Origin of the sequence: Amycolatopsis sp. cmx-4-54, assembly GCF_046548895.1 — a bacterium.
Taxonomy (GTDB): domain Bacteria; phylum Actinomycetota; class Actinomycetes; order Mycobacteriales; family Pseudonocardiaceae; genus Amycolatopsis.
Window position 1 is genome coordinate 226,797 of the sequence record NZ_JAEBEJ010000002.1, and the last position, 56,191, is coordinate 282,987.

Below are 56,191 nucleotides of genomic sequence, written 5' to 3' on the forward strand. Positions count from 1 at the left end.
AGCAGCGAAAGGATCGTCGTGAGCAGGCCCGCGGTGATCACGAAGCTGTCGGAAACCGAGACGACGGACGTCGACAACGCGGAGTCGCGGCTCTGCACGAGCAGGACGTAGCGCCAGATTTCGGCGGCCGAGGCGACGACGGCGAGAGCGGCGAAGATCCACAGCACCGGCAGGAGGCTGCGCGTGATCACCCGCAGCCGTTCCCCCGCGGTGACCTCGCCGGACGCCGTCCCGGGGACCGCGGTCGGCCGTCGCCAGACCAGGTTCGGGAAGCCCCATCGCGGCGGGACAGGATAGGACGGCGGACCGGAGTAGTGCTCGGCCACGGGTTTGCGCCGCTGCGGCAAGGCGCCGGGCGGCGGCGAAGCGACCCAGCGGACGCGATGCCGCACCGGCTGCCGCATCGGCGCGGGACGCACCGGTGGCAGTGGCGCTCTCGGCGGGTAGTGGCCAGGCTGCACGGTTACAGCACTTCGGGTTCGACGCCGGGATGGTCGCCGACCATCGGGCGCCCCTCCTGCTTCCAGGAACCCATCCCGCCGGCGACGTTCACCGCGTCCCAGCCGCTCGCGTTGAGCCACGCGGCGGCGCGCGCGGACCGGCCGCCACTGCGGCAGATCACGTAAACCGGCTGGTCGTCGGGCAGATCGTCGAGTTCGGCGACGCGCGCGGGCAGTTCACCCATCGGGATGTGCTTGGCACCCGGGGCGTGCCCGGCGGCCCACTCGTCGTCCTCGCGGACGTCGAGGAGCGCGACACCGTCCTTCGGCAGGTCACGGACGGCGACGGTCGGGATGTCAGCAGGGCTCACCACCCTGCCATCCTCGCATCCCGTCCCGTTGCGCGCGCGTGAAGAGCGACTCAATGCGGGACCGCCTTTTCCGCTCCGACACCGGTGAGCGAGCGGACCTCCATCTCGGCGTACTTCTTCTGGTTGTGCTCCTTGGACAGCACGGTCCCGAGCCAGCCGAGGAAGAAGGCGACCGGGATCGAGACGATGCCCGGGTTGTCCAGCGGGAACCAGTGGAAGTCGACGCCCTGGATCATCGAAGCGCTCTTCCCGGTCTTCGGGTCGACGGGTTTGCCCGAGACCGCCGGCGAGAACACGATCAGGAGAACGCACACGCTCAGCCCGCCGTAGATGCTCCACAGCGCGCCCTGGGTGTTGAACCGCTTCCAGAACAGCGAGTACAGGATCGTCGGCAGGTTCGCCGACGCCGCCACCGCGAACGCGAGCGCCACGAGGAAGGCCACGTTCTGGTTCTTCGCGAGGATCCCGCCGACGATCGCGACCGCGCCGATCACCAGCGCGGTGATCCGCGCGACGCGGACTTCGCTGTCCGGGGCGGTCTTGCCCCTCTTGATCACGTTGGCGTAGACGTCGTGCGCGAACGACGCCGACGCGGTGATGGTCAGGCCCGCGACCACCGCGAGGATCGTCGCGAACGCCACCGCCGCGATGAACCCGAGCAGGATCGGGCCGCCCAGTTCGAGCGCCAGCAGCGGGGCCGCCGAGTTGGTCGTCCCCGGCGCCTTCGCGATCACGTCCGGGCCGACGAGCGCGCCCGCGCCGTAGCCGAGCACCAAGGTGAACAGGTAGAAGATGCCGATCAGCGCGATCGCCCAAACCACCGAACGGCGTGCGTCCTTCGCGGTCGGCACCGTGTAGAAGCGCATCAGCACGTGCGGCAGGCCCGCGGTACCGAGCACCAGCGCGATGCCCAGCGACAGGAAGTCGAGCTTCGTCGTACCGGTCTTGCCGTACTGCTTGCCCGGCCCGAGCAGCGCTTCCCCGGTCTGCCCGCCCTTGTCGACGGCGGCCTGGAACAGGCTGGACAGGTTGAAGCCGTACTTCCCGAGCACCCACAGCGTCATCGCGAACGTGCCCGCGATGAGCAGGACGGCCTTGATGATCTGGACCCAGGTGGTGCCCTTCATCCCGCCGATCAGCACGTACAGGATCATGATCACGCCGACGACGGCGATCACCAGGTCCTGGCCGAGGTTCCCTTCGATGCCGAGCAGCAGGTTCACCAGTCCGCCCGCCCCCGCCATCTGCGCGAGCAGGTAGAAGAACGACACGGCGAGCGTGGAGATCGCGGCCGCCGCGCGGACCGGACGCTGCTTCATCCGGAACGCCAGCACGTCGCCCATGGTGAACTTGCCGGTGTTGCGCAGCAGTTCCGCGACCAGCAGCAACGCCACCAGCCACGCGACGAGGAACCCGATCGAGTAGAGGAAACCGTCGTAGCCGTTGATCGCGATCGCACCGGCGATACCCAGGAACGACGCCGCGGACAGGTAGTCGCCCGAGATCGCGATGCCGTTCTGCGGACCGGTGAACGCGCGGCCCGCGGCGTAGTAGTCGGACGCGGTCTTCGTATTCCGGCTCGCCCGGAAAACGATCACGAGGGTGATCGCGACGAAGATCGCGAAAATGGTGATGTTGAGCGCCGGATTGCTCCCCTGCACGCCCGCTGCCAGCGTATTCACCGTTCGGTCCCTTCGACCTCGTGCCGGATCTTGTCGGCGAGCGGATCGAGTTTCCGGTTCGCGTACCGGACATAGAGGCCCGTGATCACGAAGGTGGACACGAACTGCAGCAGGCCGAAGACCAGGCCGACGGTGATGTTGCCGAAGAGCTTGGTGCTCATGAACTCGGTCGCGTAGTCGGCGAGGAGCACGTAGAGCAGATACCAGAGGAGGAACAGGGCCGAGACCGGGAAAACGAATACCCGCAGCCTTCGTCGCAGCTCGGTGAATTCAGGGCTCGCCTGTACCTTTTCCCAGTCGGATTCCGGATCGGTATCGCTCACGTCGGACCTCCCGTCTACCGCGACCATTCGACGACTTCGTTGTCACGAAAGATCATGCCCCTCATGGGGCGCGAAAGGGGCAATCCATTTGAGTGAACGGTACGACTCTGTGTAGACGCTCGCGACTCGAAAGGGTGAATTACTTCCGGTGGCGGCCCTTACCGGTGGCCCGGGCCTTCACTGTCTTCTTCGGTGCCTTCGCTGTGTCGGCTGTGTCGGCTGTGTCGGCTGTGTCGGCTGTGTCGGCTGTGTAGTCTTCGGCCTGCCCGAACCGGGCGACCGCACGATCACGCATGAACCCGAGCGGATCGGGCGCGTGCAGCCGCAGCATCACGCCGTGGACGTCGTCCGGCCGCCCGTATCCGGTCGCGCGGCTCACCACATAGGTGGTCAGGAACGCCGCGGGCACGGTGATCAGCGCGGGCTGGTTCGAGAACCACGGCGCCCAGCCGCCGGTGTACTTGCTGACGATGTTGACCACCAGCGCGGTCAGCACCAGTCCGCCGCCGACGAGCATCCCCGCCAGTGCGCCAGGCCAGCTCAGCTTGCGCCACCAGACCCCGAGCAGCAGCAACGGGCTGAACGTCGACGCGGCCAGCGCGAACGACATCCCGACCGAAAGCGACAGGTCCTCCGACGGCAGCAGGACCGCCAGCGCGAACGGAATAAGCGCCACGATCGCCGTCGCGACCCGGAAATCGCGGACGCGACCGGGCAGGACGTCGGTGGACACCACCCCGGCGACACTCACCAGCAGCCCGGACGAACTCGACAGGAACGCGGCGAAGGCTCCGGCCGCCGTCACCGCGCCCAGGATCTGCCCCCCGAGGCCCGGGAGGACGGCGGACGGCAGCAGCAGCACGGCGGCGTCGGTCTTGCCGGTCACCAGCAGTTCCGGGACGTACATCCGCGAGAGCGCGCCCAGCAGCGTCGGGAACAGGTAGAACAGCCCGAGCAACAGCAGGACGTGCACCGTCGTGCGGCGCGCGGCCTTCCCGTCGGGGTTGGTGTAGAAGCGGACCAGGACGTGCGGCAGGCCCATGGTGCCGAGGAAGGTCGCGAGGATCAGCGAATAGACCTGCAGCAGATCGGTGAGACCGCCCGACCCCGGCCGCAGCCAGTCGCCGTTGGACGCGGGCGCGTCGCTGACCACCGGCACCGGGGTGCCCGCGGTGAACTTCAGCGTCGTGCCCTTCTCGACCTTGTGCCCGGCCTCCGGCGTCCACACCGCGAAACCGTTGGCACGCGCGCCTTCCACCTGCCCGTACGCCTCGAGCACGGTCACCGAGGTGACCTTCAGCGTGACGTCGGCCTGCACCGACACCGTGGTGTTCTCCGGAAAGGCCGGCGGGGCGGGCTGCCCCAGCGGACGTGCGCTACCCGGCCCGCCGGAACCGAGGAACACGATGCACAGGATGAACGTCGGCACCGCGATGGCGAACAGTTTCAGCCAGTACTGGAAGGCCTGGACGACGGTGATGGCGCGCATCCCGCCCGCGATCACGTTGAAACCGACCACACAGGTCACCAGGATCGCGCCCGCCCACGCGGGCACGGGCAGGATCGTCGCCAGCGTCAGGCCGGCGCCCTGCAACTGCGGGACCATGTAGAGGATCCCGATGAACACGACGAACGCCGTCGAGACCCGGCGCAGCATCGTCGAACCCAGCCGCATCTCGACGAAGTCCGGCAGCGTGTACGCGCCGGATCGCCGCAGCGGCGCGGCGACGAACAGCATCAGCGCGAGATAACCCGCGGTGAAGCCGATCGGGAACCACAACGCGTCGGCGCCGTCCTTGAGGACGATGCCGGCGACGCCCATGAACGAGGCGGCGGACAGGTACTCACCGGAGATCGCGGCGGCGTTGCGCCGGGAGCGCACGGTGCGCCGGGCGACGAGGAAATCGTGCGTGCTGACGGCCGACCTCGAGGAGCGATGTCCGAGGTAGAAGGTCAGGACCGCTACCAGCACGATGCCGGCGATGGCCCACGAATTCAGCTGCACGGTGTGGATCCTCGCATGTGCAGCTCCGCGATCAGTGCTCGATCATGTCGACGAAGTCGCGTTCGTGCCGTTCGGCGAGCCGGTTGTACCAGAGGCCGATGCCGAACAGGAATGGGAACGGTGCCACGCCGAGGATCAGCCAGGGCAGGGGGATGCCCACGACGGTCACCCGGCCGAACGACGGGATCAGATAGAACAGCACCGGAAGTGAACACAGCGTGACCATCACCAGCAGTGCCAGCAGGGAGGCCGTCCGCAGCTGGATCTTCACCAGATCCCGGACCAGGAGTTTTCCCCAGCTGGTCTGTTCTTCGAGTTCGACCCTGGCCCGCAGGGTGCTGGTGGCCTGCCGCGGATCGGCGAGGATCACCCGCTGCCGCTTGGGTTTCGCGTGATGTTCGGGTTTGGCCTCGTGCTTCGGGCCGGACGGCGCGCCGGGAACGGGTTCGACGGCGGCGCCCTCGGGCACCGCCGGTTTCCTGCTTTTGCCGAGCGTCGGGTCCGGTTCGCGGACGCCGTTGACGCGGCGGTAGTAGTCGTCGGTCACGTCGACCGGTTGGCGCCGACCAGCCTGTCCTTGAGGGCGCGCGTGTGGCGGCGGCTCACCGGCAGCACCTTCTCCTCGTTACCGATCACGACCTGATAGCCGCCCTGCCCCATACGCAGTTCGGTGATCAGCGGCAGCGAGACCAGGAACGACCGGTGGATGCGGACGAAACCCGCCTTCTCCCAGCGTTCTTCGAGCTGGGCGAGCGGGATGCGGACCAGGTGGCTGCCGTCGGTGGTGAACAACCTGGCGTAGTCGCCCTGTGCCTCGACCCAGCGGACCGAGGACCGCGGGATGAGCTTCGTGGTGCCCGCGAGTTCGACGGGGATGACCTCGTCGTCGTTCTTGACTTGTCCCAGTCCGCCTTCCGGGCCGAACTTCGGCGCGGCGTTGGCGGCGAGTTTGTCGATCACGCGGCTGATCGCGCGATCGAGACGATCCTGCTGGTACGGCTTGAGCACGTAGTCGAGCGCGCCGAGGTCGAAGGCGTTGACGGCCTCTTCCGCGTGCCCTGTCACGAACACCAGTGCCGGCGACGGGCGCAGCGCGGCGAACACCCGCGACATCTCCATGCCGGACAGACCGGGCATGTCGATGTCGGCGAACACCGCGTCCACGATCGGCAGGCCGCGGGTCTTGCGGTCGGCCAGCCGCGGATCGTCCGCGGACAGCAGGCGCAGCGCCTCCGAAGCGTCGATCGCCGGGTAGACCAGGGCGACGTGCGGGCTGTTGCGGAGACAGTGGACGAGTTCGTCTAACCCTTTGGGCTCATCGTCCACCGCCAGGACGATGAGTTTCCGGGTGTCATCGTGAGCACTCACAGTGAGACGCATCCTGCCCATTGCCGGGTTCCTTGTCCAGCCCGCTTCACGAAAGTCGAACGAAAAGGACGGCACCGCCCACCCCCGCGCCTGGGGTGACCGGTGCCGTCATCTTTTCCGGTGACACGAACCGCCTCGCCGTGCCACATCTATCCCTTCACGGCGTGAAGGTGAACCAGTTGACGCTCACGAAATCGGCGGGCTGCCCGCTCGTGAAGGTCAGGTGGACGTCGTGTTTCCCGGTGACGCCGCTGATATTCGCCGGGATGGTCCGCCAGCTCTGCCAGCCGCCGGTGTTCGCGACGGCGAAGCTGCCGACGGGCGGATTGGACCGGCTGCCGAGCCGGACTTCGACGAGACCGCTCACGCCGCCGGCCGCTCCGGACGCGACGCGCGCCTGGAACTGCCTGCCCGTCTGCGTCCCGAAGTCGACGTTCGGATACCACGCCCAGTCACCGTTGCCCGCGGGGCCGATGTTCTGCCCACCGCCGGAATCGGACGTGGCCTGTTTCGCGATCCCGGCCGCCTGGCCGTACGACTCCGCCTGGATCGTGCCGTACGCGCTGCCGCCGCCAGGGCTTCCCGTGGTCGTCGTCGGCGTGGTGGGTGTCGAGCCGCCGCCGCGGGTCAGGACGGTGACGTAGTCGACGAGCATCGGGTGTCCCGGCACGATCCCCGGCCCCGGCGTCGTGGTGCCGGAGTTGTTGTCGGGGAACGCGCCGCCGATGGCGACGTTCAGCAGGACGAAGTAGCCCGCGTGGTTCGTCATGTTGGCCCACGTCGTGGCGTCGACCTGGTTTTGGCTGACCGAATGGAATTGCTGCCCGTCCACGAACCACCGGAACACGTTGGGGCTGACGCTGGTGTCCCATTCGAAGGTGTAGGTGTGGAACGCGCTCTGACAGCTCGCGCCGGGGCAGGTGCGGCTGCCGACGAGGCCGGTCGTCTCGTTGCACGGGCCGCCGGGGTTGACGCCGCAGTGCAGCACGCCCCAGACCGTGTTGATCCCGTTGACGTTTTCCATGATGTCGAACTCGCCGACGGCGGGCCAGTTCCAGTAGTTGCCGCGATACGGCGAGCCCAGCGCCCAGAAGGCGGGCCAGTAGCCGAGCGCCGCGGCGCCGGTGACGTTCGGCATCTGGATGCGGCCTTCGATCCGCAGCGCGCCGCCGGTGGGTGGTTTGAAGTTCGTGCGCTGCGTCTCGATCCGCGCCGAGGTCCAGTTGCCCGCGCCGTCCCGCAGCGGCGTGATCCGCAGATTCCCGGAGCCGTCGTGGGCGAGGTTCGCGGGGTTCGCCGTGTAGTTCTGGATCTCGCCGGTGCCCCAGTTGCCCGGGCCGCCGGGGTAGCCGTGGCCGGTGTCGATGATCCAGTTCGCGCTCGACGGGAGCGAACCCGCGGCGCCGGTGAAGTCGTCGGTGAACACGGTGGTCCAGCCGGCCGGAGGCGGCGGGACGGCCGCCGAGGCGGGCAGGGTGAGGGGGACGGTGATCAGAGCCGCGCCGGCGGTGACGGCGAGCGCGATCTTCCAGCGGGTCGTTCGGGGAGAAGTAACGGACATCGGACCTCCTCGTCAACACTGTCGAGGTTTGTTGCCGTTCACAACAAAGCGGTATGTCCGATATGAGACCTGGTCTGAACCACTTACGCCTACCACCGTTCGGGTGAATCGCTCCGGCCCGCAGACGCAATGAAGGGGCCTTTCATCGCAAAATTTGCGATGAAAGGCCCCTTCATTGCACGTGGGGTCAGAGGCCGAAGCGGCTCCAGGCGGCCTTGGACTGGACGGCGTCCAGCAGCGCGCTCGCCGCGGCGGGGGCGCCGATACCGAGCCGCGCCAGCAGCGGCTTCTTCGGTTCGGCGATCGCGATCTCGGCGTCCGGGTACCGCTCGGTGATCACCTGGCGGAGGCTGCCGACGCCGTCGACGAGACCGAGTTCGACCGCGCGGGCACCCAGCCAGACATCCCCGGTGAACAGGTCCTCGGAGCCGGAAAGCCGGTCGCCCCGGCGTTCGGTGACCCAGTCGACGAACAGTTCGTGGAGCTGGCCGTGCATCTTCTTCAGCCACTCGACGTCTTCCGGCTTCTCCGGGCTGAACGGGTCGAGCCGGGACTTGTTCGCCCCCGCGGTGTGCAGGCGCCGTTCGATGCCGAACCGCTCCAGCAGGCCGGTGAACCCGAACCCACCGCTGATCACGCCGATGGAGCCGACCATCGACGTCCGATGCGCGAAGATCTCGTCGGCGGCGCAGGCGAGCCAGTACCCGCCCGACGCGGCGACGTCCTCGGCGAAGGCCAGTACCGGCACGTTCTTCTCGTCGGCGAGCTGGCGGATCCGCTCGGCGACCAGGCCCGACTGCGTCGGCGCGCCACCCGGCGAGTTGATCTGCAACGCGACGGCCTTCAGCCGCTCGTGCCCGAACGCGCGCGTCAGCGCCGATTCGACGGCGGCGAGGTTGATCGACCCCCTGGCCAGCGGCGACGGGGTCGGCGTGATCACCCCGTGCAGCTTCACCACGGCGACGACGTCCTTGCGTTCACCCCGATCGCCGATCATCGGGAGACGGGAGGTCAGCTTGTCCGCAACGCTCATACCACCAGGCTACCGACGTTCAGCTTGTCGTTTAACCGGTCTTCTTCCTGGCGTCTGGCTATTGAGGGGGTAGCGCCCGAATACGCCAGAGACGGGGCCGCGTCGGACGTAGTCGCTGATCAACGGCTCGTTACCGCTCGAAGACGGCGGCGACGATCTTGGCCTGTTCGGTTCCGAGGCCGGCGCGGCGGGGTCGTCGGTATCGCCGATGCGCCCACCCCGGAAATTCCTCGTGGGGGCGGGCTCTGCCTGCTCGGAAGCTCGATCAGCCGGGCATTCCGGTGAAGCACCGCCCCTCAATGAGCGCGGGAGCTTGGCGGGGGCATTGGCGGTTGCCTGGCGGTCTCGTGGCGTGCAATTGGCGGTCTCGTGGCGGGCGGTTGGCGTGGCGTCCTGGCGGGATGTCGACAGAGAATTGTGAGCATGAGTCAAACACAGGTGATTGAGCTGCGTCAGGAACGTGGTTGGACGCAGGAGCGGCTCGCGAATGCGGCCGGCGTCGGGCTTCGGACGGTGCAGCGGTTGGAAGCTGGCCAGGATGCGAGCCTGGAGACCTTGACACTCGTGGCTGATGCGCTGCGGGTGTCGGTGCGTGACCTGTTCGTATCGATCGATGATGACGAGCTCGGTAGCCGGGTGGAGTCGTTGCAGGGGCGCGTGGAGCAGCAGCAGGCGGCTCGTGACCGGATCACGAGCGCATGGTGGTGGCTGTACGCCGGTGTCGGGATCGCCGTGACCATGCTGAGCTTCACACTGGGCTTATACGGGATCGCAGTGACTATCGCGTACTGGGTGGGAGGAGCGACCATCCTGGTCGCGGTGCAACGCATCTATCTCCAACCACGTCTGGAAGCGAAGTACCCCTTGTCGAAGAGCAAACGTGAGCTTCGCGCCGCGAAGAGGGCCCACACGGGCTCTTCTGCGTCTGAATCTGCTGCTCCGGAACTGCCGGCGGACGCGTGATGATCCGGGTGGGGTAGCGCCCGAACGCACCGGGAGGGCCCACTCGTCTGAGTTTCACTGGTCAGGGTTGCAGCGCTCGGTTCAGTTCGGTGCGGAGGTCGGCGGGTTCGGCGGCGGTGGCGTCCATGGCGCTGGTGCGCTCGTTGAAGTCCAGCAGCTCGCTGGCTTCTTTCCAGGTTCTGTCGGGGCCGGTGTCGCCCCAGCGGGTGGTGGATGCGCATGATCGGGTTCGTTGAGGGGTGTGCGATGGCGTTGAGCGACGAACCGGTCGTGAGGAATGCCGGAGACGACGATGTCGTGGCGATCCGCCGGTTCGGCGAGGCGCACATTCGATCGCACTACTCGCCGGTGATCGGCGCCGCGGCTGCGCACCTCCTGGACCGCACCGCTGGACGCCATCCGCCTGGCACCCGGCGCGGACGTCGCCACGGTGACCACCGCCCAGATCCGTGACGTCACCGAACGCCTCGTCACCGCCGGGCAGTGGCGGGACGGCGATCCGGAGATCCTCGTTGTGCTCGACGCGGGATACGACGCACCGCGCATCGCGCACCTGCTGGCCGGTCTGCCGGTGTAGATCCTCGGCCGGATGCGCTCAGACCGTGTGCTGCGCCGGTCCACGCCGACCCGCGTCTACGACCCGAAAGGCGGCCGCCCGCCCGAACACGGTGGCGAGTTCGTCTTCGCGACCCCGATACGTGGGGCGCCGAGCAGGCGGTCACAACGACCGACACCCGCCTCTACGGTGAAGCGACAGCACGGGCCTGGGACCGGCTGCATCCACGGCTGACCCGGCGCGCGGCCTGGCTCGATCACGAGGGCCCACTGCCGATCATCGAAGGGACCGTCATCCGGCTCCAAGTAGAACATCTACCCAGCGGCGGGGTGAACAAACCGGTCTGGCTGTGGTGGTCCCGCATCGACGCCACAACCGAGGATGTTGACCGCTGCTGGCAGGCATTTCTGCGACGATTCGACATCGAGCACACGTTCCGCCTGTTCAAGCAGACCTTGGGCTGGACGGCCCCAAAGCTCCGCGACCCGGACGCGGCGGACCGCTGGACCTGGATCGTCCTCGCCGCTCACACACAGCTCCGTCTGACCCGGCACCTGGCCACGGACCTGCGCCGTCCCTGGGAACGATCCACCACATAAGCCAAGCTCACTCCGGCACGCGTTCGACGCGGGTTCCGGAACATCCGCGAAGATGACCTCACCAGCAGCAGCACCGAAACCCACCCGACCAGGGCCAGGACGACCGCCCGGTTCGAAGAACCGCCGCCGCGCCGAACGACATGACGTGGGACGAGTCCTCGCGACCGGCGAGGCTTACACGCGTCCGGCACATCACAAAAAGGGCACCAAGCCAACGCGAACGAGTTAAACGACAAGTTCAGAGCCTGTTGGCGGAGCTGCGACGTGCCTCGCGAAAGGGACATAACGCGTGAGCCCGCCCTGGCCGAAGGCCCCGCTATCGCGGTGGCAGGGCGCCGTTGCCCGTCAACGTGAGAGGTTCGACCAGGTCGCGCCCTGCCGACGCGATTGCGGACGCGGGTTCACCAACAGACTCACGACGGCAGCACGCCGCTGCGTGAACCGCTCACCCCGCTGGACTCGTTCGGACCGCCCTGGGGCGGGACGGTCGCGCTGTCGACGGAGAAGTCCGGCAGATTCGGCCGCACGCCGGGCATGAACTTCGGCACCCGCAGGGTCACCTTCATCCCGGCGCCGGGCGCCGTCTCGACCATGAGCGCGTAGTCGCGGCCGAACACCTGCTGCATCCGCTGGTTGATGTTGCCAAGGCCGACGTGCGCGCCCGTGCGGTGCTGGCTGCGGAGATCCGCGAGCTTCGCGGGCTCCATGCCGATGCCGTCGTCCTCGACGCTGATCAGCGCTTCGGCGCCGTAATCCTCGGCGATCACCGTGACGCAGCCGCCGGAGGGCTTCGACGCGAGACCGTGTTTGACGGCGTTTTCCACCAGCGGCTGGATGATCAGGAACGGGACGACCACCGAAAGCACCTCGGGCGCGATCTTCATCCGCACTTCGAGCCGTCCGCCGAAGCGGGCGTTCTCGATGGTCAGGTACCGGTCGATGTTCCGCAGTTCCTCGGCGAGCGAGGTGAACATGCCCGACGTCCGGAACGAGTAACGCGTGAAGTCCGCGAAGTCCTGAAGCAGCTCTCGCGCCTCCTCCGGATCTGTCCGGATCAGCGACGAGATGGTGTTGAGCGCGTTGTAGACGAAGTGCGGCGAGATCTGCGCGCGCAGCGCCTTGATCTCCGCCTGCTGGAGCTGGTTCTTCGATTCGTCCAGGCGCGCCAGCTCGAACTGGGTGCAGACGAACTGCGCGACCGCGTCGGCCATCTGCACCAGCCGTCCGCGCGTGCGCCCGACGACCAGCAGCGCGGCCTCGGTCTCGCCCTCGACGATCAACGGCACGATCACCGCCGTCCGCATCCGGCAGGTGCCGCGGTGGTTGCACGGCATCTTGTCGTGCGCGACGACCTCGCGCCGGTGCTTGCGGATCGCGTTGCCGATGGCGTCGACGAGGTCGACGTAGTGGTCGTTGGCCTCGCCGTCCCACGACAGCAGCGTGCCTTCGCTGTCGGTGATGCCGACGGCGACGCAGTCGAGCATCTCCAGCAGCTGGCTGGTGATCTTGTCGGCGACCTGCTCGTCGAGCCCTTCACGGAGATCCGGTGTCGCCTTCGACATCCGGTGGACGGCCTGCAGCACCGCGTTCTCGACGATGCTCGCGGGACGCCTCAGCTTGATCAGGAGGACGACGACGAGGATCGCGAGCAACAGCGCCACACCCCAAGGGATGATCTGCGCGATTTCGAGCCCGGACACGGCGTCCATGCTCTGCGCTCGACCAACCGGGTGCAAGGTCTGCTCCCCACTTTCCGTTGAGTTGTGACAACCGAGGGTGGGGCCGACCCTACCCAAGACCCGGGCGTTGTCCCCATGGTCACTCCCCGTCGCGCCGGGAAGACTGTGCGCAGGCAATCGCTTCCGGGGGAGGAACACAATGCGCGGATCGGGGAAACTCGCGGCGGGGGTGCTGGCGGGGGTGCTGCTGGCGAGCGGGACGGCGGCCGCGGCCGGGGATCCGGTGCGCGCGGCTGTCGGCGATCTGGTCGGCGAAGGGGGATTCCCGGGAGCGGTCGTCCAGGTCCGGACCGGTGAGGCGGTCTCGCGCTTCGGCGCCGGATACGCGAACCAGGCCACGCGCGAACCCGCGGGGCCGCATCACCGGTTCCGGATCGCCAGCAATACCAAGGCGTTCGTCGCCACGGTGGTGCTGCAACTGGCGGGCGAAGGCTCGCTGTCCCTCGACGATCCGGTGGAGCGCAGGCTGCCCGGTGTCGTACGCGGGCCGGGCTACGAGCCGGAGAAGATCACGCTGCGCATGCTGCTGAACCACACTTCCGGCGTGCACGATCCCCTGGATCCGCATTTCTTCGACCCGTACCTCGTCCACGGGAACCGGGGGCACATCATCACGCCGTCGGAGGTGATCCGGCGGTCGCTCATCGACCGGCCTTCATTCCCGCCGGGCAGCGGCGTGGAGTATTCGAACACCGGATATCTGTTGCTGGGCAAGGTGATCGAGGGGGTCACCCGCACCGACGTCCGCGCCGGGATCCAGCGGCGGATCCTCGGCCCGCTCGGCCTCGGGCGGACGTACTTCCCGCTGTGGTCGCCGTTCCTGCGCGGTCCGCATCTGCACGGGTACGACATGCGCGGTGAAGACATGACGGTGTTCAGCCCGTCGTACGACTGGACCGCCGGCGCGATGGTGTCGACCGTCGACGAGCTCGCGACGTTCCACCGCGCGTTGCTGGCGGGACGGCTCTTGGCACCCGCGCAACAGGCCGAGCTCAAACGGCTCGTGCCGAACGGCCGAGGCGGCGCCTACGGGGCGGGGATCGAGACGCTCGACGTGAAATGCGCCGACGGCGTGAAGACGTTCTGGGGCAATACCGGTGCCGGGCCAGGGTTCTTCAGCGTGTCGATGAGCAACGCGGACGGCTCGAAACAGCTGGTCCTCGCGCTGAACGTGTACGACCTCGCCGCGGACGTGCACGACGGGCAGGTGGTGCCGAAGATCCCGGCACCCGTGGTCGAGGCCGCGCTCTGCTGACCGCGGTCAGTGGCGGTCACTTGAGCAGGCGCGACATCCGCCGGTCCGCCAAGGGTTTCCCGCCGGTCTGGCAGGTCGGGCAGTACTGGAAGGACTTGTCCGCGAACGAGATCTCGCGGATCGTGTCGCCGCAGACCGGGCACGGCAGCCCGGTGCGCGCGTGCACCCGCAACCCGGACCGTTTCTCACCCTTGAGCCGGGCCGCAGACTGGCCGACCGACCGCGTCACGGCGCTGGTCAGCACTTCGCTGATGGCTTCGAAGAGGCCGTCGAGCGCGCCTTCGGACAGCTTTCCGGTGGTGGCGTAGGGAGAAAGCTTCGCCATATGCATGATCTCGTCGGAATAGGCGTTGCCGATCCCGGCGATCAGCGACTGATCGGTGAGCGCCGTCTTCAACCGTTCGGTGCGCCCGGCGAACAACTTCTCGAGCCCCGTGCGGTCCAGCGCAAGCGCGTCCGGCCCGAGGCGCGCGATACTGGCGACCTCCTTCTCCGGATCACGCACGATCCAGACCGCCAGCCCCTTCTTCGTCCCGGCCTCCGTGAGATCGAAGCCGGGACCGGCGGCGGCGTCGAGGTGGACGCGCAGCGAGATCGGCCCCTTGCCGGGTTTGAGCGGCGCCGGCGCCAACGCGTCGGACCAGCGCAGCCAGCCCGCCCGCGCCAGGTGGACGACCAGGTGGAGATCACCGGCGACGAGATCGAGGTGCTTGCCGAAGCGGCCGGCACCGGTGACCTCGCGGCCGTGCAGCTCCGTCCACGGCGGGGTCGCCGTCTTCAGCACGCTGAGGGACGCCACGTCGACACGGAAGACCGTCTTGCCCACCGCGTGTTCACGCAGGTGGTGAGCGAGCGCTTCGACCTCGGGTAACTCGGGCATGGCCCCAGTCTCGCGCGTTCAGGCCGCCGCGACTACTCCACCGGGTGCAAGGGGCCGTCGAAATCCGGCAGGGAGTGCTTCTGGATGGTCTTCGTGATCTTCGAGACCTCGCCGCGCACGGTGAACATGCCGCGGATGGTGCCCACCCAGCGCTCCGACGGCCGGTCACCGGCGAGATCGCCCTCGGTCTCGGCGACCACGGTCCACGGTCGGCGCAGGATCCACCGCAGCGGGAAGAACAACGCGACCAGCAGGAGCGCCAGCGGGACCCAGGACGGGATTCTCACGTCGGCGGGCGTCCACATGATGAGCACGATCGCGAGCAGCGCCGTCACGGCGATCATCGCGATACCCGGGCCATAGCTGCCGGCCACATCGTGCTCGAAATCGTCCGCTGTCGCGGGAGCACGCCATTCCATCTGGGCTCGGACCACCCAGTCACGGCCGTCCTCGCCGTGCACCAGCCGGTTCATTCAGTCGCCTCCCGCGCGGCCGCTCGCTCGTCGTGAGCGAGCTCCACCGTACCGTGACGGGAGCCGGATTCGCGAGAGTTCGAAGGTGATATGCCCGCTCGGGCGTTATGGGCACGTCGGGTAGCCGACGCCCGGTTCCGGATAGTGGGAAGTCGGTTCGACCGGGCTCGGCTCGTCCTTCGACGGGTCGCCGGACGGTGTCCCGGTCTCGTCGCCGGGCGTGCTCGTCTCCGGCGAAGTGGACCCTTCCGGGTCAGTCGTCGACTCCGGCGTGTTCGCCGGGTCCGTCTGGTCCGGGGAAGTCGTCGTGGGCGGGCTCAGCGACTCCGCGGGAGGGACGTCGTCCCGTTTCGAGGTGGTCTGGTTCGTGCCGGTGCCCGGCTCCGGGACCTCGTTCCTTGGCGCGGTCTCCTGCGCCGGGTTCTGCTCGTCCGGAGGCCGCACGCCGCTATCGGCACCGCTGTCACCGCTGTCACCGCTGTCACGGCCGGCGCCGCCGGCGGCGTTGCCGAGGTCCTTCCTCGACGTGCCCACACCCGGCAGGCTCGGCAGGTCGGACGTCCCGAGTTCCGCGCCAGGGCCGCGTCCGGTCACGGCGGGCCGCTCGCCCTTGCCGTGCATCCGGTCCTCGGCGATCCGCTGTGGCGGGAGTTCCACCGGCCCGCCGGGGACGGGCGGCGCGACCTGCGCCGGCAGCAACGCCAGCTCCGGCTGGCCGCCGCCGGGCAGGCCGACGGTATGCGTCACGTCGGTGCCGAACACGGCCGGACCGGCGACGATCCCGACCGCGCCCGCGGCGGCCGTCGACGCCACCGCCAGGCCGACCTTCACCTTCGACCCGAGCAGAAGCGCCTTGACCGACGCGGCGAGCCCGGACAACGCCCCGCTCGCGTGGGCACCGGCGGCCGCCGGCACCAGCAAGGCGACGACACCGGCATGTGCCCGCAGCGAAGAGCAGACGTCACGCAACTCGTCGTGCGTCGCCCGGCAGGACTGGCATCCGATCAGGTGGCTCTTGATCCGCCGGGCCTCGGCCCCGGTGACACTGCCCGCGGTGAACCCGCCCAGCTTCTCCACCACGGCCCGGCACGAATCCGGCCCGCGGTTCACCGACAGATGCGCTTGGAGGTACGCCGCCCGCAGCCCTTGGCGCGCCCGCCGGGCCAGCGCCGCCGTCGCGTTCGCGCTCAACCCGAAATGCGGCGCGACCATCGATGGCTGCTCGCCTTCGACCTCGGTCTGCCACAGCACCGAACGCCACCGCTCCGGCAGACTCGTGAACGCCGTCGTGATCAGCGAATGTTCGGCCGTGCGGGCATGCGTGTCCGCGCCCGCGCCGGCCCGGAAGGTCAGCTCGTCGTCGCTCACCGGCACGTCACGCCGCGCGCCGTGCCACTCCCACGAGACCCGGCGAGCCACGGTCAGCAGATACGCCCGGACGTAGTCCCGCGGCCCGGCGCCCCGGCGCAACGCCTGAAGCACCCGGAAGAAGGTCTCGGCCGTGATGTCCTCCGCCTCCGACCGGTCGGAGGCCAGACTGCGGGCCAGCCGCCGTACCGCGGCGGCGTGCAGTTCGAAAAGCTCCCCGAAGGCGGCGTCCTCCCCATCACGGAGACGCTGGAGCAATGCCTGCTCGTCGGATTCCGAGGCCGCCTGAAGCGGCACCGTGCCCTGCTCGGTCATCCGGCCAGGCACCTCCTCCCCGAAGGACTCACCATTCGGTCGAATGGGGACACCATACGGAGGTATGCAGCCGTCGTCACCCCTTGTACGCCAGGTGTGACACCGAAGCACCTGCAGGGGTGGGTCGAAACCGCTACGGAGGGTCGGTGTATGGTTGTCCCACTGCTTCAAACGAGTATCTGAAGCAGAGCAAGACATGCGGATGTAGCGCAGCTGGTAGCGCATCACCTTGCCAAGGTGAGGGTCGCGGGTTCGAATCCCGTCATCCGCTCGCACGCGGGCACCGCGTGCGCAGGGAAAGCCTGCGCCGCAGCGTGCTCGCCATAATTTCCGGGGGCCCGAGCCCCCGGACCCCCGCGTTCCTTGTCGCTCGCGTTGGTGGGTCGGTTGTCGGGCGCGTTGATCTTCTTCCCTCTCGGCCTCTTGTTCGTTCGTTTTGGTGGTCACTAAGTGCTACAGGTTCGGTGAGCGGGTTCACACGACCGTAGTAATTCGGATTTGTGCATATGTCGGCCCCGGCCGCGTTCAGAGCGCTGGCGTTTTGAAGGGGTTGTGCTCGGCGAGGAGTTTGTCGACGCGTGCCTGGTCGACCCTGCTGACGACGGTGTTCTCGTCCTGCCGGTCACGGACGCATTTGGCGAGCGTGAACGCCGAGGTCGTCAGGAAGAGCATGCCGAGGGCGAGGAAGCCGCGGACCCAGCCGTCGACCGGCAGGTACCAGATGCCGATGACGACCGCGAGCAGCGCCAGGCCGAACGCACACGCGGCCTGGACGAAGAACGCGACGGTGGTGGGCGGCGCTGCGGAGGTTTTCGTCATGCGTACCAAGGTCGCGCCGAACACCCCGCGCTGTCTTGAGTACGGCTACTCAAGAAGGGTTGCGATTCAGATCTCGTAGCCGTCCATCACGGTCGGCGAGACCGGCGACAGGTGGTCGTCGCCGCGTTCGGTGACCAGGCCGCGGGCCATCCGGTACACCTTGAACTCGTTGTCGTGGTCGGGATCCTGGTCGTCCCAGACCTGCAGGAGACCGTAGGAACCGGGCGCTAGATCGCCGACGCGGGTGAACAGGTCCACCAGCTCGGGCGCGATCGCCGTGCCGTGCTTGTCCATGCCGCCCAGGTGCAGCACCGGCACCCCGGCGGCCCAGCGGAGGTCGAGCAGGTCGGCGTCGCCGAAGTCGCGGACGGCTCGATGCACCCGCTCGACGATCCGCTCGAGCAGCGCGGCGTCGTCGTCACCCGAAGGGCTCGCTTGGATGGTCACCCACCCGTGGTATTCGAACACCCGCCTGAGTTTAGGCAGGTCCGCCCGCCATCACGGCCGGCGCCCCGTCCCGCCGCAGCACGTTCTTGAAAATCTGCTCACCGTGCTTCTCGAAGGCGGGCACGAACTTCTCGCCGTACACGCACAATGTCCGTTCCCACGGGTGCCCGAGCGTGCCGAAACGGAAGTCGTTCGCCAGGAACATGTGGTAGTCGGTGCGCGGGAACACCGGGACGGGCCACGGGTCGAGCGCGGCGTGCCGATGCGGGTAGAAGCGATACGACTGGTGCTGCCAGTGCAGGACCCAGACCCACTCGTCCTCGGCGACGCAGGCCTTCAACGCCGCGAGCGCGACGCGGGCTACGTCGTTCTGCTCGACGGCGTACGGGCCGAGCCGGAATTCCGGTGACGAACGGTCGAGGCCCACCGGCGCGAGATCCCACGCGACGGACGGCGCGGGTTCACGGAAACCGGGCCAGGCATGCGCGTAAGTGCTCGGCCAGAACGCGAGCTTGTCGTAGACCCAGTACCAGGCGGGCTCATCTACGACCCTGGAGATGGCTTCCCAAGCGTTGTTCACGAGCGACCCTCGGTGGTTCGGCCGGTTAAGACTGGGAAAGCTTCGTGTTCGGGGCCCAAGTTGTCCAGCTCGTGGGCATTCTCCGCGAAACTGTCACCTGATCAGGTGTCTTGCGCCGTCGCCGGAACCGTGAGAATGACGGTGCGTGAACGGCGAGCCCACCGAACGCGGGCTCGCCGTCGTTCGCTCACGCGGCCGCCTCCCAAAGACTCATGAAGGCCGAAGCCTCACTCCGCACCCATGGCCGCACCTTGTCGCGATCGCGCGGCGACAACGCGAACTCCTTCGAACGCCGGACGTCGATCACCAGCGGCCGCCCGCCCGGCCGCAGCTCGTCCATGGTCTGTTCGAGCAGCCACAGCACCATCTGCGCGGCGTCCCGGCTCAACGGCTCCTCCTTGAAGTAGAGCCAGGTCACGAACACCGGGCCGTCGCCCTTGCGCAGGCCGAGGTGGGGGTTGATGCCCACTTCGAGCGAGCCGAGCCGCCATCGCGACCGGCCGACCTCCGCCGGCCGCAGGTCGCGCCGCCCGACGTAGCGCAGCCAGCCGTTGGCGATCTCGGTGTAGTGCGGCCGCGTGCGCTCGTCCGCGTTCTCGACCAAGGCCCGCAGTACCTCGCGATCACGGCCGGAGATCCGCCCGGCACGGATCGCGTTCGCGGCGCGGAGGTAGAAGTTGAAGCCGCCCCGGGCCGGATCCTCGTACTGACGGCGCCAGCGCCGGACGAACGAGGAACGCGAAGGACCCGAGCTCGTGCTGTACCCCACGAACGTGGGCAGGGTGATGTAGGCCATCCGTGTCTGCCTTTCGCCGCTGTTCCTGCTGTACAACGCCCATTTTAGAACATGTGTACGACAGAAACCGGGGCTTTACGGGTGACGCGGGGAAGGCGGCCAAGGTCCTTCGAGCAGCTCGGCCGACTCCTCGAGGATCGGCACTTCGCAGACGTCCCTCGGGGTGAGGTCGGTCGGGATCCAGCCGTCGAGCATCGCCGACCACCGCGCGATCCCGCGCAACGACGGCGGCGACCCGAGCAGCTCGCCGACCTCGCTGACCAGCGCGCCGCCGGCCGCGGGCGAAAGGCGGCCGTCGACCATCGCGGTGAGCCAGCCGTGGATCAGCAGCCAGCGGGCGGCCGTCGGATCGGCGGGCAGTTGGAGCCCGAGTTCGTCGACGACCTGGCCGAACGCCTTGTCGACGGCGGTTTCGGCGGAGGATTCGAGCCCGGCGAGCAAGGCGAGGGACGGGGTGTCGAGTCCGGCGACGATCGCGTCCAGACCGGCCTCGACCAGATGCGAGGTGCGGACGTCTCGGCCGGCGAGCCTGCCGATGGCCAGCTCGCGCAGCGCGCCGCGACACTCGTCGATTTCGCTCACCCGGCACTTCCCACGTCCGCCACCGTACCGGCGGGACCGCCCGATCGCCGCTGACCAGCCGAAAGAGCATCACCCCGGTGGGTCCGCGCCGTCGCCTCCGGACCGTGCTGGACCTGCGCCGAACCGGACGCAAGAATGGGAAAGACCAATATCAACCACCCGTCCGGGTCATGCGACACTGGCTGCCAACACCCAGCGGCAGGGGGCTAAATGAGCTGGCAGGACGAGCTTCGGCAGCTGGACGTCGAATTGGCCTCGGGTCGTATCGGGCACGCGGAGCACCGCAAAAGACGGGACGAACTGCTCGCCGAAGCCTCCGGCGGGTCGATGCCGTCGCCGGTCGCGTCGCCCTTGAGCCGTCCGGGCGCGCCGTGGCACAGCGCCAACCCGGCCATGCGGCAGGTCGAGCTTCCGACCGTCACGCTCCCGCCCGTGCCACCGCCGGCCGCCGAGCCGCGCGAGACCCCGAAGGGCAGGCACTTCGTGCCCCGCCTGCCCGACCACAAGACCACCGCGCCGTCGCCCGCCGACATCAATCCGACGGTGTACCTGCGCGCCGAGCCGTCCCAGCCCCGGCGCGATCCGGGTACCCGGCAGCTGCCCCGCACCCTGCCGTCGCTGGTCCCCGACGCCGATCCCCGGCACAGCGCTCCGGCCTCGGAGGACTACGCCGTCGTCGGCAGGAAGAAACCGACCTGGCTGTTCGTCGCCGCCGCCGTGCTGGTCGTGCTCGGGTTGATCATCGGCGGCACCCTGTGGCTCGGTGCGGCGAACGGTGGCGATCAGCAGCCGCCACCCGCCATCGCGCAGGCACCGGACGCCGTCGGCGGGCCGGGCGCCGGGCAGCCCGTTCCGGAGCCCACGCTCGAGGACCGCGTTCCGGCGTTGCCGGGCTCGCCGCTTCCCGAGAACTCCACGGTCTCGCTCGACAAAGGGGTCGAGCTGAAGCTCTTCCCGAAGGAGTCCGCGCAGATCTTCGCCCAGCACGGTGTCACCAGCGTCGTCTTCCGTGGCTCCAGCGACGGCGACACCGGCTATCTCGCGTACGCCATCCCCACGCGATCGGACGAAGACGCGAAGGCCGTCGTCGCCTACCTGATGCAGGCTTCCCAGGCGGGCGGATTCGCTCTGCGGGCCGACGACCCCGCTACCGTCACCGGACGCGATGGGGCACGCCGCATGGACGGCACGTGGTTCACCTCGGGCAAGGTCGCCGTCGTGCTGTGGGCGTCGCAGCCGTTCGCCCTGGACAAGAACAAGCTCCGCATCAGCCTCGACAAGACACGCGCCACCTACAAGGAAGCGCTACCGCCGAGCTGAGGCCTGACCACCCAGTTCAAGGAGGTCGGCGAGGGTCCGCCGGGCCAGTTCCGCGCCGAACCGGTTCTCCACCACGTTCTTGCCCTCCTCGGACAGGCGAGTCCACAGCTTGCCGTCCTCGAGCAGGGTGACGATCCGGTCGGCGAGTTCCTCGGCCGTCTCCCCGAGCAGTACGTCCTGACCGTGTGTGAGGTGCATGCCCTCGGCGGCGAGTGAGGTCGCCACGACGGGCACGCCGTAGCCGAGGCTTTCGCCGAGCTTCCCCTTCACGCCCGCCCCGAACCGCAGCGGCGCGACGACCACCCGAGCGGTCTGGTAGATCTCGTCGAGGTCCGGCACCCAGCCCCGTACGACGACGCCGTCGCGTTCGAGCTCGAGCACCGCGGAGGGCGGGTTGCTGCCGACGATCTGCACGACCGCGTCGGGCCTGCGCTCGCGCACGAGCGGCATGATCTCGGTGGCGAGCCAGTGTGCGGCGTCCCGATTCGGCACGTGATCGAAGCCGCCGACGAAGACGATCCCGTCGCGACCGTCGGGAACCGACGCGGCGCCGTCGGCGTAGTGCACGTTCGACAGCACCTCGACCCTTGCCGACGGGACGAGTTCCCGCAGGAGCTCCCGTTCGACGTCGGACACGACGAAGGTGACGTCGGCGATCCTGGTCAGGCCGAGTTCCGACTCGCGCAGCACTTCCGCGCGCCGGCGCAAGGTCACCTCTTCGCTCGTGTCGCCGAGTTGCGCGACCAGATCGGCCTGCCGGGCGAGCCGGACGAAGTGGAGATCGACGGTGTCGTAGGCGATGAGGCAGTTCGGCGCGTGCTGGCGGACCTGCTCGATCCACTGCCAGGCGACATGTGGCCGCGACAGCACGGCCAGCCGCAAGTCGGGACCGGCGTCGCGCAGGAACTCCAGCTGCTCGTCCAGACCGGTGATCACGGTGACGCCCATGCGGTACAGCGGGCTCGCGTACGGCTCCGGCAACGCGTGGTTGAACGGCATGAAGACGACGCGATGTCCCAGCCCGACGAGCAGCTCGAGGATCCTGGCCATCCGCACCGACCCGGAATCCTTGTCCGGCGTGGGGATCTGGTGGTCGACCACGAGCACGGTGCCACCGCGATGGCCGTCCTCGGTGCGCTGCCGTGCCGACCACAACGCGCGCGCACTGGCCGACGGGAGGTGGTCGCGCAGCTGGACGCTCCACTTGTCCACGAACACACTGCGATTCAGTTCCTGGTGCCGTTTGACCCCGGCGGCGAGGTCGGTTCCGTTCGAAACGCCCTCGTGGTGGACGACCACGGACGACGGCTGCACCATCGTCCGGAACCCGGCCGCCCGCACGGCGAACGCGAGGTCGGTGTCCTCGTAGTAGGCGGGTGAGAACCGCTTGTCGAACCCGCCGATCCGCTCGAACAGCCGGCGGCGGACCAGCACCGCGGCCCCGGAGCAGTAGTCGACGTCGCGCAGTGCCTGGAACCAGGGCAGGTCCGGGTTCTGCAGCCTGCCGTAGTTCCAGCCGGTGCCATCGGCCCAGATGATCCCGCCGCATTCCTGCAGCCTGCCGTCCGGGTAGACCAGCTTCGAGCCGACGAGCCCGACGTCCGGCCGGGTCTCGACGACGTCGACCAGTTCGTCCAGCCAGCCGGGCCGGACCTCGGTGTCGTTGTTGAGGAACATGACGAAGTCGCCGCGCGCGTGTCCGGCGCCGAGATTGCACGCGCCGACGAAGCCGAGGTTCCGGGGCGCCCGTACCAGCCGGATGCCCGCGCATTGGGCGACCCGGTCCACTGAGTCGTCGCGCGACGCGTCGTCGACCACGATGACCTCGAACGGGGTGGTGGGCAGGTGACGCTGGATCGAGTCGAGGCAGGCACGCGTGTAGGACCAGTTGCCGTAGACCGGGATGACGACACTGACGATCGGCTCGTCGCTGGTGGTGACCGCGACCGGGCCGGGTACGGCCGCCACGGCCGGGGCCGCTCCCGCGGGGCGGCCGAGCGCCGTCTCGTAGAGGTCACGCAGGCGGGTGCCCCGGGGAGCGACCTTCTCGATCGCGCCGCGGTACGTGCCGAGCACGCGCTGGACGAGCGCGGACTGCTCGGCGCGCAGCTGGGAGTTCTCCGCGGCGAGGCGACCGACCGTCTCGCTCAGCTGGACGTTGTTCCGGGCGAGCCACTGCAGCCGGTCGCGGTCGTTGGCCGCCTTCCGCTGCAGCAGGCCGAGCTCGTTCGAGGCCCGGCTGAGTCCGGCGCGGGCGCTTTCGGCACGGGCGGCCGCCTGGTCGCGTTCGGTCACCGCACGCCGTTCGGCGGCCGTGATCTCCGCGATCTCATCCGCCTGCCGGGCGGCTTGTTCGCTTGCCCGGCGCAGCCCGTCCTCGGCACGGTCCAGCGCGACACGCGCCCGCTCCGCCTCGGCCGCTCGCGCGTCCGCGTCGGCGTTGGCCCTGGCGACCAGCGTCAGATGCGGGTCCACCAGCATGGAAGCGGTCGGCAGGGTGATCGGCGTCGAGGACGCGACCGCGATGAAGTACGTGTGCGGCGCACCGGCGGCGACCCGCCACTCGTCGCCGTCGCCCTGTTCGAGCCGGAACAGCTCGGCCGCCGACGTTCCGCCGTCGTGGATCAGCGAACCGACGGCGACGTTCTGCCGCAACAGGGTGACGTGCTCGAAGCTCTTCTCCATCAACGTCCGGAACGCCGACTCGGTCAGCTCGTGGACGTGGAACGGGTTCTGGTTGCCGTGGTCGCCGCTGTACACGGCGATATCCGGGGTGCTGCACAGGAAGATCCCGCCCGGCGCGAGCCGGGCACGGACGAGGGCCATCATCGAGTCCTGCGCCTCGACGTGCTCGATCGCCTCGAAACAGGTGATCAGCTCGAACGGCTCCGTGCCCGCGAGCGCCTCCGGGTCGGTGATCGAACCGACCTCGAAGGTGACCTCCGGATAGCGGGCACGAGCGTGGTCCACGGTGACCGGGTCGATCTCCAGCCCGACCACCTCGGCCGCGGGCCCGGCGAGCAGGGCGCTGCCGTAGCCTTCGCCGCTGGCGAGGTCGAGTACCCGCTTACCGGCGGCGAACCGGGTGGCGAGCGCGTAGCGGTGATAGTGCTCGTAGATCACCTGGACGTCGTCGGCCCACGGCACGCACCGCTCGCCGGTCCACTCGATCAACCGCTCGCCAGGAGTCCCCTTGCCCATGACGAGGAGACTATCCGCCAGGGACACCGGTCTTCACGTTCGCCTCCGGAGGCGGGCACGCCCCGCTACGATCGCGGGTGTGTTCGTCAACCCCCCACCGACTTCGTCCGGGCCGTCAGAGCTGCTTCAGACACCGGAATCCTGGTTGCCGAACGAGCACAGCCTTTACCGGCCGCGGCACAGCAGGCGGCAGCGGACGGCGCTGACCTGCGCGCTCGCCTTCTTCTTCGTCCCCGTGTTCTTACTGGTCGTCGGGGTGCGGACCGAGCCGTTCGAGAACCGCCCGCTGCGCGAATTCCCCGGTTTCGGCGACGGCTGGAGCTTCTTCACCGGGCTGTCCGGCTGGGCGACCGACCACCTCCCGTTGCGCCAGGCCGGGGTGAACGCGGCGGACGAAATCAGTACCGGCGTCTTCGGCGACCCGCCCGGCGCCGCGGCCGGCGCGCAGGACAGCACGGCGGGGCAGCCGAGCAAGGGGCGCGTGCCGAAGGGACCGCAGGCCTACCCCCAGGTCGTCGTCGGCAAGGACGGCTGGTTGTACTTCGGGGAGGACATGCACGCCCGGTGCGAGCCGGTGATGGATCTCGACCGGGTGATCGCGATGTTGAACCGGTTACGTCAGGCGGTCGAAGCGTCGGGACGCCGGTTCGAGCTCGTTTTCGCGCCCGACAAGTCCACCATGAAGCCGGCGCAGCTGCCGGACCACTACCCCGGTCATGACTGCGCGCCACCGCGGACGGCCGAGTTCTGGGGCAAGGTGCCCGCCGCGACCAGGGCGATGGACCTGCGTGGCGCGCTCGCCGACACCGAGCGGAGCCTCGGCCGGTCGGTGTACGTCCCGAACGACACCCACTGGACGTTCGAAGCCGGGCTCACCATGACTTACGCGCTCGCGCAGGCGATCACGCCCGGGGTCACCGCGACCTGGGAGGTGAAGGAGAGCGGTTCCCGGTCGTGGCCTGCCGACCTCGAGCGGCTGCTGGGGCGGCCGCTGGACCGCAGCCTGCGGGCCTACGCGCTGGCTCCGGACGGCGGTGCCGATCGAACGCGGTACCTCGCCAGCGACTTCAAGACCCCGCTGCGGCTGACCCAGCCCGACACCCCCCGCGGCACCGTCACGCCCAATATGGCGGTGGTCGCCGACTCGTTCACCCAGTTCGCCAGCCCGTTCCTCGCCGCCACCTGCAGGGATCTGACGATCGTCCACACCGACACGGTGGCCACGGGTGACGACGGGACGCTGAAGAATCTGTTCGAAGATCGCGACGTCGTCGTGTTCGAGTTCGTGGAGCGCAATGTCGTCGGCGGGTCGTCGATGCTCCTGCGCGAGCAGGCCATCGACCGGCTCGCCAGGGTCCTGGCGCAAACACCGAGGTAAGCCGGGATGGTCGCCCGAATATTACGACTGGGTGGTAGGCCGCGACGCTCGGCCGCCCCCCGTGCACAATGTGCCCGGTGCGGTCATGTAGGCCGCGACGACAAAGATCCTTCGTCGCTCGGGGACGACTGATCCAAAGGGGGTAACGGGGTGACCTGGCAGGAAGAGCTGCGCAGGCTCGACGAGGAACTCGCGGCCGGGAGGCTCACGGCCGACGATTACCGCACTCGGCGTGACCAGGTGCTCTCGCAGGCCGTGTCCTTGGAACACCCGCCGCCGCAGGTGCCGGGAGCGAACCCCGCCGAGACGCAGATCATCCAGCCGGTCGCGCCGCCGGGACAGCCCCCGCGGCCCTCGGCCGACGCGACCCAGGTGGTGTCGCCGTCCGACACCGGCGCTGCCGAACGCACCCAGGTCGTCCCGCCATGGCAGCCCCAGCAACAGCCGCCGCAGCAGCACCCCGGCTCGCCGGCGGGCGGGTTCCAGCAGCCGTACCCGCAGCGCCCCGGGGAGCACTCACCGAGCGGCGGATTCGCCCAGCCCGCGCCGCCGCCACAGCAACAACAGCAGCAGCACGGCGGCTGGAACACGCCGGAGGACCAGAGCCCGCCGTGGGGCGGTTCGGAGTTCCCGCCGCTGGCGCCGTCCGGCAACGACACGAACTGGGTCAGCCAGGGGCCGGAGTCGTTCCAGATCAAGCCGTCGTCCGGTTCCAAGCGCAAGCTCGTCATCGCCGCGATCGCCGTCGTGGTGCTCGCCGGTGTCGGCGTCGGCGCGTGGGCGCTGCTCTCGAGCACCGGCGGTGACGCCCCCACCGCGCAGCAGCCCTCGAGCCAGCAGCAGCCTCCGCCCGTGCCGAGCACGAAGCCTCTCCCCGAACCACCGGCGGCCAAGCCCGAGCCGTCGGCCAACGACACGGCGCTGGCCAATCTCACCGGCTCACCTCGCGCCGGTGGCGGCACCTTCGACATCGCGAAGCTGAAGTCGGCCAAATTCCTGCCGGAGACGGTGATCGCGCAGATCGAGCGCGCCAAGATGTCCGAATGTCTGCTCAAGACCAACACCGACGGCGAGGTCACGCTCAGCCTGATCGCCCTCGACTTCCCGGACGCGCAGGGCACCTCGAAGGTCGCCCAGGAGTACGGGAACGGGCAGCTGGAGGGCGGTCTCACCGCCGACCGCGACCTCGCGATGCGCGGGGTACCGGTCTTCGTCGGGAATTCACCCGACTCGACCGTCTATCGCGCCGTGTACGTCCTTTACACCCGGGTGATCATCGTCGAGGTCTTCGGCCCCGAGGCGCAGGCCGAGCAGGCGTTCCGGTCGCTGCTCAACTCACAGGTCCAGAAGGCCCCGCCGACCGAACGCAACAACTGAATGAGACGTGCGATCAAGAACCCGGTGCGCGCCTTCGTCAAGCGCTGGGCGGTGTCCCGGAAGTCGTATGACGACATGATCATCCGGGCGGGTCAGTACGCCGACCTGTACGAAGAGCTCGGCGTGCGCTACGACCAGCTGACGGCACGCTACGACGCCGTGACCGGCCGGTACTCGGAGCTTGCCGAAAGCCACCGTCGGCCGGCTGCGGGGGGGTCGTGAGTGGTGATGGTCGTTCTAACGCTCCTTGCCACTCACGACCCCCGGCCGCTGGTTAATCCGTCCGAGTGAGTTAGGCCGTGTCGGTGAACGTCCTCCCCCGGTGATGCGCCTTATGGGCAGAGCATCGGAGCGTCCGGATGCTGGACGAGGAGGAGCCGCCATGGCCTGGGAAATCGCCCTGGTCGCCGTGCTGGCCGTCGTGTTCGTCGTGCGGCTGGCGCTTCAGCTGAAGCGCGGTTGACCCGATCTTGCGCACCCCGCGGCGCATGAAGGAGATGAACGGGGCTTTCTTCGTGGGTCCCACGAAGAAAGCCCCGTTCACCCCATCGCGATCCGCGGTATCCGCAGCTGCGGAATCCGCCGCCGCGCGGCCGGGGCCAGGGTGAGCGGCGGGCCGTCCGCACGCAACGGCTTCTTCACGTGGATCGTCTTGTAGCCGGTGCTCAGATATCCGTCGTTCTTCAGTTTCGCCATCTCGGCGTTGACCGACGCGGGCGAAGCGCCGATCGCGGAGGCGATGTCCGTGTGGTTCAGTCCCACGTCGATCACGACGCCGCCCTCACCGGGAACCCCGTAGAGCGCCTGCAATCTGGTCAGGAACGCGGTCAACCGGCTCCGCACCTTGGCCGTCGCGAAACCCAGCGCGACGTTCCGCTGCCGCAGCCGGGCGGCCAGCGCCACCGCGATCAAGGCCATCGCCTGGTCGTCATCGTCGAGAAAGCCGCGAAAGGCGCGCTGCGGAACCTCCAGCACACGAACCGGCTTCGTGGCGATGTACGAGAGCCTGCTCGGCCGTCCGGCCAGGCAGTCCTCGACGCCGAGTACGTCACCGGCGCCGAGCAGGTCCACGATCATCGGCGTCGTGTCGCCCTGGGCGGCGCGCAACGCCTTCACGAAACCGGACCGCGTGATCAGCACCGGCGGGGCCGGGTCACCCTGGCGGAGCAGCGTCGTACCCACCGCGTGGTCCACGTGCCTGCCGAGGGCGAGCAGCCGATGCCACTGCCGTTCGGTGAAATCCACGTCCATCAGCCCACCACCGCCGCGAACGCGTAGAGGATCGCCGGGAGCCCGGCCACGAGCGCCGCGACCGACCCGATGACCTTCGCGGGCTGGGCGACCCTTCCGGCGAGGAGAAGCCGGATGAGGATCGCGGCGAAAACGATGTAGGACAGAACGACGACGCCCGCGGTGACCACCAGAAGCGGATCAGATGTCTGTGTCGTCAATGGTGACTCCCAGTAAGAGAAGAAAGGTGAATCCAGTTCCTGCCCGGCCGGGTGAGAATCACGTCGGGTAGGTGATGTCCCCCTTGCCGTTGAGTCGAAGACTAATGCTCAGCGCGCTTGCGAGAAAGGAACTCAAGAGCAGGGGGACCCGTCCAGGGAGCGATTTCGCGACGGAAAGTGACCATCGTTCCGTCCGGTGGCCGAACGAAAAATCACGCACCGTGCCCGGAGCCGAGAGGAGATCCCGCGCTTTACTTCTGCGTTCGCCAGGAAATCAGCGTTAGCCGTACCTTCATATTGTTTTCGGACTGGCCACCGGAATCGCCCCTCCGGATAGCCGGAGCCCTGGTGGAAACGGAAATGAGGCATTACCGACCGAAGTGCACGTGCAGATGCACGTCCTGGAGGAGGTCTGCCGACCCGACGATCAGGCCTCCGATTAACGGAACGTTAGCGTTGGGCCCACCTTGACGACCCACCGTGATCGGCGGAGATTTTTTCGGCAATCTCAGCTTTTTGGGGGAACCTCAACCCCGGCGAGGGCTGACCAGACCCGATTCGTAGGCGAGCACCACCAGCTGTGCCCGGTCACGCGCCCCGATCTTGGTCATGATGCGGCTGACGTGCGTGCGCGCGGTCGCCGTGGAGATCACCAGATGCGCGGCGATCTCGTCGTTCGACATCCCGCCGGCGACCAGGCCGAGGACCTCGCGTTCGCGGTCGGTGATCTCGCGGACGGCGCTCACGTCGATGCGGCGGTTCTCCGGCCGGTCGACGAACTCCGCGATCAGCCGCCTGGTCACGGTCGGCGCCAGCAGGGCCTCGCCCGCGGCGACCACCTTCAGCGCCCGGAGCAGGTCCACCGGATCGGTGTCCTTCAGCAGGAACCCGCTCGCGCCCGCGCGCAACGCCTCGTAGACGTACTCGTCGACGTCGAACGTGGTCAGGACCAGGACCTTCACCCCGGCCAGCTCGGGATTCGCGGTGATCCGCCGCGTCGCTTCGAGCCCGTCGACGCCGGGCATCCGGACGTCCATCACGACGATGTCGGGCCGGTGCTCGACGGCGGCCGCGACGGCCTGCTCGCCGTCACCCGCCTCGGCCAAGACCTCGAACCCGTCCTCGGTCTCCAGCAAAACCCGGAAACCGGCGCGGACCAGCACCTGGTCGTCGGCGAGAACCACCCGGATCGTCATCGTTCCCCCTCGATCGGCAAATCCACGCGAACCTGGAAGCCGCCGTCCACCACCGACGTCGTGAGCGCGCCGCCCAGCGCGGCCGCCCGTTCGGACATCCCGCGCAGGCCGTGACCGGGCGCGGGATCGACGGCGCCACGGCCATCGTCGCGGACGAGCAACGTGAGCGCACCGGTTTTCCGCTCGAACCTGACGTCGACACCCCGCGCCTGATGCGCGTGCCGGACCACGTTCGTCAGCGATTCCTGCAGGATCCGGTACGCGGCGCCGTCGACGGGCGCGGGCAGCTCCCCCGGCTCACCGTCGACGCGGACCTCCAACCCGGCGGCGCGGGCGTGCTCGAACAGCTCGTCGGCCTGGGCGAGGCTCGGTGCGGGCGCCTTGTCCTCACCGGAACGCAGCACGGCCAACGTGGCGCGAAGGTCCTTCAGCGCCGAAGCACTCGCTTCCTTGATGTTCAGCAATGCCTCTTTCGCCTGCTCAGGACGCCGGTCGGCGACGTGCGCGGCGACCCCGGCCTGGACGTTGATCATCGCGAGGCTGTGCGCGACGACGTCGTGCACCTCGCGGGCGATGGTGAGCCGCTCCTGTTCGGCCATCCGGTGCCGGTGCTCGTCGGCCTGCTCGCGGCGGGCCCGCGCGGCCGCCATCCCGTTGCGCACCGCCGTCCCGACCCCGACGACCGCGATCACCCAGACCAGCCCCAACCCGGTCCGCAGATCGAAACCGGCGAACCCGTGCCGGACGAACAACACGATCCCCGCGGCCGCCAGCAGCGCTCCCCCGGTGCCGCCGGCGACGACCGGCCCGCGGATCTTGGTGAGCAGGAACAGCGCGATGGTCGGCAGGACGATCGCCGGCCCGCCCGGGTGGCCGGACGAGTAGTAGCCGAGCGTCAGCGCGGAGGTGAGCAGGAAGATCGTCATCGGGAAGCGGTGGACGATCAGCAGCGGTACCGCGATGGCGACCAGCCACAGCACCCCGGACGTGGTCAGCTGCGGCGCGTCCGGCTGCCAACGCGAGGCGCCGCTCGTGGCACCGAGGACGAACCCCAGCGGCAGCACCACGCGCAGCACGCGGCCCACCCAGGGGCTCCACGGAAACCGTTCTTTCAGCAGCACAGGACGAAAACTACCCGGGGCGGGGGCGTATCGCGTCCGTTGAAAAGCGGCTTCCCGGCTACGCCGCCTGCGGTAGCCGCCGCCCCGGGGTGCGGTAAGCCCCTTCTTCGGCCGAGCCGAGGGACGACCTTCACGCACTTTGTGCGATAAGTCGTAACTCGCGTGCTCCCGTCCGCATCACGCGTGTCTGGAGCCGGAAGACGGTGCGCTCCGGGCTCGGTGAGTTCCGTCTCCAATCACGCGAGTTCGGCGATCGCGCGGCGACTCACACCATCATCGCGGCGCTGACTCCACCGACTCCGGGGTCACCGGTCACGAGCCCGCCACCCGCACGCCACACAGGTCGGTGCCCTCGAACGACCACCGGAAATGATGAGCGAATTCACGTCGCCTGTTCGACCACCGGTAGCCGCCGCAGGACCGAGATCATCATCAGCACTCCGCCGATCACCTGGACGGCCAGCACCACCACGCGCCCGGTGGATCCCATGGTGAACGCGGTGAACAACCCCCACGCTCCCGTGCCCGCCATCGCCCCGGCGCCGGTCCACACCAGCACCAGCCGCGGCCAGAACCGTCCTCGCGACACGTTCGCCAGCGCGATCGCGGCGAGCACACCGAGCACCGCGAGCACGACGTCCTGGCCGCGGGCCGCGATACCGCCGGTCCCGGACGCCCAGATCGAGTGGCCGATCGCCGTGATGAGCGCGGCGGCGATGCCGAGCAGGCCCGCCGCGCCGATCGTGCCCGGCTTCACGGTGCCGGTGACGACGAACCACCAGCGGTCGCGGGCGTAGAGCACGAACGCGGTCAGCAGCAGGATGCCCTGCCAGGCGAAGCCGCCGTAGACGACGGCCCAGACCCAGTTCTCCAACGGCATTTCGTCCAGTTGCGCCGTGGACAGGTCGGCGACGATCACCGGGAGGTCCAGCACGATCGGCGCGAGCAGCCCGGTGCCGATCCAGATCGGGAACAGGACCAGCGGCGCGGGGATCCGGCGGCCCCAGGAGTAGGTGAACGCCAGTGCGAGGAGCACCGCGACGACGTCCATCCCGCCGGTGGCCAGGTTCGCGAACACCATCAGGTCGGAGTCCACAAAGGACGGATCGCGCAGGCCGAGGCCGCCGCCGGTGACCCAAGACGCTTTGAGGGTCAGATACGGGAGCGTGCCCAGGATCGCGGCGTAGCAGACGATCAGGCGGGCGCTGGAGATCTTGGGTGGAGCCGTCGCTACGGTCATGCTCCCCAGCGTCGGCGTTCGTGCCGCGGAAAGGCTCCCTCGCGAGCCTGGTCCGCCTCCCTCTTCAGAAGGAACTGGGCAGCTTCGCCGCGGTTTCCTCATCCGCCGGGGTCAGCGTCGCCAGGGAGATCTCGGAACGCCGATCGAGGTAAAGGTACGAGAACTTCCTTCCACATCCGCTCGAAGAGTTCGGACTCCTGCCGCAGCCGTTTGACCAGGTTCTTCCACGCCGGTTCGGCGAGGTGCTCGGCCAGCGCCGCGCGGAATCCGGCGACCACCCGGGGCAGGTTGAGTTCCCAGTCGGAAGGCTGCGCCGCCACGCGGGGTTGGTCAGGCACTGGATCAGGGTGTTGCGGTCCTCGAACGGGATCGCGTCGAGGCCGCCCATCAGCCAGTCGTAGGCCAGGTTGTAGGCGAGGATGTCGCACCGCGCGTTGCGCACAAGGGCGCGTTCGTGCTGGTCATCGGATTCAGGCGGTGCTGACGGTCGGGGTGATCACGGTGGCTCGGCGGCTGCCCGATCCGCGAAACTGAGAAGGTTCGATTTCACCCGTCGGAGTTGTGGCTCCCCGAGCGACGATGGGGATGTGACGGAACCACGGGTGCAACGGGACCCGGCCTTCGCGCTGCTGTCGCTCTACGAGACGGCGTTGCCGGAGGTCTACGGGTACCTGCTGTCCCGGTGCGGTGATCGCACCCTCGCCGAGGAACTGACGTCGGAGACGTTCCTCGGCGCGGTGAGGGCCTGTCGCAAGGAGTTCGCACCTCCAGTGAGCACCGGGTGGCTGATCGGCGTCGCCCGGCACAAGCTCGCCGATCACTGGCGGCGCAAAGCACGTGAGGAACGCGGGCTGCGGCTCGTCCACGAGGAGGAATACACCGATCCGTGGGACGAACGGCTGGACGCGCTCCTGGCACGCGAGGTACTCGCGTCGCTCGGGGCGCATCACCAGGCCGCGTTGACGCTTCGCTACGTCGACGGCCTCCCGGTACCGGAGGTCGCCGGCCATCTCGATCGCACGGTGCACGCCACGGAGGCGTTGCTCGTGCGGGCCCGTGCCGCGTTCCGGCGTGCTTATCAGGAGAAGGAGGGTCGTGATGCCTGATCCGTTCGACGCGCTTCGCGCGCCCTCGCAACCTGTCGAGCCTGACCCGCTCTTCGCCGCCAAACTGCGCGACAACCTTCGTCGCGCCGTCCTGAACGGAGCCGATATGACGGAAACAGCCGAAGTACGTTCCCTGACGCCCTATCTCGTGGTCACCGACGCGCGCGCCGCGCTCGACTTCTATGTCGAGGTGTTCGGGGCGCGGCGGCGGTCCGAGCCGATCGTGATGGAGGACGGCCGGGTCGGGCACGCGGAACTGGCCATCGGGGACAGCGTGCTGATGTTCGCGGAGGAATTCCCCGAACTGGACATCGTCGTGGCGCCCGCCGGTGGCCCGCTGATCCGGGTCGAGGTCGCGGACGTGCGCGCGTCGGCCGCGCGGGCCGTGGAGCTGGGCGGGGAGCTGCGCCGTCCCGTCGCGGACGAAGGCCACGGGCTGAGCGGGGAGATCAAGGACCCGTACGGCCAGCGGTGGCTCGTCGCGCAGGCGGCGCCTCGGCCCGCTTCGGCGGCCGCTGCGCCGATCCGGCACGGCGAAGCGGGCTACTTCACTTTCCAGGTGCCCGACGACGAACGCGCGAAGGCGTTCTACGGTGCCGTTCTGGGCTGGCAGTTCTCGCCAGGGCGGGTCGAAGGCGGCTGGGGTGTCGAAGGGTCCGGCCTGCAGGGCGGGCTCTGGGGTGGCCCGGGGCGGCAGGTGGGCTGGAAACTCATGTACGCCGTCGACGATCTCGCCGCCGCCCTCGACCGTGTCCGCGCCCAAGGCGGCCAGGCAGGCGAAACCGAACAGCAGCCCTACGGCCTGAGCGCCGACTGCGTGGACGACCAGGGCATCGAATTCTGGCTCTGGGAACAGCCGCGCTCTTGACGTTGTGAGAGCTACCTTTCGCCGGGCCTCCCTGCGCGGGGTCGTGAGTGGTAATGGTCGTTCTAACGCTCTTTACCACTCACGAGGCGGAGACCGTCAGCGGCCGGCGGCGTAGCCCTGCATTCCGCGCGCGTTCGCGGCGGCGCGCAGGACACCGCCGGACCGCGACACGGCCGAAAGCCGCCCGAGCGCCCAAGGTCCCGCGTCGACGACGGCGTGCCCGCGCGCCGCGAGGGCGTCCATTGTGGACTGACCCAGGCGCGATTCGACCACCAGTTCCCGCGGCGTCCACGAGCGCGGATAGAACGAACTCGGGAAGGCGGTGGTGTGCCACGCGGGCGAGTCGATCGACTCCTGCAGGTTCAGCCCGCCGAGCGTGTGCGCCAGCCAGAAACACAGCTGCCACTGGTCCTGCTGGTCGCCGCCGGGGGTCCCGAACGCGAGTACCGGCTCGCCGTCACGCAGGCCCATCGACGGCGAAAGCGTGATCCGCGGCCGCTTGCGCGGCGCCAGCGAGTTCGGCAAGCCCTGTTCAAGCCAGAACATCTGCCCGCGAGAGTCGAGACAGAAACCCAGTTCCGGGATCGTCGGGCTCGACTGCAGCCAGCCGCCCGACGGCGTCACCGAGATCATGTTCCCGGCCGCGTCGACGACGTCGATGTGCACGGTGTCGCCGCGAGTCTCGCCCAGCGGTCCGACCGTCGGCTCCCCCGTCGCACCGGAGCCGGATTCCAGGCCACGCAGCTTTTCGAGAATCGCGGGCAGCCGCGGTGAAGGTCCTCCTGGCCGGAGTTCGGCGGACGCTTCTTCGGTGATCAACGCGCGGCGGGCGTCGGCGTACTCGCGGGAGAGCAGCAACTCGATCGGCACGTCGGGCGAATCCCCGTACCAAGCCTCACGATCCGCGAACGCCAGCTTCGTCGCCTCGACGGCCAAGTGCACCGTGCGCTCCGTCGGGATTCCGTCCACATAGGACAGCTCGTCGCGCAGGCCGTCCAGCAACCGCGCCTGCTGCAGCAACGCCGGACCTTGCGTCCAGGCGCCCATCTTCACCAGGCCCCAGTCACCGAAGTCGACCTGCAGCGCGTCCTCGTACGTCGCTTCCCAGCCCGCGATGTCCTCGCCGGTGAGGAGCCCGGCGTGATCGCGCCCGGAATCGTCACGGAACGCCTTGCGGCTGAACGCCTCGATCGCTTCGGCGATGAAACCCTGCGACCACGCGCGGCGTCCGGCATCGATCTGCGCCTCTCGGCCGCTGACCGCCTCGGCCTCGGCGACCAGCCGTTCCCAGGTGTCCGCGAGGGCCGGGTTGCGGTGTAGCCCTTCGGCGGGCTTGCCGTCCGGCAGCCAGAGCGCCGCCGACGTCGGCCAATGCTCGGTGAAGAGGTCCTGTACCGCGCGGATCGTGTCACCGACCCGGCTGACCAGCGGAATCCCGTTACGCGCATACGAGATCGCGTAGCCGAGCACGTCGCGCAACGACTTCGTGCCGTGATCCCGCAGGAGCAGCAGCCAGCCGTCCCACGCGCCCGGGACGGTCGCTGGGAGCAGACCGCTGCCGGGGATCAGGTCGAGCCCGAGATCCGCGAAGTACTCCGGCGTCGCGGCCGCGGGCGAGACCCCCTGACCTGCGAGTACGCGCGGGGTGCGATCAGCGGCGGTGACGAAGATGCCGGGAACCTGCCCCGCCGGACCGCACAGATGCGGCTCGGCGACCTGCAGGACGAACCCGGCCGCCACCGCCGCGTCGAAGGCGTTGCCGCCGTTTTCGAGCACCGCCATACCGGTGGCCGAGGCCAGCCAGTGCGTCGATGCCACCATGCCGTGGGTGCCGGCCAGTTCCGGCCTGGTCGTGAACACGAGGCTGATACTACGCGTTGCTAACTACTTTTTCAGTCCCAGTAGTTGAAGAGCGCTTCGCCGAGGTTCTCCGGCTTCCAACACTTCACGTCGGAGGGGACATGTCGGGCCACTCCTCCAAGACGAGTGGCCCTTCGAGGCCCGCCCGACTGAACACCTTGGTGCCGGGAAGCATCTGCGAAACGACCATCAGCAACTCCGGTTCGTCGACAAAAGACGGCCGACCATACGGAACGAAGCTGCGGAAGTACTCGTTTCCGGTCGGTTCGTATTCCGCGGCGGCGAGGAGGTTCCATTCCTGCCGAAGCACCACGACGGTGCGATCGTGATAGGCGACGACCGCCTGGTCGAAGTTGAGCGGATAGACCGCGCACTGGAATTCGAGTGCCCGACCCCCGGTCGACCGCGCCGCCTCATGACAGGCCCTCCGGAAGTCCCTCACCCACCGAAACTAGCCCCGCGCGGCCACCGGGGCGTCATAGTTTTCCAGCGTCACCGCGTTCGCCGCCCGCGAGGTGATCCACGTGAACACCTTGGTCATCGGCCGCGAACCCAGCACCCGGTACAGGACGTTCCGGTAGCCGACCAGGAACCGCGTCTTCGGCGCGAGGAACGTGCCGATCCCGGCCGCCTGCTTCTGCGAGACTTTCACCGGCCCACGCATTTTCTCCTCGTAGCGCGCGAAAGCGGCTTCGTGGTCGCCATGCGCGGCGGCGAGTTCCCCGGCCAGGATGTACGCGCCCGTCATCGCGAGCCCGGTACCCGAACCGCCCGGACCCGCGCACCAGGCCGCGTCACCGAGCAGCACGACCCGGCCCTGTGACCACTTGCCGAGATGGATCTGGCTGAGCGAATCGAAGTACAGCGCATCGACGTCGCCAAGGCATTCAAGCAGCGTCGGGGCTTCCCAGCCGAAGTCGGCGTAGCGCTCGACAAGGACCTTCTTCTGCGTTTCGGCATCGCGGCGACGTACCTCCAGCGACTCCGACGCGAAGACAAGACTCACGTTGAGCGCCGCACGGTCACGACCGCTGGCGACCATGACCGTCCGGCCGGGAACGCTGCAGATCTGGCCGACATGGTCGAGGCCGAGGTGGTTCGGCACGGTGAAGGCCGCGGTGTGGAAGCCGAGGTCGGTGCGGAATCGCTCTTCGTCGCCGAACGTCAGCCGCCGCACGCCCGAGTGCATCCCGTCGGCGCCGACGACCAGGTCGAATCTGCGCTGCTCGCCATGGGCGAAACTGACGTCGACACCGTCCGCGACCTCGCCCAGGCCGGTGATCCAGTCACCGAAGACGTACTCGACGTCGTCTTTCGTGTGGTCGTAGAGGATGCGAGTCAGATCTCCGCGCTCGATCTCGACTTCGCCGCTGAAGAAGACCGACGGCATCTGCGCGACCTTTCTGCCTCGCCCGTCGACGATGACCTGCTCGCCCATCGCGGTCTCCTTGGCGCGAATGTCCTCGAGGATTCCCATGCGCTCCAGCAGGGTCATCTGCTCGCCTCGGAAATCGACCGCGCTGCCGCCTTCACGCAGGGCCGGGGCGCGTTCGACGACGGTCGGCGCGAATCCGCGCTTCCGCAGCCAGAAGGCGAGGGCCGGGCCCGCGATGCCGGCGCCGGAGATCAGAACGGTGGTCTTCATGGCTGCTCCCTGGGGTTCGAGGTGATGGGAACGACCGTACGGCAGATTTGCACGCTTGGTCAATCCGCTTGGTTAAACCAAATGGATAAACCGCGTGGTCTAGGATCTCGGGCATGGGTAATCGCGAGGACCTGATGGCGGGCGCCATCCAGTGCTTGAAGGAAAAGGGCTGGTCACGCACGACGGTGCGGGACATCGCGACGGCGGCCGGGGTCAGCCACGCGGCGATCGGCTACCACTTCGGCTCGCGCGAAGCCCTCCTGCTGACGGCGTTCTCGCAGGCGATGGACGACTGGGGCCGGGAGATCCAGGGCGAGATGCGGAGCGCCGTCGACCCCGATGCGTCGCGCTCGGAGCAGTACGCGGCGTCCTGGCGCGCGATGATCGACTCATACGGGCGCAACCGGCAGCTGTGGATCGCCTCGATCGAGGCGTTCGTGCAGTCCGAGCATCATCCCGAGCTGCGGAAACAGCTCGCCGCCGCGCAACGCGAGGGCCGCCGGGGAATGGCGGCGGACCTCCTCGGGATCGACGAGGACACCCTGACCGAGGCGGATGAGCGGCGGATCGGCGCGGTGGCCACGGCCCTGAACTCGGGCGTGATGCTCCAGCACATGCTCGACCCGGAGAACGGCCCGACGGCCGAGGAGGTCGTGGACGGGCTGATGAATCTCGTCTCCCTCGTGCGATGAAAGGTCCTTTCCTTGCAAATTTCGCAAGGAAAGGACCTTTCATCGCACCCGCGGGAGGCAGGTGGGTCAGGAGACGGCGACCTTCCGCCGCAGCGCCGCGCGCGGCCGCCCGACGCCCTGCCACGACAGGCCGGCGTCCAGGATCCGTTGCGGGTCAAGGAGATTGCGTGTGTCGACGACCGAGTCGCCGTCCATCTGCTCAGCCATGTAGGTCCAGTCGAGCCGCTTGAACTCGTCCCATTCCGTCAGCACGACGACGGCGTCGGCCGCCTTCGCGACCTGATACGGGTCGTCGACCACGGTCATGCCGTCGATGTGGCCGCCGACGGCGGGGTCGTAGGCGGTCAGTTCCGCGCCGAGCGCGCCCAGCACGGAAGCGACCGCGAGGGCGGGCGAGTCGCGCAGGTCGTTCGTCCCGGCTTTGAACGCCAGCCCGAGGACACCGATCCGCGAACCGGCCAGCGTGCCGCCGACCGCGCCCGCGATCTTCGCGACGATCCGGTCCCGCTGGGCGATGTTCTCCTCGATCGCCGCGGTGAGCAGCGTGAAGTCGTACTGCACCGACTCGGCGACGCGGACCAGCGCGCTGGTGTCCTTCGGCAGGCACGAGCCGCCCCAGCCGGGGCCGGGTTTGAGGAACGAGCGGCCGATGCGCCGGTCGTAGCCCATGCCTTCGGTGACCAGGTCGATGTCCGCGCCGAGACGTTCGCACAGTTCGGCGATCGAGTTCACATAGGACAGTTTCATCGCGAGGAAGCAGTTCGCCGCGTACTTCACCAGTTCCGCGCTGGCCGCGTCGGCGACGACGACCGGGGCGGCGAGGTCGGCGTAGAGATCGCCGACCCAGCGGGCGGCCGCGGCGTCGTCCGAACCGACGACGATCCGGTCGGGGCCGAGGAAGTCCTCCACCGCGGTGCCCTCACGCAGGAACTCCGGGTTCGACACGACCGGCACGTCCGTGCGGCCGAGCATCGCCTGGATGCGCTTCGACGTCCCCACCGGAACGGTCGATTTGGTGATCAGCGCGCACCCCGGCGGGATGACGTCGCCGATCTCGGTGGTCACGGCCTCGACGGCCCGCAGGTCCGCCGAGCCGCCCGCGCCCATCGGCGTCGGCACGCAAAGGAAAACGGCCTCCGCGTCGCGAACGGCGTCGCGCGCGCCGACCACGAATTCGAGTCTTCCGCTGGTCAGCCCCCTCGACACCAGTTCGGACAATCCCGGCTCCAGGATGTCCACGCGTCCGGCGGAGAGCCTTGCGACCTTCGCCTGGTCGACATCGACGCAAGTGACTCGATGCCCCAGGCCTGCCAAGCAGGCTCCCGTGGTCAATCCGACGTAACCGGTCCCCACCACCACGATCCGAGCAGCGCTCATGCTGCTGAAGGTGACAGCCGGAGTTGACCTCCGAGCGAACGGAATGCTTCAGGTCCGAATACTCCTCACGACATGCTGCGCACCGGAGTGAGCCATCCCACCTGGGCCCGATGCGAACGAGCGTTAACCTATGAACGGTTGCCGACGAAAGGGAGAACATGCAGATCACCGATACCGCGGCGCTGGTCACGGGTGGCGCGTCCGGGCTCGGCGGTGCGACCGCGAAGGCGCTCGCCGCGAAGGGCGCGCGGGTCTTCGCGCTGGACCTCGCCGGTGCCATCGAGAACGCCGAGCAGGTCGAGAACGTCACCTACGTCGAAGCCGACGTGACGGACCCGGAGCAGGTGCGGGCCGCGGTCGCGACCGCCGCCGAGTCCGGGGTGCCGCTGCGGACCGTGGTGAACTGCGCCGGGATCGGGCCGTCCGCGCGGATCCTTTCGAAGAAGGGCCCGCACGACCTCGCCCTGTACGCGAAGGTCGTCCAGATCAACCTGATCGGCTCCTTCACCGTGCTGACGCTGGCCGCCGAGGCCATCGCCAAGACCGAGCCGCTGGCCGACAACGCGCGCGGCGTCATCATCAACACCGCGTCGGTCGCCGCCTTCGACGGTCAGATCGGGCAGGTCGCGTACTCGTCGTCCAAGGGCGGCATCGTCGGGATGACCCTGCCCGCCGCGCGCGACCTCGCGTCGCACGGCATCCGCGTGCTGACCATCGCGCCGGGCATCGTCGACACCCCGATGCTGGCGACGGTGAGCGAGGAGTTCCGCGCTTCGCTGGCCGAGGGCGTGCCGTTCCCCAAGCGGCTCGCGCGGCCGGACGAGTACGCGCAGCTCGCGCTGTCGCTGATCGACCACGACTACCTGAACGGCGAGGTCATCCGGATGGACGGCTCGCTGCGCATGGCCCCTCGCTGACCCCTCCCTCACGTGCCATGAAGGACTCCTTCATCGCAAATTTTGCGATGAAGGAGTCCTTCATGGCAGTTCAGGTTTCCGGCGATCGGGTGATCAGAGGTCGTTCATGTACGGCACGGACGTCTGCGCGTGGTCGGTCATCCAGTTGCGCAGCGCGTGCGTCGCCAGGACGTCGTCCTCGTTGTAGCGCAGCAGGCGCTCCCGCTGGGCGGCGTCCGGGATTCCGCCGTCCATGCCGACGGCGTCGCGGTACCACCGCATCGACGCCTCGCCGCCCGCTTCCGGGTCGCGCCAGGCGAATCCGGCGACGGGCGCGATCACCTTGAGGCCCTTGCCCTGCGAGCAGAGGAACTGGTCGGTGACGCTGCGGAAGAGATCGATCCATTCCTCGGAGTCCACAAAGGACGCTATCTCGGCCTTCTTCGGAACGCCGGGATACTCGCCGAACCGGTCGGCGGAGCCGAAGAGCCAGCGGTTCTCGGCGAGCGCGTTGTAGCAGTAGGCGCGGAAGGTCAGGCCCGCGGCGAGTGTGCGCTCGCGGACTTCGGTGAACCAGGCCCAGAACTCGGCGAACGACCGGGCCTCGTCCGCGGTCGGCAGCGGCTCCCACGTCGCGAACGCGCGATAACCCCGCTCCATTCCGATGTCGGCGCCCGTCAGCAGCGAACCCCACAGGTACGCGCCGGAATCGCCGAAGCTCTCCATGTCGACGTCGACCTCGACGTCCCCGCGCGGGACCTCGACGCGGTCGACCTTGCGGACCATCGTGAGATCGGCGAGCCAGGCGCGCGCGAGGATGATCGCGTCGGCGAACGTGCCGCCGGTCCAGTTCATCGGCGGCGGTTCGTCGGCCGGATCGAGCGCGGCCAGCTTGTCCACTGTGGACACCCCGGCGCGGCGCAGTTCCATCGCGTCTTCGCCGCGGACGACCAGGCTGACGTCGCGGGTCTCGGTGAGCACGACCTCGCACGTCGGCCACCACGGGCAGCGACGGCATTCGAGGACGCGGGACGGCTCGGCGAGCGGCTCCTCGCCCTCGGCGGCGGCGCTCGCGATGGCGAGCCTGTCGGCGAAGCGGGTCTGGTACTCCGTCAGCGCGCTTCGGCCGCCCGGCCAGGTGGCCGCGGACAGGTCGTGCCAGACGACGACGTCCGCGTCGAGCCCGATGACGCCGCCGACGGCACGGTGTCCTTCGTGCTTTCCGAGCGCTTCGAGCATCCGGTAGAGGTGCGCGAGCCGCATCTGGTCCCGCGGCTGCGAGCGGACCTTTCGCGCCGGGTCGGGCACCCGGTTCGCCGGGTCGAGGTCGGTCATCACCGTGGTCGGCGCGCCCGCGCCGCGATCGGTGATGCGGTGCCGCACAACGAGCACCGGCACGTATCCGTCACCAGTGTGGACCAGGAGTTCGGAGCCACCGCGCCGGTGACCGGCACGATCGACCGGGAGCAGCGCGCCCCAGATGTAGCGCGCTTCGGCCGCGAAGGCCTCTTCGGTGAGCTGCACGCGCTCCGCGGCAGGGAGGTCTCGGGGGATCTTGACCCAGGTCGCGTCGGGTCCTGTCGCGTCCATGAGGCGCTGCGCGATCGCCTCGCGATGCGCTGACGCGTCGGCGATCCGCTGCTGCGCGGCGGGGTCGGGCGGGGCGAGCGGGACCTCGCGCATCGCCGGATCGTGTTCCAGGTGCACGCGACGCCGGCAGCGGCTCACCGCTCCCGCGTCCAGTAGCACCTCGTTACTCACAGACAACACTCTAGAAGGCGTCCGGCAAGCCGACATGCCCGCCACATCGGGGACCAGTAAGTTCGTCAGTGACACAGCGTGGGAGGTGCCATGGCGCGTAAGGCCAAAGCCGTCGAGGGCGAAGGCAGGTTTACCCAGAAGAAGGCGAAGAACGCCGTCGCGGTGGCCAAAGTGCTCGGACCGGCCGTACTGCCGGTGATCGCGCCGTACGCCGTTCGAGCGGCGGGTGCCGCGCGAGAGCTGTACGACCGTTATCAAGCGAAGAAGCTCGGCGTCGCCGTCGACCAGCTCGGCGAGTACAGCGGACGCGGTGCCGCGCTGCACGCGCGGATCGCGGGGCTGACGCAGGGGCTCGCGGAGCTGAAGAGGTCCGCGAAGGCGACAGACGCCGACGCGGCCTTCGCGAAGGACACGCAAGGGACGCTGGAGCAGCTTTCGGCGACCGTCCGCGCTTCGGAGCGGATGCCTGCCGCGCGGCGGAAGGCGGCGCACCGGGCCGTGGCCGGGGAGCTGGACCAGCTGGAGGGAAAGCTGCTGCACCGGCTGGGCATCTAAGCCGCCGCTTCGGAGCCCTCAAGTGCAATGAAAGCGTCCTTCATAGCAAATTTTGCTATGAAGGACGCTTTCATCTCACGCGCGAGGCGGGAGGGGGCACGGCCCGGGAGGGGCACGGTCCGAAGCGGGCACGGTCCGAAGCGGCAGTGACGGCGGCCGAACTCAGCCCAGAGGTCTCCCCAAGGGCGCCCCGCGCCCGACGGAGACTTCACCGTCGAGCGCCCTCTTTCGGGCCGAAGGCCCACGAAAACGCGATGAAGGGGCGCCCTCCGCTCCCAACGCGAGTGGCAAGCGGCACGGCGCCCCTTCGGCGCGCTTTTCGTCAGCGCTCGATCAAGAAATAAAGCCCTTCTTCTTCATCCACTCGTAGGCGACCTCGCCCTGGTCACGGCCGTCGACGTCGACCTGCTTGCACAGCTCGATCATCTGCTCGTTGTCGATCGCCGCGGCGACCGCTTCGAGCGGCCCGCGGATTTCCGGGTGCTGCTTCAGGAATTCCGTCCGCAGCGTCGGCACCGCGTTGTACTGCGGGAACGCCTTCTTGTCGTCTTCGAGGACGCGAAGGTTCAGCCCGGCGATCCGGCCGTCGGTCGTGAAGATCTCGCCGATCGGGCAGGTCCCGCTCGCCACGGCCGAGTAGATCGTGCCGATGCCGAAGTTCTTGATCACCGGGTTCTGGAACCCGTACGCGCGCACGGCGGCGGGGAAACCGTCCTGACGGCTGGTGAATTCCGTCTCCAGGCAGAACACGTTCTGGTCTGGCTTCCGCTTGAGGAACGCCGCCAGATCCGACGTCGTCTTCAGGTTGTTCGCCGCGCCGTAGGCCTCGGTGACCGCGAAGGCGTACTGGTCGTTGAGCGGCGAGTAGTTCAGCCAGGTGACGCCGAACTTCGCCTCGTCCGCCGCCTTCGTGGCTTCGTACTGGGCTTGTTCCCCGCCGGGGACGGGGAGTTCGTTGCCCTGGTAGTTGATCCAGCCGGTGCCGGTGTACTCCCACGTGACGTCGGTCTGGCCGGCGAGCAGCGCCTGCCGCGACGAGTTCGAGCCCTTGATGTCGGTCAGGTCGACGACGTCCGCGCCCGCCGCGGAAAGCGCCATCTCGGCCATGTAGCCCAGGATGATGTTCTCGGTGAAGTCCTTCGACCCCACCGTCACCGTGACGCCCTTGAGCGACTCGATGGGCTGGATCGAGCCAGGTTCGATCTTGTACGGGAGCGCGGTGTTGACCTCGAGCCCGCACGCGGAAAGCGTGCCGCACAACAGGACCGCACCGAAGATCGCCTTGAGTCGCATGTCAGCGCAGTCCCTTCGGTCCGAAGAACTGTTCCGCCACCGCGCCGAGCCAGTCCACCAGCAGCGCCAGTGCGACGGCGAGCACCGAGCCGGTGATCAGCACCTTCGTCAGGTTGAGCTTGTAGCCGGTGTCGATGAGCAGGCCGAAACCGCCGGCGTTGACGAACATGCCGAAGGTCGCCGTGCCGACGGCCAGCACCAGCGAGGTCCGCAGACCGGCCAGGATCAGCGGGATGGCCAGCGGGAACTCCACCCGCCACAGCACGCCGGAGGCCGACATGCCGATCCCGCGGCCGGCGTCGATCAGCGAAGGCTCGACCTGCTGCAGGCCGACCATCGTGTTCCGCAGCACCGGAAGCAGCGAGTAGAACGCCAACGGCAGCGCCGCGACCCACAGCCCACCGGTCGCGCCGGTGACGATGAACCACAGCACCAGCACACCGAGCGCGGGCGCGGCCTGGCCGATGTTCGCGACCGCCAGGAAGACCGGCGCCGCCCATCTCGCCCACGGCCGCGTGACGAGCACGCCGAGCGGCACCGCCACGGCGACCACGATCGCGGTGACCACGACGGTCATCGCCAGGTGGTCGCGCAGCGCGGCCAGCAGCCCGGCGGCGTTGAGGGTTTCCTTCTCCGTCGCGGTGAGATCACCGGCGAAGACCCAGATCAGCACCCCGGCGACGATCAGCAGCACCACGGCGGGCTGGGCGAACAACCGGACCCGTTCGGCGCTTTTCGACGAGGACTCGGTGGAGAACCCGGTATCGACGGCGGCCGTCATGCGGTCACACCTTCCGCCGGGCTGTCGTCGGAGTGCTCCTCGCGCAGCTGCTGGATCGTCGAGATGACGGTGTCGAGCTCGATCGTCCCGGCGTACTCGCCGCGCGCGCCGGTCACCGGGACGCTGCCGCCCTCGGCGAGCATGGCTTCGAGCGCGTCCTGCAGGGTCGACTGGAGACTGACCGAGTCGCGCAGCGGTTTGCCCGCGGTGGCCAGCGACGTCGCCGCCGTCAGCTCGCGGACGTGCACCCACCGCATCGGACGGCGGCGCTGGTCGAGCACCAGCACGAAATGCTTCCGCTGCTGAGTCAGCTTCTCGCGCACATCGGACGGCGCCTCGCTCACCGTCGCCGTCAGCGCGTCCTGCTTCAGCTCGACGTCGCGGACCCGCAGCAGCGTCAGCTGCTTCAGCGAGGCACCGGCGCCGACGAAACCGGCGACGGTGTCGTCGGCCGGGTTCGCGAGGATCGCGTCCGGGGTGTCGTACTGGAGGATCTTCGACTGGTTGCCGAGTACCGCGATCTTGTCGCCGAGTTTCACGGCCTCGTCGAAGTCGTGGGTGACGAAGACGATCGTCTTCTTCAGCTCGGTCTGGAGCCGCAGCAGTTCGTCCTGCAGGTTGCCGCGGGTGATCGGGTCGACCGCGCCGAACGGTTCGTCCATCAGGAGCACCGGCGGGTCCGCCGCGAGCGCCCGCGCGACACCGACGCGCTGCTGCTGTCCACCGGACAGCTGACGCGGGAACCGGTCGCGGAAATCGGCCGGGTCGAGCCCGACCAGGTCCATCATCTCCTCGACCCGGTCATTGACCTTCTTCTTGTCCCAGCCGAGCAGCCCCGGCACCACGGCGATGTTCTGCGCGACGGTGAAATGCGGGAACAGCCCGGCCTGCTGGATCGCGTAGCCGATGCGACGGCGCAGGGTGTCGACGTCGAGCTTCAGCGCGTCGTCGCCGCCGATGGTGATGCGGCCCGACGTCGGCTCGATCAGCCGGTTGATCATCCGCATGGTCGTGGTCTTGCCGCAGCCGGACGGGCCGACGAAGACCACGATCTTGCCCGCGGGGACCACCATCGAGAAGTCGTCGACGGCGGGCTCACGGGTGCCGGGGTAGCGCTTCGTGACGTTTTCCAGCTCGATTTCGACGCCGGAAACGGTTTCAGGAGACTCAGCCACGGACACCCCTAGAGACGGTCAAACGGTTGATCAGGACGTAAACGGCGTCGAGGACCAGCGCGAGGACGACCACCCCGAGCGTCCCGGTCAGTGCCTGGTTGAGGGAGTTCGTGCTCCCCGCGTTGGTGAGGCCGGAGAAGACCTCCGAGCCGAGGCCCGGGCCCTTCGCGTAGGCCGCGATGACCGCGATGCCCATGAGCATCTGCGTCGCGACCCGCATCCCGGCGAGGATCGCGGGCCAGGCCAGCCGCAGCTCCACCTTGCTCAGCACGCCGAACCGGCTCATGCCGATCCCGCGCGCCGCGTCACTGACCGCCGGATCCACGCCGCTCAGCCCGACGATCGTGTTCCGCACGATCGGCAGCAGCGCGTAGAGCACGAGGGCGATGACCGTGGTGTTCGCGCCGAGGCCGAACACTGGGATGAGAAGCCCCAAGAGGGCGAAAGAGGGGACGGTGAGGATCGTGCTCGCCAGCGCCGTGGCCACGGCCGACCCGATCGGGCTGCGGTAGACGGCGACGCCGATCACCACGCCGAGGACGGCGGCCAGGATCGTGCACTGCACGACCGCGCTGACATGGAGGAGCCCTTGGAGGGCGAGTCTGTCCCACCGATCCGAGATGTACTCGAAGAGATTCATCGCGTGCTGGTTCTCCCGCCGCCTCTGGTGAGACTCCTCACCCATTCGGAGTAGCTGTATCGGGAGCCTGACTACCCAAAAGCCGCGCGGTCAAACCCCTGTTTACCGCTTCTTTGCAGCAACAGTTCCCCATTCGGCCTAAATGGGCAAACGCACGCGCCGGGGCAAGCAGGGTCTTTCCCGCTGCTCACCAGCCGGGAGGACGTCGACCGCCCGGACGTGCGTCGAATACCCTTCACCCGTGAGTAAAGGCAGCCATCACCGAAGCGCGTTACGCGCTGTGCGTGGTGGCTTGCTCGGCGTGAGTTCCGCGGCGCTGGCCGTGACCGCTCACTTGATCGGCGACGGCGACCTCCCCGATACGGCCATGACGTTGTTGCTCACCGTGCTGATCGGCTGGAACGCCGCCGCGCTCGCCGCGAAGGCGCGCGGGCCGCTGGCCACCATCGTCGACCTCGGCGCCGGTCAGGTCGTGATGCACCTCGTGCTCAGCTCGCTGAGCACGCACGAGCTCGTGCACGACGAGCCCGCCCCGATCTCGGGCGGCCTCGCGATGACCGTCGCGCACGTCGTCGCCACGCTGATCACCGCGTTGCTGCTGGCCAAGGCCGACGGACTGCTGCTCGGCGTCCTCTCCTGCCTGCGCGCGCTGGTCCCGTTCATCCTCAACGCGCTCCCGGTGCCCGCCGCGGTCGCGGCCCCGGTGCTCGCCCGTCCGGCCGGGCCCGGCCACCTCGTCCGCGTGGACCTCCGCCGCGTCCACGGCAGGCGCGGACCGCCGCTGTTCTCCTGAAACCCCAGCTCATCCCCCTAACCGGCGAGGTCCCCGAACCCGCCGTCACAGTGCCTGGTGGTGAACCCGCCCCTCAGCTTCGCCAACAGGCTCGATCACGTTCAGGAGTTCTCCGTGTCCAAGCACGTCATCAAGCGCGCCGGTTTCCTGGCCGCCACCGTCGGGATCGCCGGCCTGCTCTCGGCCGGGATCGCCTCGGCCCACGTCACCGCCAACGTCTACGGCCCCCAGCCGTCGAAGGGCGGCTACGGATCGATCTTCTTCCGCGTCCCCAACGAGGAGAAGGACGCCGGCACGGTCAAGGTCGAGATCGCCCTCAAGCCCGAGTACGCGCTCAGCTCCGTGCGCGCCAAGCCGCTTCCCGGCTGGAAGGCCGAGGTCGTCAAGTCCAAGCTGCCCGCCCCGGTGACCACCGACTCCGGTACGCAGATCACCGAGGCCGTCACCAAGGTCTCCTGGACCGCGGAGCCCGGCACCAAGATCGCCGCCGGATCGACCGAGTTCCAGGAGTTCCAGATCAGCGCGGGCAAGTTCCCGGCCAACGTCGACACGATCGAGTTCCCCGCCACCCAGACCTACGAGAACGGCAAGGTCGTCGAGTGGAACCAGCCGACCCCGGCCTCCGGTGAGGAGCCCGAGCACCCCGCGCCGACGGTGAAACTCGCCGAGAAGAGCGCCGACGGACACGGCGGCGGCCACGGCACCGACACCAAGGCCGCTCCCGGGGAATCGCACGCGTCCTCGTCGTCCGACAACACCGCCCGCTGGCTCGGCGGCGCCGGCCTGGTCGTCGGCGCGCTCGGCCTCGGCGCCGGCGCCGGCGCCGGCGCCACCCTGCGCGCCCGTCGCGCCACCGCCGTCTCGAGCAAGAGCAACACCGAGGGAACCGAATAAATGCGTAAAGCGATCGTCGCGCTGGCGATCACCGGGGTGGCGTGGCTCGCCACCGCCACCCCGGCCCTGGCGCACAACGTCCTGATCTCCTCGGACCCGGCGAAGGGCACTTCGATCGCCGCCGGGCCCGCGAAGATCACGCTCACGTTCGACCAGTACGTCCAGAACGCGAACGTCAACCAGATCGCGGTCATCGGACCGGGCGGCGGCCAGTGGGCCGAAGGTCAGGTCGAGGTCCGCGACAGCGTCGTGACCGTGCCGCTGCGGCCGCTCGGCCCGGCGGGCGAGTACAAGATCGGTTACCGGATCCTGTCCGCGGACGGGCACGCCGTGACCGGAGAGGTGCCGTTCACCCTCACCGCCGCGGGCACCGGGACCCCGGCGAGCGCCGACGCCGCGCGCAGCAACGCGGGCCAGGCCGAGACGACGCCGGCGACCGGCGGCGAAGGCTCGTCCGGCGTGCCGATCTGGGTGTGGATCGCGGGCGCCGTCGTACTGCTCGCCGTCGGGCTGACCGTCGCGCTGCGCACCGGCGCGGGTGACAAGGAGAAGAGCGGCTCATGACCCAGGCCGAGACCACCTCGCGTGCCCGCGTCGCCGTCCTGTTCTGCGTGGTGACGGCGGGCATCGTCGGCGCCCTGATCGGCGTCGCGCTGACGGCCACCGCCCCGGTCCCCGGGGTCGCGCAGGTCAGCGAGGTGGTCTCGGTCTCGATCCCGATCGTGCGGGTGCTGCTGGACATCTCGGCGGTCGCCACGATCGGGCTGGCGCTGCTTTCGGTGCTGGTCGGCTACGACCGGCCGAAGCTTTCCGAGCCGATCATGCGGATCGCGCGGCCCGCGAGCGTCGCGGCCGCGCTGGTCTGGGCGACCACCGCGCTCGTCGCGCTGATCCTGCAGACCGCCGAGTACCGCCCGGGTTCCAGCACGCTGTCGATGTCGGACGTCGGCAGCTACATCGCCGACGTCGGCGCCGGGAAGGCGCTGCTGATCGTGGCGGTGCTGGCCCTGCTGCACGCGGGACTCGGCGTCCTCACCCTGAAACACGGCGAGAAGGTGCCCGCCGAGGTCCGCGTGGGCCTCGGCCTGTTCGCGCTGCTGCCGCTGCCGGTCACCGGGCACGCGTCGAACTGGAACTACCACGACTACACGATGATCTCGATGGAACTGCACGTGATGAGCGCCGTCGCCTGGACCGGCGGGCTCGGCGCGATGGCGGTGCTGCTCGTCGGGAACCGGACGCTGCTGGCGCACGCCCTGCCGCGGTTCTCCAAACTCGCGACGCTGTGCCTGATCCTCGGCGCGGCGACCGGACTGTTCAACGGGCTGATCGAGATCTCGCTCAACCCGTCGCTCGGCTTCTGGGAAGGCGTCTTCACCACACCGTACGGGCAGCTGGTGCTGCTGAAGCTGTTGTGCACCGGCGTGATCGCGGGACTCGGCGCGTACACGCGCTGGAAGCTGATTCCCCGGATCATCCGGCACAACCGGACGGCGCTGGCCGCGTGGGCGACGCTGGAACTGACCGTGATGGGGCTCGCGTTCGGCTTCGCCGTCGTCCTCACGCGAGCCCCGGTCGTGCCGACGACCTAGTTCGACTGTCAGTTCGCCGCGACCCCCGTGAGCCCGGGTTCGTGTCGGATTCGCCTTACTCCTAGTTCTCCACCGCGTACCGCAGGATCACGACGCCGTTCTCGAACGCCGTGGCCTCGATCGGCTTCAGGTCCCGCCGGTCCTGGAACATCCGGGTCCCCTTGCCGAGTGACACCGGGCAGACCATCATCCGGATCTCGTCGACGACGCCCGCGTCCAGCAGCGACCGCATCAGGGTCAGGCTCCCCCACAGCCAGATGTCCTTGCCGCTCTGTTCCTTGAGCTCCCGGACGGTGGCGGCCGGGTCGCGCGTCACGGTCGCGGCGGGGAAACCACCCCAAGGGGCGTCCTCCAGCTCGGACGAGGCGACGAACTTGGTGAGGTCGTTGACCTTCTCGCCGTACTCGCCCTGCTCTTCGGCGTGGGGCCAGTAGTCCTTGGCCATGGCGTAGGTGTTCGCGCCCAGGATCATCGTGTCGACCGAATCGATGAACCCCATCACGCTCGCCTTGAACGCCGGCTCGGTCTTCTCGGAGAAAGGCTCTCCCGGCACGAAGCTCAGGCCGCCGTCCTCCTCCGCGGCGATGTTGTCGACGGTGACCCACTGCTGAACGATGAGCTTGCGCATGTCCGTCCTCCGGTTCGCGCGGCCACTCCGGCCGCGTCCGCCCCGGGGACGAAGCCGTCGGGCCGGTCTCGACATCGTGGGCGCGAATTTTTCGCGAGCTGTTACACACCTTGCTCCATCCGGCCGCATTTGCCCGGTTTCGCTGTCCTCATCGGACCTACGCCGCGATGCTCTACGCGTTCGCTGGGGTTAACCCGAAGAGGGGATGGTAGATGGGCGGCCCGTTTCCGGGTGAAAGCGAAGTCAGCACGCCACAGGTACCGCGCCAGCGATCGGCGGTGAAACTCACCAGACAGGTGAGTTCGGGGCCGCGTCAGCTCCCGCCCGCCCCCGCGCATTTCACCAACCGCACGGCCGAGCTCACGCTGCTCGAAAACCTTCTGGCGCGGGACGGCACCGACGGACCGGCGGTGCACCTGATCAGCGGTCAGGGCGGGATCGGGAAGACGGCGCTGGCCACCGCGTGGGCCCGGCACCTCGGCGACCGGTTCCCCGACGGGCACCTCTGGGCGGATCTCGGCGGCTTCAGCGCCAACGGCCCGCTCTCCGCGAGCGAAGCGCTCGGCCGGTTCCTCCGGGCGTTGGGCGTTCCGCCGGAAGGGCTGCCCGCGGACGTCGAGGAGCTCACCGCGCTCTACCGCACGACGACCGCCGAACTGCCGTTGCTCGTACTGCTCGACAACGCGGGTTCGACCGAACAGGTCTTGCCGCTGCTGCCCGCCGGCGGCGAAAGCCTCGTGATCGTGACGTCGAGGCGCCGGCTGGGCAGGCTCCAGACCGAACATCGCGCGCGGCTGGTCGAGCTGGCCCCCTTCGGTTCCGCCCACAGCGCCGAACTGCTGGGACGCGCTGTCGGCGCGGAGCGGGTCGGCGCCGAAGCCGCGCAGGCGCGGGCCATCGCCGACCTGTGCGGGGGCCTCCCGATCGCCCTCACCACGGTCAGCGCCAAGCTCGCGGGGCGGCCGAAGATGTCGCTGGAGAAGATCGCCACCGAGCTGGGGAAGGAATATCGTCGACTGGCCACGCTCTCGACGAAAGAGGCGCAATCGGTGGAAGCCAGCTTCAACCTCTCCTACGACGAACTCCCCTCGGACGCGGCCGCGCTGTACGCGGCGCTCGGCCTGCATCCCGGGCCCGACTTCGGCGTCGGCGTGGCCGCCGCGTCGATCGCCGTCCGCGAAGAGGTCGCCGACGACCTGCTGGACCAGCTCGTCGACGTCGGCCTGCTGATCGACCGAGGCGATGACCGGTACACCTTCCACGACCTCGCGCGGCTGCACGCCAAGGAGAAGACGGCGAGCAACGAGTACGACCGCGACATCGCGGTGCGCCGCATGCTCGAGTGGTATCTGCACACGGCTTCCAGGACCACCGCGATGACGGTTCCCGACCAGGACCCGATCCCGTACCGGTACGAATACCGGCCGCCGACGCCGGTGTCGTTCGAGTCCGCCGAAGAAGAACTCGCCTGGCTCGAACGGGAACGCGAGAACCTCATCGCCGCGGTCGAGACCGCCGAAACGGGGCAGCTGCCGGAACTCGGCTGGCAGCTCGCCGCCGCGATGTGGCCGCTCTTCCTGCTGCGCAAGCACTATCCGGACTTCCTGAAGGTGAGCCAGGCCGGCGTGCGATGCGCGCGGGCGTGGGGCAACGCCTCCGCCGAGGCCCTGATGCACAACCGCAGCGGCGCCGCCTGCCGCGGCACCGGCCGGTACGACGAAGCCGTCGCGCATTACGAGGCCGGCCGCGAAGCCGCGCGGAAGGCCGGGAACGAGATCGTCGAGATCCGGTCGGTGGAAGGGCTCGGCCTGGTCGCGCTGGCGCAGGGCAGGCTCGATGACGCGGTCCGCTGGTTCACCGAAGACCACCGGCTGAGCGAAGCGCAGAACCGGACGCACGACATCGGGCTCGCGCTGATCAACCTCGGCTCGACCCAGCTCCGGGCCGGCCGGGCCGAACCCGCGATCGAGCACCTCACCCGCGCTCGCGAGGAACTGGCCGCCGATCCCTACAACGTGGCCCGCGCCCGGACCGAACTCGGCCGTGCCCTCACCGCGGCCGGGGATCTCGCGGCCGCGCGGACCGAACTCGAAGCTTCGCTCGCCACCATGGAGGCCAGCGGGTCGCGGTTCGAGGTCGCCAGGGCGCTGTCCGCCTCCGGCGAGGTCGCCGAGGCGGAAGGGAACACCGACGAGGCGAGGCGGTTCTACGACCGGGCGTTGCCCATCCTCGTCGGCCTCGGCCGCCCGGAGGCTGACGCTCTGCGCACACGACTGGAACAGCTCTGATCCGACGGCACCGATCGGTACCCGGCGACCGGGTGAACTCGCCGCACCGAATAACACAGCGTAGTTGCAAGTTGCACATTCGGGGGAGCATTGGGCCGAGAGAAGTGATCAGCCCGGGCGAATTCGTCACCGTTTGATCGGCGAATTCGGACAAGCGACGAACGGTCATTCGCCGTCGGCGAATGCACGTGCAGATACCGTTCCCGGGTGAGTCACCGATACCGGTTCCAGCGTGCCCCGGTGCGCCCGTTCCGGAGATCGTTCAACCGTTTCCGCAGTTCATCCCGCACGCTGGGATGACTGCGGAGAATCGGCAGAACACTGGTCGTGAGCTTCAGTTCACGGATGGCACGCAGTACCGAGAACCCGGACCAGGTGGTCACGTCGAATCCGTACCGCTGCGCGAACACGCGATAGCGGGCGGGTGGATCACCGAACCGTTCACGGCCGACGGCGAGCGGTGTCAGATCCCATTCCGGCGGCCCGACACAGGACGAATCGAAATCGCACAGCACCGGACCGTCCGGTCCGGGGATCACATTCCCGGTGTGCGCGTCCCCGTGGACGAGGCCACGGGGCAGGGGGAAGTCGAGGTCCGCGAGCGCGGCCTCGACCTCGGCGCAGCGTTCGAGCAGGAACCGCCGGTCGCCGTCGTCCAGCTCCTCCGCGTCCGAAACCCGGGCGCGGACCGCGGCGAACGGCGCCCATTCGGCGAGCCCCTCGGGCGGCGGGAGCGCGTGGACCCGGCGCAGCAGGGCGGCGAGGTCGTCCGCCTTCGCCTTCCGGCCGGTCCCCGGCACCTTCCACCAGACCGTCACGAGATGTCCGCCGACCGGCAAGGGCTGGTCGATGCCGGCCACGAGGCGGATGGCGGGCACGTCGTGCCGTTCGAAATGCCGCGCGACCCGCACGACCGTGCCGACGCGATGCCGCAGCCGGGTGGAACCGACGATCCGGACGACGAACGGCGCGCTCGCCAGCTCGTAGACGGCGTTGTTGGTGAACCTCAGCAGGCGGGCGCCTTCGGGGTCGACACCCAGCAGATCGCACGTCCGCCCGAGGGCGTCGCGCAGGATGGCGGGCGTGAACCGGCCGCCCGGGCCGGTCGGCTCAGGCGGCGTAGAAGGAGTTGAGGCGGTCGGCGAGGTCACGGGCGTCGGCGTTGTTCCGGCGGCGTTCCGCCTCGACCTGCAGTGGCCGCATCCGGTCCTTCACCCGCTCCGACTTGATGCCTTCGGCGCAGTCGATGGCCTTCGAACCCACCTTCGCGCCGTGGTCGAGATCGCCTTCGAGCAGGTGGTTCGTCGCCAGGGCGCTGAGCATGAACGTCTTGCTGCGGGCCATGTCGTCGGTGTAGGCCTCGACGGCCTTGGTCAGCGCCGGGATCGCGTACTTGGTGTGCTCGGCGTTCTTCTCGGCGAGCACGGTGTGCACGGTGCCGATCATGGCGTAGACGTCGGTCTCGGTGAAGAACTTGACCCAGGACTCGGCCTCGGCCAGATCGGCCCGGGCGAACTCGTCCTTGCTCCGGCCGAGCAGCTTCGAGGCCTGCTCCTCGTTGCCCATCATCGCGTAGGCCCACGCCTCGTTGGCGCAGAGCACGGCGACCGCCAGCTCGGAGCCCGATTCCTGGGCGGCGATCTGGCCGAGCTGGAACAGTTTCAACGCGTCGTTGGGCGCGTCGTTGTGCAGGTAGACCCGGCCCATCCGGTACAGCACGTTGGCCACCAGCGGGTGACTGTCACCCTGTTTGGCCAGGTCCAGTGCATTCGCGAAATGGCCGCGGGCGGAATCCATGAGACCGGTGTCGAAGGAGGTCCAGCCCGCCAGGCTGTGCAGGTCGGCGAGCGCGACGTACAGCCGGCTCTTGACCATCTCGGTGCCGTTGGACTCGAGCATCTGCTGTCCCCAGGACAGCTGGGCGACCACGGCGTCGCGGCAGAAACCGCCGCCGTACTGGTAGTCGAGGGAGCGGAGCGCTCTGGTCGCGGCTTCCACCTGGCGGACGTCCGTCATGCCGATCCGCCCGGGGGCGGGCGTCTTCGCGGGGCCCGCCGACCACGTGCCCGATTCCGGACCGAACACCGCCGCACCCATCGTGACCTGGGCGGCGTGCGCGAGGAACCTCCGTCGCTTCACGGACTCGTCCTCCTCCGCCTGCTGGCCGTCGGCAGCGCCGACGACCTTTATCGCTGTCGCCTCGTCATAGGCGAGACCCATGTATCCCCGGGGGACACCAAGGCCGTCAGCGATGCGGGTGAGCACGTCGTACGCCATCACCTGGCGACCCTTGAGGATCTCGGACACCTCGGACTGCGACTGGCCGGTCATCGCGGCGATCTGACGCTGCGAAACACCGTGCTTGCGCAACAGCCGGTACACCGACGAGATCTCCCGTGTGGCCAGTGCGGCTCGCATCTCCGGCTGCTCCCAGGCATCCGGTGGCACGGGGTGACTCTGGCGACCCGAACCGCTTGCAGCGTCCGAGCCGGCGACAGCGCCGCCACCGATACTGGCGTCCATTGCGCCCCCTCACAGTTCCGTTGGGGTCGAGAAACAGCGTAGGCACACCTATTCAACCGTGCGAAACACCGGATCGCCCGCGTGATCGGCCCGGCAGAAGTCGTTTGACCGCTTACCGTGAAACCCCGTCCGGTCACCGCTATGACGGCGGTTCGACCTTCTATCGCACTCGGTTTCACATCACTGTAGTTGTCAGATCTCCGTGACCGACCGGCCACCGGGCGCGATCACAGAGAGCTACCAAGTTCCGAACCCCCTAAAGGTGCGGACACGCGGAAACGAAGACGACGTGGAACGAGAGAGCGGAGAAGAGCCAGTGGAGTTCGTGGACTCGATCGCAACAGGCTCCATCACCGCGGGTCGGCCCGGTATGGCCACGCGCCAC

Annotated in this window: 56 protein-coding genes, 1 tRNA gene and 1 pseudogene (2 of these 58 only partly in view); 21 read left to right on the top strand and 37 right to left on the bottom strand. The window is 68.8% G+C overall.

Going from position 1 to position 56,191, the window contains the following annotated elements; genetic code table 11:
* The 9 genes from ACLJQ7_RS06290 to ACLJQ7_RS06330 all read right to left on the bottom strand — a co-directional run.
* A protein-coding gene (locus tag ACLJQ7_RS06290) for a DUF4328 domain-containing protein (protein WP_410647849.1) crosses the window boundary here: on the bottom strand, positions 1–428 show its start. The gene continues 499 nt to the left of window position 1, outside the view; only the first 428 of its 927 coding nucleotides appear in the window; it begins with the start codon at positions 426–428; its stop codon lies beyond the left edge, outside the window.
* A gap of 35 nt (positions 429–463) precedes the next feature.
* Positions 464–814 (bottom strand): rhodanese-like domain-containing protein, encoded by a 351-nt coding sequence (locus ACLJQ7_RS06295; RefSeq protein ID WP_125679193.1) that lies wholly within the window; start codon positions 812–814, stop codon positions 464–466.
* A 47-nt stretch (positions 815–861) separates the two neighbouring features.
* Entirely contained in the window at positions 862–2,493 is a 1,632-nt protein-coding gene (locus ACLJQ7_RS06300; protein ID WP_410647196.1) for a cation acetate symporter, read from the bottom strand.
* Positions 2,490–2,843, bottom strand: coding sequence for a DUF485 domain-containing protein (locus ACLJQ7_RS06305; RefSeq protein WP_410647197.1), 354 nt, complete (start codon positions 2,841–2,843; stop codon positions 2,490–2,492). The genes ACLJQ7_RS06300 and ACLJQ7_RS06305 overlap by 4 nt, the downstream gene beginning before the upstream one ends.
* A gap of 112 nt (positions 2,844–2,955) precedes the next feature.
* Entirely contained in the window at positions 2,956–4,821 is a 1,866-nt protein-coding gene (locus tag ACLJQ7_RS06310) for a cation acetate symporter (RefSeq protein WP_410647198.1), read from the bottom strand.
* A 31-nt stretch (positions 4,822–4,852) separates the two neighbouring features.
* Complete coding sequence (locus tag ACLJQ7_RS06315) at positions 4,853–5,368, bottom strand: hypothetical protein (RefSeq protein WP_410647199.1); 516 nt, start codon at positions 5,366–5,368, stop codon at positions 4,853–4,855.
* Complete coding sequence (locus ACLJQ7_RS06320) at positions 5,365–6,201, bottom strand: LytR/AlgR family response regulator transcription factor (RefSeq protein ID WP_410647850.1); 837 nt, start codon at positions 6,199–6,201, stop codon at positions 5,365–5,367. Before ACLJQ7_RS06320 ends, ACLJQ7_RS06315 begins: the two co-directional genes overlap by 4 nt.
* 145 nt (positions 6,202–6,346) lie before the next feature.
* Positions 6,347–7,750, bottom strand: a complete 1,404-nt coding sequence (locus ACLJQ7_RS06325) for a glycoside hydrolase family 16 protein (RefSeq protein WP_410647200.1) — start codon at positions 7,748–7,750, stop codon at positions 6,347–6,349.
* 187 nt (positions 7,751–7,937) lie between these two features.
* A complete protein-coding gene (locus ACLJQ7_RS06330) occupies positions 7,938–8,783 on the bottom strand; it encodes a S49 family peptidase (protein WP_410647201.1) in 846 nt (281 codons plus the stop codon).
* 423 nt (positions 8,784–9,206) lie between these two features.
* Here ACLJQ7_RS06330 and ACLJQ7_RS06335 point away from each other — a divergent pair, with 423 nt between their 5' ends.
* The 3 genes from ACLJQ7_RS06335 to ACLJQ7_RS06345 all read left to right on the top strand — a co-directional run bounded on the left by ACLJQ7_RS06335 (position 9,207) and on the right by ACLJQ7_RS06345 (position 10,901).
* Complete coding sequence (locus ACLJQ7_RS06335) at positions 9,207–9,746, top strand: helix-turn-helix transcriptional regulator (protein ID WP_410647202.1); 540 nt, start codon at positions 9,207–9,209, stop codon at positions 9,744–9,746.
* A gap of 403 nt (positions 9,747–10,149) precedes the next feature.
* Positions 10,150–10,323, top strand: a complete 174-nt coding sequence (locus ACLJQ7_RS06340; protein WP_410647851.1) for a transposase — start codon at positions 10,150–10,152, stop codon at positions 10,321–10,323.
* A gap of 308 nt (positions 10,324–10,631) precedes the next feature.
* Positions 10,632–10,901 carry a hypothetical protein gene (locus tag ACLJQ7_RS06345; RefSeq protein ID WP_410647203.1) on the top strand — a complete coding sequence of 90 codons (270 nt, stop codon included), beginning with the start codon at positions 10,632–10,634 and terminating at the stop codon, positions 10,899–10,901.
* Between the two features lie 413 nt (positions 10,902–11,314).
* On the opposite strand, the gene ACLJQ7_RS06350 is transcribed toward ACLJQ7_RS06345, so the two are convergent.
* Positions 11,315–12,610 (bottom strand): histidine kinase, encoded by a 1,296-nt coding sequence (locus ACLJQ7_RS06350; RefSeq protein WP_410647204.1) that lies wholly within the window; start codon positions 12,608–12,610, stop codon positions 11,315–11,317.
* A 169-nt stretch (positions 12,611–12,779) separates the two neighbouring features.
* Between ACLJQ7_RS06350 and ACLJQ7_RS06355 the strand changes: the two genes are divergently transcribed.
* Complete coding sequence (locus ACLJQ7_RS06355; RefSeq protein ID WP_410647205.1) at positions 12,780–13,895, top strand: serine hydrolase domain-containing protein; 1,116 nt, start codon at positions 12,780–12,782, stop codon at positions 13,893–13,895.
* Positions 13,896–13,911: 16 nt separating this feature from the next.
* Here ACLJQ7_RS06355 and ACLJQ7_RS06360 read toward each other — a convergent pair whose 3' ends face one another.
* The 3 genes from ACLJQ7_RS06360 to ACLJQ7_RS06370 form a co-directional block, all read right to left on the bottom strand.
* The gene (locus ACLJQ7_RS06360) at positions 13,912–14,775 is read right to left on the bottom strand and encodes an Fpg/Nei family DNA glycosylase (RefSeq protein WP_410647206.1); all 864 of its coding nucleotides are present in this window, start codon (positions 14,773–14,775) and stop codon (positions 13,912–13,914) included.
* Between the two features lie 32 nt (positions 14,776–14,807).
* Entirely contained in the window at positions 14,808–15,248 is a 441-nt protein-coding gene (locus ACLJQ7_RS06365) for a DUF983 domain-containing protein (RefSeq protein WP_125679202.1), read from the bottom strand.
* A gap of 105 nt (positions 15,249–15,353) precedes the next feature.
* Positions 15,354–16,931 (bottom strand): sigma-70 family RNA polymerase sigma factor, encoded by a 1,578-nt coding sequence (locus tag ACLJQ7_RS06370; protein ID WP_410647207.1) that lies wholly within the window; start codon positions 16,929–16,931, stop codon positions 15,354–15,356.
* Positions 16,932–17,129: 198 nt separating this feature from the next.
* Here ACLJQ7_RS06370 and ACLJQ7_RS06375 point away from each other — a divergent pair.
* Positions 17,130–17,202 (top strand) — tRNA-Gly (locus ACLJQ7_RS06375).
* A 254-nt stretch (positions 17,203–17,456) separates the two neighbouring features.
* Here ACLJQ7_RS06375 and ACLJQ7_RS06380 read toward each other — a convergent pair.
* The 5 genes from ACLJQ7_RS06380 to ACLJQ7_RS06400 form a co-directional block, all read right to left on the bottom strand.
* The gene (locus ACLJQ7_RS06380) at positions 17,457–17,750 is read right to left on the bottom strand and encodes a YiaA/YiaB family inner membrane protein (RefSeq protein WP_410647208.1); all 294 of its coding nucleotides are present in this window, start codon (positions 17,748–17,750) and stop codon (positions 17,457–17,459) included.
* Between the two features lie 66 nt (positions 17,751–17,816).
* Positions 17,817–18,218, bottom strand: a complete 402-nt coding sequence (locus ACLJQ7_RS06385) for an immunity 7 family protein (protein WP_410647209.1) — start codon at positions 18,216–18,218, stop codon at positions 17,817–17,819.
* A 10-nt stretch (positions 18,219–18,228) separates the two neighbouring features.
* Positions 18,229–18,777 carry a DUF2716 domain-containing protein gene (locus ACLJQ7_RS06390; protein WP_410647210.1) on the bottom strand — a complete coding sequence of 183 codons (549 nt, stop codon included), beginning with the start codon at positions 18,775–18,777 and terminating at the stop codon, positions 18,229–18,231.
* A 187-nt stretch (positions 18,778–18,964) separates the two neighbouring features.
* Positions 18,965–19,573: a hypothetical protein gene (locus tag ACLJQ7_RS06395; RefSeq protein WP_410647211.1), complete on the bottom strand. Its 609-nt coding sequence runs from the start codon at positions 19,571–19,573 to the stop codon at positions 18,965–18,967.
* A 75-nt stretch (positions 19,574–19,648) separates the two neighbouring features.
* On the bottom strand, positions 19,649–20,155 hold the full coding sequence (locus ACLJQ7_RS06400) for a hypothetical protein (protein ID WP_410647212.1): 507 nt from the start codon (positions 20,153–20,155) through the stop codon (positions 19,649–19,651).
* A gap of 210 nt (positions 20,156–20,365) precedes the next feature.
* Between ACLJQ7_RS06400 and ACLJQ7_RS06405 the strand changes: the two genes are divergently transcribed.
* Positions 20,366–21,475: a hypothetical protein gene (locus ACLJQ7_RS06405; protein ID WP_410647213.1), complete on the top strand. Its 1,110-nt coding sequence runs from the start codon at positions 20,366–20,368 to the stop codon at positions 21,473–21,475.
* On the opposite strand, the gene ACLJQ7_RS06410 is transcribed toward ACLJQ7_RS06405, so the two are convergent.
* Positions 21,461–24,676, bottom strand: a complete 3,216-nt coding sequence (locus ACLJQ7_RS06410) for a glycosyltransferase (protein WP_410647214.1) — start codon at positions 24,674–24,676, stop codon at positions 21,461–21,463. The genes ACLJQ7_RS06405 and ACLJQ7_RS06410 overlap by 15 nt on opposite strands.
* Positions 24,677–24,755: 79 nt before the next feature.
* Here ACLJQ7_RS06410 and ACLJQ7_RS06415 point away from each other — a divergent pair, with 79 nt between their 5' ends.
* The 4 genes from ACLJQ7_RS06415 (at position 24,756) to ACLJQ7_RS06430 (ending at position 27,894) form a co-directional block, all read left to right on the top strand.
* Complete coding sequence (locus ACLJQ7_RS06415; protein WP_410647215.1) at positions 24,756–26,054, top strand: alginate O-acetyltransferase AlgX-related protein; 1,299 nt, start codon at positions 24,756–24,758, stop codon at positions 26,052–26,054.
* A gap of 150 nt (positions 26,055–26,204) precedes the next feature.
* Complete coding sequence (locus ACLJQ7_RS06420) at positions 26,205–27,431, top strand: DUF1707 domain-containing protein (protein ID WP_410647216.1); 1,227 nt, start codon at positions 26,205–26,207, stop codon at positions 27,429–27,431.
* The gene (locus tag ACLJQ7_RS06425) at positions 27,432–27,653 is read left to right on the top strand and encodes a hypothetical protein (RefSeq protein WP_410647217.1); all 222 of its coding nucleotides are present in this window, start codon (positions 27,432–27,434) and stop codon (positions 27,651–27,653) included.
* A 112-nt stretch (positions 27,654–27,765) separates the two neighbouring features.
* Positions 27,766–27,894: a hypothetical protein gene (locus tag ACLJQ7_RS06430; RefSeq protein ID WP_410647218.1), complete on the top strand. Its 129-nt coding sequence runs from the start codon at positions 27,766–27,768 to the stop codon at positions 27,892–27,894.
* A gap of 77 nt (positions 27,895–27,971) precedes the next feature.
* Here the strand turns inward: ACLJQ7_RS06430 and ACLJQ7_RS06435 are convergent, their stop codons facing one another.
* From ACLJQ7_RS06435 to ACLJQ7_RS06460, 6 genes and pseudogenes are all read right to left on the bottom strand, one after another.
* Positions 27,972–28,682: a Crp/Fnr family transcriptional regulator gene (locus ACLJQ7_RS06435; RefSeq protein WP_410647219.1), complete on the bottom strand. Its 711-nt coding sequence runs from the start codon at positions 28,680–28,682 to the stop codon at positions 27,972–27,974.
* Positions 28,682–28,882 (bottom strand): hypothetical protein, encoded by a 201-nt coding sequence (locus ACLJQ7_RS06440; RefSeq protein ID WP_410647220.1) that lies wholly within the window; start codon positions 28,880–28,882, stop codon positions 28,682–28,684. The genes ACLJQ7_RS06435 and ACLJQ7_RS06440 overlap by 1 nt, the downstream gene beginning before the upstream one ends.
* A 527-nt stretch (positions 28,883–29,409) precedes the next feature.
* Entirely contained in the window at positions 29,410–30,078 is a 669-nt protein-coding gene (locus tag ACLJQ7_RS06445) for a response regulator (protein WP_410647221.1), read from the bottom strand.
* Positions 30,075–31,199 (bottom strand): sensor histidine kinase, encoded by a 1,125-nt coding sequence (locus ACLJQ7_RS06450; protein ID WP_410647222.1) that lies wholly within the window; start codon positions 31,197–31,199, stop codon positions 30,075–30,077. Before ACLJQ7_RS06450 ends, ACLJQ7_RS06445 begins: the two co-directional genes overlap by 4 nt.
* Before the next feature lie 382 nt (positions 31,200–31,581).
* On the bottom strand, positions 31,582–32,439 hold the full coding sequence (locus ACLJQ7_RS06455) for a hypothetical protein (protein ID WP_410647223.1): 858 nt from the start codon (positions 32,437–32,439) through the stop codon (positions 31,582–31,584).
* A gap of 64 nt (positions 32,440–32,503) precedes the next feature.
* Positions 32,504–32,881, bottom strand: a pseudogene (locus ACLJQ7_RS06460) (XRE family transcriptional regulator); the annotation flags it as partial.
* 145 nt (positions 32,882–33,026) lie between these two features.
* Here ACLJQ7_RS06460 and ACLJQ7_RS06465 point away from each other — a divergent pair.
* Together ACLJQ7_RS06465 and ACLJQ7_RS06470 are read left to right on the top strand one after the other, a co-directional pair.
* A complete protein-coding gene (locus ACLJQ7_RS06465) occupies positions 33,027–33,545 on the top strand; it encodes an RNA polymerase sigma factor (RefSeq protein ID WP_410647224.1) in 519 nt (172 codons plus the stop codon).
* Positions 33,538–34,413: a VOC family protein gene (locus ACLJQ7_RS06470; RefSeq protein WP_410647225.1), complete on the top strand. Its 876-nt coding sequence runs from the start codon at positions 33,538–33,540 to the stop codon at positions 34,411–34,413. Before ACLJQ7_RS06465 ends, ACLJQ7_RS06470 begins: the two co-directional genes overlap by 8 nt.
* Positions 34,414–34,509: 96 nt before the next feature.
* Here ACLJQ7_RS06470 and ACLJQ7_RS06475 read toward each other — a convergent pair whose 3' ends face one another.
* From ACLJQ7_RS06475 to ACLJQ7_RS06485, 3 genes are all read right to left on the bottom strand, one after another.
* The gene (locus ACLJQ7_RS06475; protein ID WP_410647226.1) at positions 34,510–36,273 is read right to left on the bottom strand and encodes a gamma-glutamyltransferase family protein; all 1,764 of its coding nucleotides are present in this window, start codon (positions 36,271–36,273) and stop codon (positions 34,510–34,512) included.
* Positions 36,274–36,358: 85 nt separating this feature from the next.
* Positions 36,359–36,715, bottom strand: coding sequence for a hypothetical protein (locus ACLJQ7_RS06480; RefSeq protein ID WP_410647227.1), 357 nt, complete (start codon positions 36,713–36,715; stop codon positions 36,359–36,361).
* Between the two features lie 9 nt (positions 36,716–36,724).
* The gene (locus tag ACLJQ7_RS06485) at positions 36,725–37,918 is read right to left on the bottom strand and encodes an FAD-dependent monooxygenase (protein WP_410647228.1); all 1,194 of its coding nucleotides are present in this window, start codon (positions 37,916–37,918) and stop codon (positions 36,725–36,727) included.
* 113 nt (positions 37,919–38,031) lie between these two features.
* Here ACLJQ7_RS06485 and ACLJQ7_RS06490 point away from each other — a divergent pair, with 113 nt between their 5' ends.
* Positions 38,032–38,610, top strand: coding sequence for a TetR/AcrR family transcriptional regulator (locus ACLJQ7_RS06490; RefSeq protein ID WP_410647229.1), 579 nt, complete (start codon positions 38,032–38,034; stop codon positions 38,608–38,610).
* Between the two features lie 66 nt (positions 38,611–38,676).
* Here the strand turns inward: ACLJQ7_RS06490 and ACLJQ7_RS06495 are convergent, their stop codons facing one another.
* Positions 38,677–39,987: a UDP-glucose dehydrogenase family protein gene (locus ACLJQ7_RS06495; protein ID WP_410647230.1), complete on the bottom strand. Its 1,311-nt coding sequence runs from the start codon at positions 39,985–39,987 to the stop codon at positions 38,677–38,679.
* A 158-nt stretch (positions 39,988–40,145) separates the two neighbouring features.
* On the opposite strand from ACLJQ7_RS06495, the gene ACLJQ7_RS06500 reads away from it, so the two are divergent.
* Complete coding sequence (locus ACLJQ7_RS06500) at positions 40,146–40,904, top strand: SDR family NAD(P)-dependent oxidoreductase (RefSeq protein ID WP_410647231.1); 759 nt, start codon at positions 40,146–40,148, stop codon at positions 40,902–40,904.
* A gap of 93 nt (positions 40,905–40,997) precedes the next feature.
* Here ACLJQ7_RS06500 and ACLJQ7_RS06505 read toward each other — a convergent pair whose 3' ends face one another.
* Entirely contained in the window at positions 40,998–42,644 is a 1,647-nt protein-coding gene (locus ACLJQ7_RS06505) for a TM0106 family RecB-like putative nuclease (protein WP_410647232.1), read from the bottom strand.
* Positions 42,645–42,734: 90 nt separating this feature from the next.
* On the opposite strand from ACLJQ7_RS06505, the gene ACLJQ7_RS06510 reads away from it, so the two are divergent.
* Positions 42,735–43,199 carry a DUF6474 family protein gene (locus ACLJQ7_RS06510; protein ID WP_410647233.1) on the top strand — a complete coding sequence of 155 codons (465 nt, stop codon included), beginning with the start codon at positions 42,735–42,737 and terminating at the stop codon, positions 43,197–43,199.
* A gap of 333 nt (positions 43,200–43,532) precedes the next feature.
* On the opposite strand, the gene ACLJQ7_RS06515 is transcribed toward ACLJQ7_RS06510, so the two are convergent.
* Genes ACLJQ7_RS06515 through ACLJQ7_RS06530 form a run of 4 tightly spaced genes read right to left on the bottom strand, consistent with a single transcriptional unit; the run spans position 43,533 to position 47,088 of the window.
* Positions 43,533–44,492 carry a glycine betaine ABC transporter substrate-binding protein gene (locus ACLJQ7_RS06515; RefSeq protein WP_410647234.1) on the bottom strand — a complete coding sequence of 320 codons (960 nt, stop codon included), beginning with the start codon at positions 44,490–44,492 and terminating at the stop codon, positions 43,533–43,535.
* A gap of 1 nt (position 44,493) precedes the next feature.
* On the bottom strand, positions 44,494–45,273 hold the full coding sequence (locus ACLJQ7_RS06520) for an ABC transporter permease (protein ID WP_410647235.1): 780 nt from the start codon (positions 45,271–45,273) through the stop codon (positions 44,494–44,496).
* On the bottom strand, positions 45,270–46,454 hold the full coding sequence (locus ACLJQ7_RS06525; RefSeq protein ID WP_410647236.1) for an ABC transporter ATP-binding protein: 1,185 nt from the start codon (positions 46,452–46,454) through the stop codon (positions 45,270–45,272). Before ACLJQ7_RS06525 ends, ACLJQ7_RS06520 begins: the two co-directional genes overlap by 4 nt.
* Positions 46,441–47,088, bottom strand: a complete 648-nt coding sequence (locus ACLJQ7_RS06530) for an ABC transporter permease (protein ID WP_410647237.1) — start codon at positions 47,086–47,088, stop codon at positions 46,441–46,443. The genes ACLJQ7_RS06525 and ACLJQ7_RS06530 overlap by 14 nt, the downstream gene beginning before the upstream one ends.
* A gap of 301 nt (positions 47,089–47,389) precedes the next feature.
* Between ACLJQ7_RS06530 and ACLJQ7_RS06535 the strand changes: the two genes are divergently transcribed.
* From ACLJQ7_RS06535 to ACLJQ7_RS06550, 4 genes are all read left to right on the top strand, one after another.
* Positions 47,390–47,881: a hypothetical protein gene (locus ACLJQ7_RS06535; protein WP_410647852.1), complete on the top strand. Its 492-nt coding sequence runs from the start codon at positions 47,390–47,392 to the stop codon at positions 47,879–47,881.
* Positions 47,882–47,995: 114 nt separating this feature from the next.
* The gene (locus tag ACLJQ7_RS06540) at positions 47,996–48,775 is read left to right on the top strand and encodes a YcnI family protein (RefSeq protein WP_410647238.1); all 780 of its coding nucleotides are present in this window, start codon (positions 47,996–47,998) and stop codon (positions 48,773–48,775) included.
* A complete protein-coding gene (locus ACLJQ7_RS06545; RefSeq protein WP_410647239.1) occupies positions 48,776–49,339 on the top strand; it encodes a copper resistance protein CopC in 564 nt (187 codons plus the stop codon). It abuts the gene before it with no gap.
* Positions 49,336–50,367, top strand: a complete 1,032-nt coding sequence (locus ACLJQ7_RS06550; RefSeq protein ID WP_410647240.1) for a copper resistance D family protein — start codon at positions 49,336–49,338, stop codon at positions 50,365–50,367. Before ACLJQ7_RS06545 ends, ACLJQ7_RS06550 begins: the two co-directional genes overlap by 4 nt.
* Before the next feature lie 61 nt (positions 50,368–50,428).
* On the opposite strand, the gene ACLJQ7_RS06555 is transcribed toward ACLJQ7_RS06550, so the two are convergent.
* Positions 50,429–50,995, bottom strand: a complete 567-nt coding sequence (locus tag ACLJQ7_RS06555) for a dihydrofolate reductase family protein (RefSeq protein ID WP_410647241.1) — start codon at positions 50,993–50,995, stop codon at positions 50,429–50,431.
* 278 nt (positions 50,996–51,273) lie between these two features.
* On the opposite strand from ACLJQ7_RS06555, the gene ACLJQ7_RS06560 reads away from it, so the two are divergent.
* Positions 51,274–53,283 carry a tetratricopeptide repeat protein gene (locus ACLJQ7_RS06560; protein WP_410647242.1) on the top strand — a complete coding sequence of 670 codons (2,010 nt, stop codon included), beginning with the start codon at positions 51,274–51,276 and terminating at the stop codon, positions 53,281–53,283.
* A 212-nt stretch (positions 53,284–53,495) separates the two neighbouring features.
* On the opposite strand, the gene ACLJQ7_RS06565 is transcribed toward ACLJQ7_RS06560, so the two are convergent.
* Positions 53,496–54,434, bottom strand: coding sequence for a phosphotransferase family protein (locus ACLJQ7_RS06565; RefSeq protein ID WP_410647243.1), 939 nt, complete (start codon positions 54,432–54,434; stop codon positions 53,496–53,498).
* Positions 54,394–55,701, bottom strand: a complete 1,308-nt coding sequence (locus tag ACLJQ7_RS06570) for a helix-turn-helix domain-containing protein (protein ID WP_410647853.1) — start codon at positions 55,699–55,701, stop codon at positions 54,394–54,396. Before ACLJQ7_RS06570 ends, ACLJQ7_RS06565 begins: the two co-directional genes overlap by 41 nt.
* A gap of 421 nt (positions 55,702–56,122) precedes the next feature.
* Here ACLJQ7_RS06570 and ACLJQ7_RS06575 point away from each other — a divergent pair, with 421 nt between their 5' ends.
* On the top strand, positions 56,123–56,191 hold the 5' portion of the coding sequence (locus ACLJQ7_RS06575; RefSeq protein ID WP_016330535.1) for a hypothetical protein. Its footprint extends 306 nt past the window's final position; the window shows 69 of its 375 coding nt (coding positions 1–69); its start codon is at positions 56,123–56,125; its stop codon lies off the right edge, out of view.

Coding starts and splice junctions, on each gene's coding strand:
- ACLJQ7_RS06305 (WP_410647197.1), bottom strand. CDS start 2,843: ATGGTCGCGGTAGACGGGAGGTCCGACGTGAGCGATACCGATCCGGAA.
- ACLJQ7_RS06320 (WP_410647850.1), bottom strand. CDS start 6,201: ATGCGTCTCACTGTGAGTGCTCACGATGACACCCGGAAACTCATCGTC.
- ACLJQ7_RS06325 (WP_410647200.1), bottom strand. CDS start 7,750: ATGTCCGTTACTTCTCCCCGAACGACCCGCTGGAAGATCGCGCTCGCC.
- ACLJQ7_RS06330 (WP_410647201.1), bottom strand. CDS start 8,783: ATGAGCGTTGCGGACAAGCTGACCTCCCGTCTCCCGATGATCGGCGAT.
- ACLJQ7_RS06335 (WP_410647202.1), top strand. CDS start 9,207: ATGAGTCAAACACAGGTGATTGAGCTGCGTCAGGAACGTGGTTGGACG.
- ACLJQ7_RS06350 (WP_410647204.1), bottom strand. CDS start 12,610: ATGGACGCCGTGTCCGGGCTCGAAATCGCGCAGATCATCCCTTGGGGT.
- ACLJQ7_RS06355 (WP_410647205.1), top strand. CDS start 12,780: ATGCGCGGATCGGGGAAACTCGCGGCGGGGGTGCTGGCGGGGGTGCTG.
- ACLJQ7_RS06360 (WP_410647206.1), bottom strand. CDS start 14,775: ATGCCCGAGTTACCCGAGGTCGAAGCGCTCGCTCACCACCTGCGTGAA.
- ACLJQ7_RS06365 (WP_125679202.1), bottom strand. CDS start 15,248: ATGAACCGGCTGGTGCACGGCGAGGACGGCCGTGACTGGGTGGTCCGA.
- ACLJQ7_RS06370 (WP_410647207.1), bottom strand. CDS start 16,931: ATGACCGAGCAGGGCACGGTGCCGCTTCAGGCGGCCTCGGAATCCGAC.
- ACLJQ7_RS06380 (WP_410647208.1), bottom strand. CDS start 17,750: ATGACGAAAACCTCCGCAGCGCCGCCCACCACCGTCGCGTTCTTCGTC.
- ACLJQ7_RS06395 (WP_410647211.1), bottom strand. CDS start 19,573: ATGGCCTACATCACCCTGCCCACGTTCGTGGGGTACAGCACGAGCTCG.
- ACLJQ7_RS06405 (WP_410647213.1), top strand. CDS start 20,366: ATGAGCTGGCAGGACGAGCTTCGGCAGCTGGACGTCGAATTGGCCTCG.
- ACLJQ7_RS06410 (WP_410647214.1), bottom strand. CDS start 24,676: ATGGGCAAGGGGACTCCTGGCGAGCGGTTGATCGAGTGGACCGGCGAG.
- ACLJQ7_RS06425 (WP_410647217.1), top strand. CDS start 27,432: ATGAGACGTGCGATCAAGAACCCGGTGCGCGCCTTCGTCAAGCGCTGG.
- ACLJQ7_RS06430 (WP_410647218.1), top strand. CDS start 27,766: ATGGGCAGAGCATCGGAGCGTCCGGATGCTGGACGAGGAGGAGCCGCC.
- ACLJQ7_RS06435 (WP_410647219.1), bottom strand. CDS start 28,682: ATGGACGTGGATTTCACCGAACGGCAGTGGCATCGGCTGCTCGCCCTC.
- ACLJQ7_RS06445 (WP_410647221.1), bottom strand. CDS start 30,078: ATGACGATCCGGGTGGTTCTCGCCGACGACCAGGTGCTGGTCCGCGCC.
- ACLJQ7_RS06455 (WP_410647223.1), bottom strand. CDS start 32,439: ATGACCGTAGCGACGGCTCCACCCAAGATCTCCAGCGCCCGCCTGATC.
- ACLJQ7_RS06470 (WP_410647225.1), top strand. CDS start 33,538: ATGCCTGATCCGTTCGACGCGCTTCGCGCGCCCTCGCAACCTGTCGAG.
- ACLJQ7_RS06485 (WP_410647228.1), bottom strand. CDS start 37,918: ATGAAGACCACCGTTCTGATCTCCGGCGCCGGCATCGCGGGCCCGGCC.
- ACLJQ7_RS06490 (WP_410647229.1), top strand. CDS start 38,032: ATGGGTAATCGCGAGGACCTGATGGCGGGCGCCATCCAGTGCTTGAAG.
- ACLJQ7_RS06495 (WP_410647230.1), bottom strand. CDS start 39,987: ATGAGCGCTGCTCGGATCGTGGTGGTGGGGACCGGTTACGTCGGATTG.
- ACLJQ7_RS06500 (WP_410647231.1), top strand. CDS start 40,146: ATGCAGATCACCGATACCGCGGCGCTGGTCACGGGTGGCGCGTCCGGG.
- ACLJQ7_RS06510 (WP_410647233.1), top strand. CDS start 42,735: ATGGCGCGTAAGGCCAAAGCCGTCGAGGGCGAAGGCAGGTTTACCCAG.
- ACLJQ7_RS06515 (WP_410647234.1), bottom strand. CDS start 44,492: ATGCGACTCAAGGCGATCTTCGGTGCGGTCCTGTTGTGCGGCACGCTT.
- ACLJQ7_RS06520 (WP_410647235.1), bottom strand. CDS start 45,273: ATGACGGCCGCCGTCGATACCGGGTTCTCCACCGAGTCCTCGTCGAAA.
- ACLJQ7_RS06530 (WP_410647237.1), bottom strand. CDS start 47,088: ATGAATCTCTTCGAGTACATCTCGGATCGGTGGGACAGACTCGCCCTC.
- ACLJQ7_RS06545 (WP_410647239.1), top strand. CDS start 48,776: ATGCGTAAAGCGATCGTCGCGCTGGCGATCACCGGGGTGGCGTGGCTC.
- ACLJQ7_RS06550 (WP_410647240.1), top strand. CDS start 49,336: ATGACCCAGGCCGAGACCACCTCGCGTGCCCGCGTCGCCGTCCTGTTC.
- ACLJQ7_RS06555 (WP_410647241.1), bottom strand. CDS start 50,995: ATGCGCAAGCTCATCGTTCAGCAGTGGGTCACCGTCGACAACATCGCC.
- ACLJQ7_RS06570 (WP_410647853.1), bottom strand. CDS start 55,701: ATGCGAGCCGCACTGGCCACACGGGAGATCTCGTCGGTGTACCGGCTG.